At 41.2% G+C, this 41263-nt stretch carries 31 protein-coding genes and 1 riboswitch; of the genes, 23 read left to right on the forward strand and 8 right to left on the reverse strand.

Translation table 11 applies throughout. The features are described from left to right. Positions 1–17: 17 nt before the first annotated feature. Together CTER_RS01900 and CTER_RS01905 are read right to left on the reverse strand one after the other, a co-directional pair. Positions 18–2252 carry a YhgE/Pip domain-containing protein gene (locus tag CTER_RS01900; protein ID WP_004623309.1) on the reverse strand — a complete coding sequence of 745 codons (2235 nt, stop codon included), beginning with the start codon at positions 2250–2252 and terminating at the stop codon, positions 18–20. A 104-nt stretch (positions 2253–2356) separates the two neighbouring features. Beyond that, complete coding sequence (locus tag CTER_RS01905) at positions 2357–2815, reverse strand: MarR family winged helix-turn-helix transcriptional regulator (protein ID WP_004623301.1); 459 nt, start codon at positions 2813–2815, stop codon at positions 2357–2359. Positions 2816–3052: 237 nt separating this feature from the next. Between CTER_RS01905 and CTER_RS01915 the strand changes: the two genes are divergently transcribed. The 15 genes from CTER_RS01915 (at position 3053) to CTER_RS01990 (ending at position 25196) form a co-directional block, all read left to right on the forward strand. Then, positions 3053–3208 carry an aspartyl-phosphate phosphatase Spo0E family protein gene (locus CTER_RS01915; RefSeq protein ID WP_004623316.1) on the forward strand — a complete coding sequence of 52 codons (156 nt, stop codon included), beginning with the start codon at positions 3053–3055 and terminating at the stop codon, positions 3206–3208. Positions 3209–3642: 434 nt separating this feature from the next. After that, positions 3643–4158 carry a GNAT family N-acetyltransferase gene (locus CTER_RS01925; RefSeq protein ID WP_004623330.1) on the forward strand — a complete coding sequence of 172 codons (516 nt, stop codon included), beginning with the start codon at positions 3643–3645 and terminating at the stop codon, positions 4156–4158. A gap of 150 nt (positions 4159–4308) precedes the next feature. Then, a riboswitch (cyclic di-AMP (ydaO/yuaA leader) is annotated at positions 4309–4440 on the forward strand. Position 4441: 1 nt separating this feature from the next. Continuing rightward, a complete protein-coding gene (locus tag CTER_RS01930; protein WP_040760024.1) occupies positions 4442–5344 on the forward strand; it encodes a C40 family peptidase in 903 nt (300 codons plus the stop codon). A 317-nt stretch (positions 5345–5661) separates the two neighbouring features. Then, entirely contained in the window at positions 5662–8016 is a 2355-nt protein-coding gene (locus CTER_RS01935; protein WP_004623302.1) for a DNA internalization-related competence protein ComEC/Rec2, read from the forward strand. A 76-nt stretch (positions 8017–8092) separates the two neighbouring features. After that, positions 8093–9121: a DNA polymerase III subunit delta gene (gene holA, locus CTER_RS01940; RefSeq protein WP_004623331.1), complete on the forward strand. Its 1029-nt coding sequence runs from the start codon at positions 8093–8095 to the stop codon at positions 9119–9121. A gap of 68 nt (positions 9122–9189) precedes the next feature. Continuing rightward, entirely contained in the window at positions 9190–10953 is a 1764-nt protein-coding gene (gene recJ / locus CTER_RS01945; RefSeq protein ID WP_004623326.1) for a single-stranded-DNA-specific exonuclease RecJ, read from the forward strand. Between the two features lie 121 nt (positions 10954–11074). Next, entirely contained in the window at positions 11075–11590 is a 516-nt protein-coding gene (locus CTER_RS01950) for an adenine phosphoribosyltransferase (protein WP_004623307.1), read from the forward strand. Between the two features lie 143 nt (positions 11591–11733). Continuing rightward, positions 11734–13923, forward strand: a complete 2190-nt coding sequence (locus tag CTER_RS01955; protein WP_004623298.1) for a RelA/SpoT family protein — start codon at positions 11734–11736, stop codon at positions 13921–13923. Positions 13924–13985: 62 nt separating this feature from the next. Then, positions 13986–14435, forward strand: coding sequence for a D-aminoacyl-tRNA deacylase (dtd, locus tag CTER_RS01960; RefSeq protein WP_004623308.1), 450 nt, complete (start codon positions 13986–13988; stop codon positions 14433–14435). 13 nt (positions 14436–14448) lie between these two features. Beyond that, a complete protein-coding gene (locus tag CTER_RS01965; RefSeq protein ID WP_004623318.1) occupies positions 14449–15075 on the forward strand; it encodes an MBL fold metallo-hydrolase in 627 nt (208 codons plus the stop codon). Positions 15076–15114: 39 nt separating this feature from the next. Next, positions 15115–16662, forward strand: a complete 1548-nt coding sequence (hemZ, locus tag CTER_RS01970; RefSeq protein ID WP_004623305.1) for a coproporphyrinogen dehydrogenase HemZ — start codon at positions 15115–15117, stop codon at positions 16660–16662. Positions 16663–17072: 410 nt separating this feature from the next. Continuing rightward, positions 17073–18392, forward strand: a complete 1320-nt coding sequence (gene hisS / locus CTER_RS01975) for a histidine--tRNA ligase (RefSeq protein ID WP_004623304.1) — start codon at positions 17073–17075, stop codon at positions 18390–18392. A gap of 57 nt (positions 18393–18449) precedes the next feature. Beyond that, the gene (aspS, locus tag CTER_RS01980; RefSeq protein WP_004623312.1) at positions 18450–20234 is read left to right on the forward strand and encodes an aspartate--tRNA ligase; all 1785 of its coding nucleotides are present in this window, start codon (positions 18450–18452) and stop codon (positions 20232–20234) included. Between the two features lie 243 nt (positions 20235–20477). Then, on the forward strand, positions 20478–24782 hold the full coding sequence (locus tag CTER_RS01985) for a 2-hydroxyacyl-CoA dehydratase (RefSeq protein ID WP_004623345.1): 4305 nt from the start codon (positions 20478–20480) through the stop codon (positions 24780–24782). A gap of 54 nt (positions 24783–24836) precedes the next feature. Then, the gene (locus CTER_RS01990; RefSeq protein ID WP_004623341.1) at positions 24837–25196 is read left to right on the forward strand and encodes a cupin domain-containing protein; all 360 of its coding nucleotides are present in this window, start codon (positions 24837–24839) and stop codon (positions 25194–25196) included. A 61-nt stretch (positions 25197–25257) separates the two neighbouring features. Here CTER_RS01990 and CTER_RS01995 read toward each other — a convergent pair whose 3' ends face one another. From CTER_RS01995 to CTER_RS02015, 5 genes are all read right to left on the reverse strand, one after another. After that, positions 25258–25587 (reverse strand): hypothetical protein, encoded by a 330-nt coding sequence (locus CTER_RS01995; protein WP_004623323.1) that lies wholly within the window; start codon positions 25585–25587, stop codon positions 25258–25260. A gap of 38 nt (positions 25588–25625) precedes the next feature. Then, positions 25626–26657 carry an alpha/beta hydrolase-fold protein gene (locus CTER_RS02000; protein ID WP_004623303.1) on the reverse strand — a complete coding sequence of 344 codons (1032 nt, stop codon included), beginning with the start codon at positions 26655–26657 and terminating at the stop codon, positions 25626–25628. A gap of 161 nt (positions 26658–26818) precedes the next feature. Further along, the gene (locus CTER_RS02005; RefSeq protein ID WP_004623327.1) at positions 26819–29125 is read right to left on the reverse strand and encodes a HAMP domain-containing sensor histidine kinase; all 2307 of its coding nucleotides are present in this window, start codon (positions 29123–29125) and stop codon (positions 26819–26821) included. Then, positions 29100–29786, reverse strand: coding sequence for a response regulator transcription factor (locus CTER_RS02010; RefSeq protein WP_004623339.1), 687 nt, complete (start codon positions 29784–29786; stop codon positions 29100–29102). The genes CTER_RS02005 and CTER_RS02010 overlap by 26 nt, the downstream gene beginning before the upstream one ends. 335 nt (positions 29787–30121) lie before the next feature. Beyond that, on the reverse strand, positions 30122–30322 hold the full coding sequence (locus tag CTER_RS02015) for a hypothetical protein (protein WP_004623311.1): 201 nt from the start codon (positions 30320–30322) through the stop codon (positions 30122–30124). Positions 30323–30556: 234 nt separating this feature from the next. Between CTER_RS02015 and spoIIP the strand changes: the two genes are divergently transcribed. The 8 genes from spoIIP (at position 30557) to CTER_RS02050 (ending at position 40766) form a co-directional block, all read left to right on the forward strand. After that, on the forward strand, positions 30557–31834 hold the full coding sequence (gene spoIIP, locus CTER_RS02020; RefSeq protein WP_004623338.1) for a stage II sporulation protein P: 1278 nt from the start codon (positions 30557–30559) through the stop codon (positions 31832–31834). A gap of 64 nt (positions 31835–31898) precedes the next feature. Continuing rightward, positions 31899–32171 carry a hypothetical protein gene (locus CTER_RS02025; protein WP_004623300.1) on the forward strand — a complete coding sequence of 91 codons (273 nt, stop codon included), beginning with the start codon at positions 31899–31901 and terminating at the stop codon, positions 32169–32171. Between the two features lie 142 nt (positions 32172–32313). Next, a complete protein-coding gene (locus tag CTER_RS02030; protein WP_004623306.1) occupies positions 32314–33768 on the forward strand; it encodes a stalk domain-containing protein in 1455 nt (484 codons plus the stop codon). 650 nt (positions 33769–34418) lie between these two features. After that, a complete protein-coding gene (lepA, locus tag CTER_RS02035) occupies positions 34419–36227 on the forward strand; it encodes a translation elongation factor 4 (protein WP_004623336.1) in 1809 nt (602 codons plus the stop codon). 70 nt (positions 36228–36297) lie between these two features. After that, positions 36298–36753: a PaaI family thioesterase gene (locus CTER_RS02040; protein WP_004623343.1), complete on the forward strand. Its 456-nt coding sequence runs from the start codon at positions 36298–36300 to the stop codon at positions 36751–36753. A gap of 211 nt (positions 36754–36964) precedes the next feature. Next, the gene (locus CTER_RS02045) at positions 36965–38749 is read left to right on the forward strand and encodes a sugar phosphate nucleotidyltransferase (RefSeq protein ID WP_242834921.1); all 1785 of its coding nucleotides are present in this window, start codon (positions 36965–36967) and stop codon (positions 38747–38749) included. Then, entirely contained in the window at positions 38734–39438 is a 705-nt protein-coding gene (locus CTER_RS28660; protein ID WP_242834922.1) for a phosphohexomutase domain-containing protein, read from the forward strand. Before CTER_RS02045 ends, CTER_RS28660 begins: the two co-directional genes overlap by 16 nt. Positions 39439–39641: 203 nt before the next feature. Beyond that, positions 39642–40766: a GDSL-type esterase/lipase family protein gene (locus tag CTER_RS02050; protein ID WP_004623321.1), complete on the forward strand. Its 1125-nt coding sequence runs from the start codon at positions 39642–39644 to the stop codon at positions 40764–40766. A 57-nt stretch (positions 40767–40823) separates the two neighbouring features. On the opposite strand, the gene CTER_RS02055 is transcribed toward CTER_RS02050, so the two are convergent. Continuing rightward, positions 40824–41156 carry a hypothetical protein gene (locus CTER_RS02055; RefSeq protein WP_004623314.1) on the reverse strand — a complete coding sequence of 111 codons (333 nt, stop codon included), beginning with the start codon at positions 41154–41156 and terminating at the stop codon, positions 40824–40826. Positions 41157–41263: the final 107 nt, after the last annotated feature.

A 41263-nucleotide genomic window follows, 5' to 3' on the forward strand; every position in this document is an offset into this window, starting at 1 on the left:
CTTTTTTAATATATGTTTTACATTTCAGCACAAGGGTTATCCGGTACATCTGTGCCGCCGGCAGTATCAAATTCCTTTGTATCGGCCAGTATCTTTCCAAGTCTCAATTTTGAAGCAATCAGGTTCAATGCCAGGAAAGCCAATGTAATGCCGCCGAGAACAATCAGGTTTTGAGCAAGATACCCGTAGTCAATACCTGAAATGGCCTCTTTTAATGCGTTAACCGAATAAGTCATGGGCATAAACGGATTAACAATATTGAAGAAATCCGGAACAAGCTCCATCGGGAAGGTTCCGCCGCAGGATGTCAACTGGAGGATCAGAAGGAGGATGGCAATAAATTTTCCTACATCCCTTAGCTGAACCAGTAAAAATCTCATAATCGAAGTAAAGGCGAGAGAGATTATTATACTCACAAGAACAAAAAGTCCGGTACTTTTAACCTGCAGATGCAGACCGTTTAATATTGTAATATCAAGCACAAGTGCCTGTGCTATTCCAATCAGAGTATAGCCGGCAAATCTGAGGAAACCCTTTGAGTTTTTGTTAAGTCTGCGGAATTTGACATCGGGGTCAAGGTATATGGCAAAGAACATCATTAATGCTCCTACCCAGAGCGAGAGGGAAACAAAGTAGGGAGTAAAGGCTGTCCCGTAATCCGGAATACTGTTTACTCTTTGCTCGTTCAGTTCCACAGGCTCGGAAATATATTCTTTTAAGCCGTCGGTACCGTTCAGCCGGCTGTCGGCATCAAGGAGGGAATCGGAGACTCCCTGGCCGGCTCTGGATATGCCTGAGCTCAATTCCTTCATCCCGTCGTAAAGTTTCTTTTCTCCGTCATACAGCTTTTCAGTGCTGCCGTTGAGTTGCATGCTGCCTTTTGAAGCTTTTGAAATACCGGCAGCCAGGTCTGTTGAGCCCGCTTTTAGCTTTGAAGTTCCTTCATAAAGCTCCTTTGATTTTTCAGAAGCGGTTTTCATACCTGCAGCAACATCACTGACGCCACTGTTGATCTGACCATAGGCAGCATTGATTTTGGCGGTTCCGGCCGAAACCAGATTCAGGTTTGAGGAAACAGTGCTTATTCCCGAATTTAAAGCTGCTGCTCCCTGAGTTATCTGCGAAGCCCCCTCAGCTAACGCTTTTCCCGAAGTGCTCAGAGTTTCTCCTGCTTTTTTTACCTGCTGGGGAACCGACTGGGAAGCCTGAAGGGTTTTTAGTATTGTCTGGATATTCTGGTCCTTCAGTGCTTCGGGATGCGCCCTGGTGTATTGAACAATCAATGCAGCCATATCGGCCTGGGCACCCGCAGCTTTATTTACCGACTCAACATATGAATCAAGCCCGGCGGCAAAAGTCTGCATATTATTGTAATAAGCGGTCATACCCTGACTGAGCTTTGCAGTGGATTGGGAAAGCTCGGCTGTCCCGGAGTTGAGCTTTGCAAGGTTATCCTGGATTGCTGATAAACCAGAAGCTACCTGTGCGGTTCCGTTTGTCAGCCGGGATACTTTATCGGCACCGCCTGAAAGGGTTTGATAGAACTGCTGGGCTCCCGAATTAAGGTTATCGGCGCCAAGGGCTAATTGGGAGGCTCCTTTTGCGGCGTCCAGCAGCCCGTCGTTTAAAGACTTCATACCGGTATTAAAATTTTTCTGGCCGTCCAGCAGTTCGCCTGTTTTTTGATAGATGGTGCCGGCTCCGCTGTTAAGCTCCTTCAACCCGTCATCCAATTCCTGTAAACTTGACGGTAAGTCCTTTATTTGATCAACAATAGTGCCGACAATTTCCTGGGATATCTCTTTTGAAATTTCATCCTTGAACTCAAGTGTTACTCTGCTTAAAACCTGGCTTGCCAGGTAGTTTCTCTTTTCGTTGACACTGTATTTCAAGCTGCCTTTTATTTTTTCGGCATCTCCTGCTGTCGATATGTTTTTTGAAAAATCGGCAGGTATATAAATTGATGCATAATATCTTCTGTTGTCCAGACCTTCTTTAGCATCTGCCTCATCTGTGACAACCCATTTAAGGTTTTTATCGTCTTTTAGTTTATCAAGTATTTCATTGCCAAGGTTTTTTTCCTTTCCGTTTATGGTTGCACCGGAATCCTGGTTTACAACAGCGACGGGAAGGTAATCCAGCTTGCTGTATGGATCCCAGAAGGCATCGAGATAGAAGAAGCTGTATACCAGTGGAATTATTATAACTGCTATTATTACAGCTACGATTTTATATTTTTTTAACTTTTGCATAAATTACCTCCATATTTTGTTTTAGTTATAAAAAATGCTTCACCTCCTATAATATTGCAAATTAAAATAATTTGAAATTCAAAGTATTATGACAAAAAATTTTATTAACTGAAAACATTGTCAAAATGAGAGTTCAGATTGGAAAGAATATCTATTAATGCTTTCCTTTCCGAAGGGTCAAGTATACCAAAGATTTTTTCAGCAATTTTATTTCTCAGCTGCACAATTGATTCAAATACGCTCACTCCGGTCTCGGATAAGGATATAAAGACCTGACGCCTGTCTTCTTCATCCCGCTGCCTGATCACATATCCTTTTTTTATCAACCTGTCGATTGTGACGGTGGGAGTGCCGAAGGTAACCCCCAAGGTGTTGGCGATTTCAGACATCTTTTTATTTTCCGAACCATGACCGATAACAAGTATGGTGTTGATTTCGATTACAGTAAGATCTTCGAGGTTTTTACTAAAAAATTTTTTGCTTTCCAGTTTATAATACTTATCAAACAATTTTCTGAAAAGCTGGTCAACAAGCAGTAATTCATTTCCGTTTTGAGAATTCATTATGGCACCTCAATGCTTTTACTTTGAAATTCAAACTATTCGATATTAATATAAACTTTTTTATAAAAATTGTAAAGTATATTTATGAAATTTTTTCAAATACTTTATTATGTGCATTTAAGGAAAAAATATACAAAAATATTACATTTATGGATTTTTTGTATTTACTTTTTACAAAAATAATGGTAATATTATGCAAAACGGATCATCTTACAAAAGAAAAGAATGGGGATAATTATGGAAAACAAATACTTTTTGCTTAACAAAGAAGTGGAATGTCTGAAAGAAGAGCTCTATGATCTTCTGGAAAATGAACCATGGGCACAGCATGACATTCTTAGAATCAGCAAACGAATAGACAGTCTTATACTTAAGTTTTACAAGCATGATTAATTATATGAGTTAATTGTATTACACTCCTTTAATAAATTTTCAATATTTTTTTTCTTCTCAATATTCGTTTCGCATTCCATATTTTCGAAGATATACCTGATTTTATTTGCCGTATGGCATTTGAAATCAGTTATATCAATTATTTTATTTTTATATTGCTTTAATAATATTGACACCATTATAATGCAGCATTCAAACAATTGCCTGTCAAAGCTCTCCAAATTACCACACATAATTTTATACTCTCCGCTTGAAAAATTTTTATTAGCACAACGGGTTAATTTAGAATAAATATAATAAATATAAAAAAGAATGTCAAATATTTCCTGAATATATAAATTTAAATTTTGTTATCTGCAAAATATTTGGTATAATCCTATAAAGGATTACATTATGATAAAATCTGAATTTTTCAGGTGAATCAGGTGGATAATATGCTGAATATTCATATTAAGGACGATTTTTTCAACATAACGAATATTGATAAGACAAGTATACCGAAAATATATTCAATTTACAGGAATTCAGACGACTTTAAATATGCCACCGGTTTTTTTCAGTCTGTGGAATATGAGAAGTTTGCATATAATATTTCTCAGTTTATTCAAAGAGACAATATTTTCTTTTTGGATGTGCGCCTTAATTCCGGTGAAACCATTGGGTTGATAAAAGGAGCAATAATAGACAAGGACAATTTGGCCTGGATTAACTCCTTGATAATAGACACGCCCTATCAGCGCAAGGGGTACGGCATAAGGGTGGTTGAGCTGCTGCAGGAATATTTAAAGCGGATATGCCTTACCAAAACAATCTATCTTTCGGTGTATAAAAATAATATGTCAGGTATAAGTTTTTGGACAAAGTGCGGGTTTTATGACTGTAAAGGACTGCCTAACAAGGATGATGTAAATTTTAATCAAACTGTTCAAATTATGTGCAAACTACTATAATGTCAAAGATGTTACAAAAATATTACTAAAAAATTGCTGTTTTATTTCAAAAAGTTTGACAAACTATTACAGATTGAATATAATGTTCAAGTGAGTAAATAAATGAATTGTAACCAAATTGTAACCATTTTTGGTTGAGTGAATTTTATTTGCCAATAAAAGCTGAATCCTCGAGAGAGGTACGGAGGAACCAAATTTTTGGGGTGAGTCCATGCAAATGGTAGGGAGGTCCTATTGCCCGAGCCCGGCAGCTAACTTCGGAAGCGAATTATAGGAGGAGCCAATGTCAGGTAAGATCAGCAAGATACTTGTCGGATGTATTTTTGCTTTTTCTCTGGTGCTTATTTGTTCGGTTGCTATGGCTGCATCACAGCCGGCGCAGATTGTAGGAACAAAAGTGAACGTCAGAACAGAGCCGGATACTTCTTCAAGTATAATCACAAAGTTATCCAATTCAAGGGTATCGGTTGTTGACGGTTCTGATGGGTGGTACAAGATTTCCTTTAGTGGAAAGACAGGTTGGGTAAGCAGTGACTACATAAAAGTTCTGACTGCAAAAGGAAAAATTAATGCTAATGGTGTTAATTTCAGAAAAACTGCCGGCACATCAGGCGAAATAATTGATGCTCTAAGTAAGGGGACGAGTGTAGAAATTCTTGATACTCTCTCGGGTTGGCACGAGGTAAAGGTAGACGCAAAGATTGGTTATGTAGCCACCCAATTTGTTACAGCTGCCAGTACCGAACAAAAATCATCTCGTTCCACAACGGCAGCAACTCTTGAGGCAGAAGATACCGAAGCAGCTGATGATTCTGCAGCAAGTGAAGTAATTGCATATGCCAAGAAATTTGTTGGAGTACGGTATGTTTATGGTGGAAAAAGCCCAAGCGGCTTTGATTGCTCAGGATTCGTCGGATACGTTTACGGCAATTTCGGAATAAAACTTAATAGTTCCGCAGCAAGCATGTATTCTGACGGTATTAAGGTATCAAAGAGTGCATTAAAAGCAGGAGATCTATTATTTTTTGACGCATCTTCCAGAAAGGCATCCGGCGTAATAGACCATGTAGGTATTTATATAGGCGGAGGCAAGTTTATACATGCTTCAACCTCAAACAAACAGGTTCTTATTCAAGATCTGTCTGAATACCGGGGAAAATATATTGGTGCAAAAAGAGTGATGTAATTTTATCATAAACCGCAAAAACGTCCTGAACAGGGCGTTTTTGTGTATAGTTTTCTATTATCGGGTCAAGCTGGCAAATTAAATCAACTCATATAAATCATACCAACAAACACTTATAAACCAAATCAACAATTCCATTCCAGTAAATCTTTTCAAGGTAATACATTCTGTTGTTAATATCTTCATATAGGTTTCCAGGTTCCTTTCTATTATCTTATAATTTCTTAAATTTAACCTGTTGTGCTAATTGAAATTTTATTTTGATTTACAGATTGATTTAATCAGCACAACACGTTAATTCAATTTGTGGAGGTCACATGTTTTTTAAGAGACCGCTATGTCTTTTTTGCATATCCTTTATTGCGGGAATTCTGTTCTCGGACAAACTCGGCTTTTTTCTATTTTTGCTTTCAGCAGCAATCAGTTGTTTAATTTTGATCATAGTATTCAACAGATTTGGAAAAACAGCGGTTCTAATACTTTTATCCCTGCTGTTCTTTACTGCAGGAGGCATATTGTTTAATAATTCTCAAAAAGTGTATACCAGCGGGCTGAAAGAAATTTATGGTAAACAAATTACGTTTCAAGGCCATGTTGACAGTGAGGTTGAGAAGGACGGAGATAAACTTGTGTTTATTTTTAAGGCCGACAGAAAGCCGGTCTCCGCCAAATTGATCGTTAACCTGTATGGCGGCAGTGGCTCTGATTATGGCAAAATCGGTTACAGGACCCGGCTTTCTTTAAATGCAGTCATCAATAAGCCCAAACCGGCCACAAATCCAGGAGGCTTCAATTATGAAAGGTATCTGGCCTCGCAAGGGGTATCCGGAACAGTTAATCTGCTCAACTATGCGAATATAAGAGTTGTTGGCAATGAGCCGGGAGGCTGGATCAATAAGTTGGGTTTTAAAATTAAAAATACCGTATTGGGAATCGTTGAGCACTGTCTTGACAAAAACCAGGCAGGCCTTTTAGCCGGAATGATCATCGGATATAAGGACGGCCTGGATGAGAATGCATTTCAGGCCTTTAGCAAGGCCGGTTTGACCCATATAATGGTAGCTTCGGGAATGAATGTTGCATTTATTATTCTGCCGCTGATGTTTTTGTTTGATAAATTGCGTCTGGGAAATAAGACATCCGGTTTTATAACCATTTTTGTGCTGATACTCTTTGTTTTCGTGGCAGGATTCTCAGCTTCGGTGGTGCGGGCGGTGATTATGGGCATAATAATTCTGTCGGGGAAAATAATTATGCGTGAAACAGACATATATACAAGTATTTCAGCCGCTGGGCTGATACTTTTGTTTATTAATCCTTATACCCTTTACGACATAGGGTTTCAGCTTTCTTTTATGGCAACGCTGTCCCTTGTGATGTTTTATCCGGCAATAAAGAAAGCCGTGACATACAGGCGTATTCCTGAAATTGTGTCCGATACTCTGGCGGCTACTCTTGCAGCCCAGTTGGGAGTGGTGCCGGTCACACTATATTATTTCAACAATTTATCTTTGATATCAGTTATTTCAAATCTTCTAGTGGTTCCAATGGTACAGATCATAACAATAATAGGATTTGTCATGGTTTTTGCAGGCTTGCTGAATATTCGGCTGGCGGTACTTATAGGCTATATAAATAATTCTTTTCTGTCCTTTGTACTCTTTGTCACCGAAATATCTTCAAAAGTTCCCTATGCTTCATTAAAACTTCCCACCCCTCCCATTTGGCTGGTTTTACTTTACTATATTTTTATTCTTTATCTATTTAAATGGAGACAGAGCCTGAACGGCATAACAGGTTTCAGACAGGTAAAGTTGGCGGCTACGGGTCTTGCAGTTTCAATTATTGTGGTCGGCTCTTTGCTCCCAAAGCCAATGGAGATTACCTTTATTGACGTTGGGCAGGGGGATGGTGCCTTCATAAAAACGGCACACGGTAAAAAAGTATTGATTGACGGAGGCGGCAGGGATGCAGGCTCAAAATCTTCATTTGATATAGGTGAAGCCGTTATGGTACCATATATTCTGGACCAGGGGACAAAAAGCATAGACATAGTCATAGCAAGCCACGGGCATTCGGATCATACAGAAGGGTTGGAGGCTGTTTTGAAAGAAATGCAGGTGGGGTTGGTGATCCTTCCCGATACTGACGGGAACGGTTTTGAAAAACTGGAGGCCATTTGCATGAAGAGAGGTATAAAAATTGAAGAGTGTAAAAAAGGTGATTCAATCCGCCTGGACAGGGAAACGAGATTTGAAGTTCTGAATCCCCTGGAGTTTTCAAAGGATACACTGTCACAACAGTCTTTAAATAACAGCTCATTGGTGTTAAAATTAATTTACAAAAACATAAAAGTATTATTTACCGGCGATAGTGAAGTGCCGGTGGAGGAAAGACTCGTTGAGTCAGACAACGAGTTTGAGGCGGATTTGCTTAAGGTGGGGCATCACGGCTCCATTACTTCAAGCAGCGAGGCCTTTTTGGACAGGGTAAAGCCCCGGGTTGCCGTAATATCAGTGGGAGAGCGCAACCATTTCGGGCACCCGTCCCAAGCTGTTGTGGACAGGCTTCTGGAGAGGAACACAAAGCTTTACAGAACCGATGAATGCGGGGCGGTAACCGTTACAAGCTACGGACAGGACCTGAGAATAAGTACAATGCTTCATAAATAGCTGTTATTAATTAGAATAGGATTTTGAAAAGTAAAGTTTGGCTATATTTGAGCATTAGAGCTAAAGGAGATACGCTATGAGTTTGGATATCCTGAAAAAACAGTTGAAAGAAAGCAGGCTGCAGAATATTTACCTGTTTACGGGCGCAGAAGAATATTTGAAAAAATATTATGCAAATGCCATTTCCAGGCTTATAATCCAGGAAGAAAACAAGGAATTCAACTATATTTATTTTGAAGGAAAAACAGAGGTTGAGGCAATCATATCCAACTGTGAAACCTTACCCATGTTCAGCGATAAAAAACTTGTCGTTGCAAAAAATACCGGTCTCTTTAAAGGGAAAAAAGGAGAAACCGCCGATTCGGGAACCGACAAGAAATCCGGAAAGGACAAGCTGGCCGGTTACCTAGAAAATATTCCGGATTACACCTGTCTGATATTTATTGAAAGTGAAATCGACAAGAGAATAAAGCTTGTCAATACAATAAAAAAATGCGGTCTTATAGTCGAGATGGATTACCAGAAGCCGGCCGATCTTGTCAAATGGGTGGTTAAGGTATTTGGCAGCTATAATAAAAGCATAGATCAGATGACAGCTTCATATATTGTTGAAAACAGCGAATATTCCATGACAGAGCTGCTCAACGAAATAGACAAGCTGGTAAATTATGTGGGAAATAAAAATGAAATATCTTTAAAAGAAGCGGAAATGGTATGCAACAAGACAATTAAAAGCAGGATATTTGATCTCACTGACGCTATTTCCGAAGGGAACAATTCCAGGGCATTGTCACTGTTAAATGATATGGCGGCATTGAAAGAGCCCATGCAGAAAGTTTTATTCATGATAATCCGGCAAATAAGGATGGTGTACAGGATAAAGCAGTTGAGAAAACAGGGGGTAAGGGAGGACGCTGCTGCAAAACAACTGGGGCTGACCCCTTTTGTGGCATCAAAAGTTATGAATGTCAGCCGTAATCTGGATATCAGTGTTCTGGAAAAAGCCATGTACTACAGTCTGGAACTGGATGAGTCCATAAAAACGGGAAAAATGTCCGATAGGATTGCAATTGAGTTGTTGATAGCTTCAATGGGACAAAAATGAAGTTGACCTGAAAGACATGGCTAATACTCGTCTTCCAAGTCAACCTGTGAATTTATGGGGGGCGTAAATTGGAAAAGTGGATTTTAAAAAATCCTAAGAATGACTTTGAAAAAATGTCAGAGGCTTTAGGTGTGAGTCCTTTATTGTGCAGGATTATGGTAAACAGGGGGATTTCTGATTATGATACCGCCAGGAGATTTATAAGCTCCGATATTGCCGATCTGTACGATGCAAGAGGTATGAAGGACCTTGAAAAGGGCGTTAATATAATAACCGATAAAATAAAAAAAGGCTGTAAGATAAGAATAATCGGAGATTACGATGTGGACGGGGTGGTCAGCACTTTTATTCTGTACAGGGCTTTGGCCAGGTGCGGAGCAGAAGTTGATTATGCCATACCTCACAGAATATTTGACGGATATGGCATAAACAACAGTATTATCGATAAAGCGAAAGAGGACAATGTTGATACCATTATAACCTGTGATAACGGCATTGCGGCAACCGAACAGATCAAATATGCCAAAGCCGCAGGTCTTACGGTGGTTGTTACCGACCACCACGAGGTTCCCTTTGTTGAAACGGAAAATAATGAAAGGCTGCATATATTGCCCGAAGCAGATGCGGTAATTGATATAAAGCGTGCTGACTGCGGCTATCCGTTCAAACTTCTCTGCGGAGCCGGAGTAGCATTTAAATTTGTCCAGGTGCTTTACAGCGAAATGGAAGTTCCGGTTAATGAATGCGATGACTTTTACGAATTTGTTGCAATAGCTACGGTTTGCGACGTGGTGGATCTGGTGGGTGAAAACAGGATTCTGGTGAAGAAAGGTCTTTCTGTCATAGGTCAGACTAAAAATATCGGGTTGAAAGCACTTATGAAACAGACCGGGATTTTTGGAAAGGAAATAGGTGTTTATCATCTTGGGTTTATTATCGGGCCGTGCATCAATGCATCCGGAAGGCTTGACTGGGCCGAAAAAGGGTTGAAAATGCTCTTGAGTGACAATGATAGGGAGGCTGAGCTACTTGCCCTTGAACTTCACAATCTCAATACAGAAAGAAAGGACATGACTCTGGCAGGTGTGGAAGAAACGGTAGCGACTATTGAAGGCAGCAGTCTGAAGCAGGATAAAATCCTGGTGGTATACAAACCTGACATACATGAGAGCATAGCAGGAATAATTGCCGGAAAAATCCGGGAAAAATATAATGTTCCTACATTTATAATAACTGATGCCGAGAGCGGGGTAAAGGGTTCCGGAAGATCCATTGAAGAATATAATATGTTTGAAGGACTGTTGAAGTGCAAGGAACTTCTGAACCGTTTCGGAGGGCATCCCATGGCCGCGGGTCTCAGTCTTGACCGGGAGAAGCTGGAACTGCTGAGAAAGCAGCTTAATGAAACTGCAACCCTCACAGAGGAGGATCTTATTCCAAAAGTGTACATAGATGCAAGAATCCTTCTGTCACATATAAATCTCAGGGTTGCAGAGGAACTGTCGCTGCTGGAGCCTTACGGGAAAGGCAATTCAAAGCCTCTATTCGCCGAGAAGGGGATCACTGTAACCAGAGCTGCAGTGCTGGGCTCCGGGAGGAAAATACTCAAGCTCAGACTTTTGGCGTCTCCGGGTAAGTATATTGACGCAATTTACTTTGGGAATATATGCGACTTTGACAATTACATTTCTGAAAAATATGGAGCACGGGAATTAACAAGCCTTTACACAGGTCAAACCAGCCTTGTAAAGCTGGATATCATATTCAATATAGATATAAATGAGTATAATGGATACAGGAACGTACAGCTGGTTATGCAGTACTACCGCTGAAACAAATGATTCCGGCAGGGTTGGATATCCGGCCTCAAAAAAGTATGTTGTAAGTGAGTAATTATTTATTTATAATAATATCTATACATAAATTCAGTACCATGAAAAGAGGTATATTTAAATGGACTTAAGAGCTAAGCTGAGACATGTAATGGATTTTCCCAAAGAGGGAATTGATTTTATCGATATCACAACTGTACTACAGGATGCGGAAGCCTTTAAAGTGTGCATGGATACCTTTAAGGAATATGCGGAGCAGATAGGGGATTTTGACATAATCGTGGGTTCGGAATCCAGAGGTTTCATATTCGGCGCACCTTTGGCATATCAGATGGGGAAAGGTTTTGTTCCCGTTAGAAAAAGGGGCAAGCTTCCTTATAAAACCATCAGGGTTGAGTATGATCTGGAATATGGAAAAGATGTTCTGGAAATGCATGCAGATGCTGTCAAGCCCGGGCAAAAGGTTCTCATAGTCGATGACCTGCTTGCAACCGGCGGTACCACTGAAGCTAACATAAAACTCATCGAACAGCTTGGCGGAGAAGTAGCCGGAATTATTTATTTTATTGAACTCGGTTTTTTGGAAGGCAGAAAGAAATTAGAGGGCTATAAGGTCAATTCGATAGTATCCTTTTAATTTATGGCCGAGTAAAATATTCAAGGTGTTTGCGGCTCCAAGCTATACATGGCTTGGGACCTTAATAAAGAGTACCGGTATAACAGTAACAATAACGTATAATTAAAATTTATCAAGTCATTGATGACTAGGTGGAGGATGCTTTGACAGATAGCTTTTCAGTGCTGGTTGAAAAAGTACAAAAATATGATCCCAACAGTAACATTGAACTGCTTAAAAAGGCATATCATGTGTCAAAGACAGCGCATGAGGGTCAGCAGAGAAATTCAGGGGAGCCCTATATAATTCATCCCGTTGAGGTTGCAATAATCCTTGCCGAGATGGAGCTGGACTGCACTGCACTTGTCGCTGCCCTTCTTCATGATACCATTGAGGACACCACCTGTACCTATGAGGAAATAAAAACCCAGTTCGGGGTTGAAGTGGCTGATCTTGTTGACGGCGTCACAAAACTCACAAAGCTGGGAAAGCTGCCCTTTACCTCCAAGGAAGAGCAGCAGATGGAAAACCTGCGCAAAATGTTCGTTGCAATGGCAAAGGACATCCGCGTTATTATGATAAAGCTGGCAGACCGGCTGCACAACATGAGAACCCTAAAGTACATGAACGAGGGCAAGCAGATCGAAAAGGCCAGGGAAACCCTGGAGATATATGCTCCGCTTGCTCACCGGCTTGGTATTTCAAAGATCAAATGGGAGCTGGAAGATATCTGCCTCAGATATCTGGACCCCAAGGGCTACTATGACCTTGTCGAGAAAATAGCTTTCAAGCGTAAGCAGAGAGAAGCCTATATAGAAGATATCATTAAGACCCTACGAGAGAAAACCAGCGAGCTTGGAATAGAGAATTCCCAGATAGACGGCAGACCAAAGCATTTTTACAGTATTTACAGGAAAATGGTAAAGCAGAATAAAACACTGGATCAGATATATGATTTGTTCGCCTTCAGAGTGATTGTAAATTCGGTTAAGGACTGTTACGCGGTGCTGGGACTGGTGCATGAACTCTATAAGCCCATGCCCGGCAGGTTCAAGGACTATATTGCAATACCCAAACCAAACATGTACCAATCGCTTCATACCACATTGATCGGTCCTGAAGGACAACCCTTCGAGGTCCAGATAAGGACCTGGGACATGCACAGGGTAGCCGAGGTGGGTATTGCCGCCCATTGGAAGTACAAGGAAGGCGCTATAGGTACAAAGGAATCCGACAATAAATTTGCATGGCTCAGGCAGCTTCTGGAATGGCAGAAGGATACCAGGGATGAAAGTGAATTTATGGAGACCCTGAAGGTAGATCTTTTTACAGACGAAGTTTTTGTATTCACTCCCAAGGGAGATGTAGTCAGTCTTCCGTTCGAGTCGACCCCGGTGGATTTTGCATATTCCATTCACAGTGCCATCGGAAACAAGATGATAGGAGCCAAGGTTAACGGGAAAATGGTGCCTATCGACTATAAATTGAAGAATGGCGACATAATAGATATTCTTACCTCTTCAACCATACATGGCCCCAGCAGGGACTGGCTCAAAATAGTTAAGAGCAGTCAGGCAAAAAATAAGATAAATCAATGGTTTAAGAAGGAAAAAAGAGAAGAAAACATTGTCAGAGGCAAGGAACTGGTTGAAAGGGAGCTCAAAAAGCAAGGGCTCACCTACAGTCAATTATTCAGAACAGAGTGGGTTGAACTGGTACTGAGGAAATATAACTTTGCCACACTTGATGATTTATATGCGGGAATCGGTTACGGTGCCATAACCACCAATAAGGTCATTACCAAACTTAAGGAAGAATTCAATAAAACCCTCAAGCCTGAAGAAATAGAGCAGATACTTGAATCTATTGCTCAAACCAGAAATGAAAGAAAGAAAAAGAACATCCCTGAAAGCGGTGTGGTTGTCAAGGGTATCGACAACTGTCTGGTCAGGCTGTCCCGGTGCTGCAATCCCGTACCGGGCGATGAAATCATTGGCTATATTACCCGGGGAAGGGGAGTTTCGGTGCACCGCAGCGACTGTATAAATGTTTCGGCGGGGCTTGAAGAAGAGGGCAGACTTATAGATGTCAAATGGTATACCACCAATGACGTGGCATATAAGGCCGACATAACCCTGATGGCTAATGACAGGACTTCCCTGCTGCTGGACGTTACAAACAGTATTGCAGAGCTGAAAGTACCCATCAAGGCTGTTAATGCCAGAACCACCAGAGAGCAGGTAACTGTAATAAATCTCACACTTGAAATAACAAATACCGAACAATTGGAAAAGATAATAAAGAGACTCAGAAAAATAGACAGTGTATTTGATGTAACAAGGAATAAACAATAACTTGCAGTAGTTTGCAATTGGGTTTCCTGAATTATATGGTAAAAGGCAGATTGGAGCAATAGATGAGGGCGGTTGTTCAGAGAGTTGAAAAGTCCAGCGTGACAGTTGACGGCAGCATTGCGGGAGAGATCGGTAAAGGACTGACGGTGCTGCTGGGAGTGGGTCAGGAGGATTCCGACAGGGATATTGATTACCTGGCTGATAAAATAATCAATTTAAGAATATTTGAAGATAATAATGGTAAAATGAACCTGTCACTGCTTGAGGTTGGGGGAGAGCTCCTGGTTGTTTCCCAGTTCACTTTATACGGAGATTGCAGAAAAGGCAGGAGGCCCGGATATGACAGGGCTGCAAGGCCTGAAGCGGCTAAAGCGTTATATGAAGGCTTTGTAGAAAAATGCAGAGGTTTTGGTGTGAAGGTTCAGACAGGGATATTTCAGGCCGAAATGCTTGTGGATATAAGCAATGACGGACCGGTCACACTTTTGTTGGACAGTAAAAGAGAGTTCTAGAAGGGGATGGATTATGAGAATAAAAACTATTACAGGTGGAATGTTTGATTCCTGCGCATATTTGATATGTGAAGGAAATAAAGCGGTGCTGATAGATGCAGGTGTAAAAAGTGAAAAGGTTATTGAAGCTGCTGCCGATATGAAGGTTGACATTGAAAAAATAATTCTGACCCACGGTCATATTGATCACATTGTTGAACTGGACAGCATTGCTGAAAAGACAGGTGCCAGGGCTTATATTCACATAAATGACGAACCCTCTCTGACAGATGCCGGATATAATGTATCGGCATATGCATTTAAGGCACAGACTTTTAATACACAATGTGAGGTTTTAAGGGACGGAAGCATTTTAAGGCTTGGTGAGCTTGAATTAAAAGTAATTCATACACCTGGACACACGCCCGGATCAATTTGTATACAAGTAAATAATGAGCTGTTCTCAGGCGATACGCTGTTTAATTCGGGCTATGGCAGAGTCGACCTGCCTAACGGGAGCTTTGAAGATATATACGCTTCCATAGTTGATCAACTTTTCAATCTTCCCGGTGAGACTAGGGTTTATCCCGGACACGGAAGGCCGACGACAATAGAGGACGAGAAAATGACCAACCCGATCAAACATGCAATCGAATGGTAACAACAGCCTTGTACTAAAAAGATGTAAATGGAGATACTGATGATTTTTTACAGAAATACCTGTGACAGCTTTGACTATGAGTTTGAGGATATCATAAAACTATTTTTTTTAAAGGATGAACTTGTAAAAATTGACGGCCCCCGGGATACCGATTCCGGGGCATTTCTATTGTGCTGCTTTTCCCGGGAGGACGGTCAGGGCCTGAAAATCAATATCAGGCTTCAGGCTGAAAATTTCGATGAACAGGCCGATATCCCCGTATCTGAGGACGGTCCGGATTCCAAAGGACAGGATATAAATAGGCCGTATATAAAAAGTTTAAAGAAAAAATTTAAAAGAGAGCTGTTTTTACTGCTGCAAAAGTATACCGGCAAAATTATTCCCTGGGGCGTAATGACCGGGATCAGACCTACCAAGCTGGTAAATGAGCTGCTGGACGGGGGCGCCGGTAAAGAACAGATTTTAAAAACACTGACGGAGGATTACTATGTAACTGATAACAAGGCCCGGCTTTTATTTGACGTTGCCGTCAACCAGCGGGAGCTGTTTAAAAATTCCGTCCCCGGAAGTGTTTCTCTGTATATAGGCATACCCTTCTGCCCAACGCGCTGCCTGTACTGTTCTTTCAGCTCAAGTACCATAGGGCAGTATAAAAAATCGGTGGATAAATACCTGGATGCGCTGCTGAAGGAAATAGAACATGCATCCGGGCTTATCAAAAGCAAGGGTCTGAAGATAGAAAGCGTCTATATCGGGGGAGGAACTCCCACCTCTGTGAGCTCGCTTCAGCTGGACAGGCTGCTCAGAGGCATTGAAGACTTGCTGGATTTGAGCTGCCTGAAAGAATATACTCTTGAGGCCGGCCGCCCCGACACCATTGATTTTGAAAAACTGTCGGTGGTCAGGCGCAGCAGAGTTTCAAGGATAAGCATCAATCCGCAGAGTATGAATGCCGCCACACTTGAAAGGATAGGCAGAGACCATACTCCGGCAGAGGTGGAAAAGGCGTTTGGCACAGCACGGGAACTGGGCTTCGGCAATATTAACATGGATGTCATATGCGGGCTGCCGGGGGAAGATCCGGACATGTTCAAAGCAACCATGGAAAGAATTGCACAGCTCAATCCCGAAAGCATAACCGTTCACACCATGGCAATAAAAAGAGCTTCCAGACTCACCCAGGAGCTTGACAGCTACAGTTTGCACCGGGAATACCGGCAGGTTGCCGATATGGTGGAGTCTGCACGGGAATACGCTTCACGTATGGGCTTGGAACCTTATTACCTGTACAGGCAGAAAAACATTCTGGGGAATCTTGAAAATGTGGGCTACAGCAAAAAAGGCAGGGAGAGCCTGTACAATATTCAGATAATGGAGGAAAGACAGTCCATATTCGCCTGTGGAGCAGGTGCTGTTTCAAAGTTTGTTTTTCCTGATAATAGAATAGAAAGAGCCTTCAATGTCAAAAGTGTTGAAGAATATTTGGGGAGAATAGATGAAATGCTTGAGAGGAAGGAAGCGGCCACAGGAGGGTTATTAGGAGAATTATCCAATAATGATATTGACAATATGGGAAGTGAATTTTAAAATATATAGTAGACTATATATAGCAAAGCCTTAAAAGGGAAGAGTAATCAATGCTTCTATTCAGGAAACGGCTGTCCAAAGTCAATCAAGGTTCAAGACTTAATTGACTTAGACTGTGAGCAGCCCATAGTAAAGTTGATGAAAGACACCCTCTTTGGAATTCGGTTTCCTGGGCTGGTAGGTTAAAAGCTTACCCGTTTTCTGCGTTAAAGATTTCAAGTAAGTTTCTGCTTGCAGTTCTTGTATTGTGGAAATTATTAGGGTGGCATCACGGGAAGTTTCCTCTCGTCCCTTGTCGGGATAAGGGGCTTTTTTATTGTCCAGGGCAGAAAACTTTTTTGACAATTACTAATTGGCATGGTTTATGTGAATAATTAAAATTATATATTTTTATGATGGGAGTTGTGCAAATGGCGAAGCAGCAAGTGGTAACACCTTCAATCCTTCCGGGCTTCATGGAGTTATTGCCCGCAGACCAGATGGTGTTCAATCAGATGTTGGAAACTATTAAAAAGACATATGAAACATACGGGTTTATTCCTCTTGATACTCCGATGATTGAGAAATCCGAGGTTTTACTGGCCAAAAGCGGCGGTGAAACCGCAAAACAGGTTTACAGGTTTAACAAGGGAGATAACGACCTGGCTTTAAGGTTTGACCTTACGGTACCTTTGGCGAGGTATGTGTCACAGCATTTCGGTGAATTGACCTTCCCATTTAAAAGATACCATATAGGCAAGGTATTCAGGGGTGAAAAGCCGCAGAAGGGCAGATTCAGGGAATTTTACCAGTGCGATATAGATATAATAGGTTTTGAAAGCTTAAGCGTTGTAAATGATGCCGAAATATTGAGCGTGATTTATTCCACATTCAAGGCTTTGGGCTTTGATGATTTTACAATACGGCTGAATAACAGAAAAATTCTTAACGGTTTTTTTGAAAGCCTTGGCATAGCCGATAAAGCTGAAGTTTTAAGAATAATAGATAAAATGGAAAAGATAGGTCAGGCTGCCGTGCTGGATGAACTTAAGTCTATTGGCCTTTCTGACGGAGATGCCGGCAGTGTTGTGAAATTTGTGGGTATAAAGGGAAGCTGCCGGGAGATAATCGAAAACCTCCGCAGGCTTGAAGTCAGTAATGATATGTTTTCAGAAGGTATAGACGAACTGGAACTGGTCATTAATTACATTGATGCTTTTAAGGTTCCATCGGGTAACTATGCTGTTGACCTTACAATAGCAAGAGGTCTGGATTATTACACCGGAACCATATATGAAACAATTTTGAACCAGTACCCTTCAATAGGAAGTGTATGTTCGGGAGGCAGGTACGATAACCTCGCTCAAAACTATACCACCAAGAAATTGCCGGGTGTGGGAATATCCATAGGCCTGTCAAGACTGTACTACCAGCTCAGGGAAGCGGGTGTTCTTGGGGAAAGCAGAAAGGCAACACCTTCTCAGATTCTGATAATCCCCATGAAGGAAACAATGTCCCAGGCCCTGGAGCTTGCTACAAAGGTCAGGGAGGCAGGGATTGCAGCAGAGATTTACTTTAATGAAGGAAAAATCGGAAAGAAATTTTCATACGCCGATAAGCTGGGAATTCCATATGCAGTGGTGGTTGGAGAAGACGAAGTAAATACCGGCATATATAAACTGAAAAACATGGCTACAGGTGACCAGGCCGAGCTGGATATCCAACGGATTATAGAACAATTAAAGGCCTGATACATGGATAATATTTAATAATTAGTGTTTATAACACGAAAATGGAGGAATCATTATATGGGAGAATCAATTTACGGACTCAAGAGGAGTCATAAATGTGCAGAGCTGACTTCGGCAAATATAGGAGAAACCGTTACTGTCATGGGATGGGTGCAGAAGCAGAGAAATCTGGGAAGTTTGGTTTTTGTGGACTTGAGAGACAGATCGGGAATATTGCAGATTGTTTTTACTGATAAGGACGGAGAAATGCTTGACAGGGCGAAGACAATAAGAAGTGAGTTTGTTCTTGCCGTAGTTGGTACCGTTTCTGCCAGAGCCCCCGAGGCTGTCAACCGGAAGATGGCAACAGGCGAAATAGAGATAATTGTAAAAGAACTTAGAATACTCAGTTCTTCCGAAACACCGCCCATTTATATTGAAGAAAATTCAGATGTCAATGAAATTACAAGGCTGAAATACAGATATCTTGATTTAAGAAGACCTGACATGCAGAGGAACCTGATACTCAGGCACAGGGTTGCCAAGGTGGCACGTGATTATTATGATGACAACGGTTTTTTGGAAATTGAAACTCCGATACTGGTTAAGAGTACTCCGGAAGGTGCCAGGGATTACCTTGTACCCAGCAGGGTACACTCAGGCAAATTTTATGCACTGCCCCAGTCACCGCAGCTTTACAAGCAGCTGCTGATGGTGTCGGGCTTCGACAGGTATTTCCAGATAGCAAAATGCTTCAGGGATGAGGACTTAAGAGCTGACAGACAGCCTGAATTCACCCAGATAGATTTGGAGATGTCCTTTGTCAATGTGGATGACGTGCTGACTATTAATGAAGGTTTCGTCAAGAGAGTATTTAAGGAAGCCCTGGGTGTCGAGCTTGAGACTCCATTCCTCAGAATGCCGTATGCTGAAGCTATGGAGAGGTTTGGGTCCGATAAACCGGATATCCGCTTTGGCATGGAACTTGTCAATGTATCCGAGCTGGTGGCGGATTGCGGCTTCAAGGTGTTTACCGATGCAGTTGCCGGTGGAGGAAGTGTAAGAGCAATAAACGCAAAGGGCTGCGCCAAATTCAGCAGAAAAGAGATAGATGCCCTGGTTGAGGTGGTTAAAACCTATAAGGCAAAGGGTATGGCCTGGATATCAATAGATAATAACAATGAAATAAAATCCTCCTTTGCAAAATTTATGACTGAGGAAGAGATGAAAGCTCTGCTGGGAAGAGTAGAGGCAGAAGCCGGTGACCTGATTTGCTTTGTGGCTGATAAGAACAGTGTTGTATTTGATGCTCTTGGTCAGTTGAGACTGGAAGTCGCAAGAAAGCTAAATATTTTGAATCCTGACGAATTTAAGTTCTTATGGGTGACAGAATTCCCCTTATTTGAATATGATGAAGAAGAAGGGCGATATGCGGCAAAGCATCACCCGTTCACCTGCCCTATGGACGAGGATATTGAATTCCTTGATACCGATCCCGGGAAAGCCCGGGCCAAAGCCTATGACATAGTATTAAACGGTGTTGAACTGGGTGGGGGAAGCATCAGAATCCATATACAGGAGCTTCAGGCCAAAATGTTCAGGCTGCTGGGCTTCACCGAGGAAGATGCAAACACAAAGTTCGGTTTCCTGCTGGATGCCTTCAGATACGGAACTCCTCCTCACGGCGGTATGGCCTTTGGTCTTGACAGAATGATAATGCTCATGGCAAAGACCGGCAGTATCAGAGACGTAATAGCATTTCCCAAGGTGCAGAATGCTTCCAGCCCTATGGATAATGCACCTGACATAGTTGATGAAAAACAAATACAGGAATTGCATATAAATATTATAGATGAGATATAATTCTTACTTCAGAGGTTGCCAGAATTCGTATTAGCAGAGATATTATGAATTATTGAGGTGTGATTGTAAACATTGCCATTAGGCGGATTTAAATGACTTTGGTATAATAAACGTAGCAATCTGTAATTTTATTCGGGAAACTGTGGGGGACAAATTTTATTGAGAGGACTATGTGAAAAACATCATGAGCAGTTAGCTATGTTTTACATAGTTTAAAAATTAGTTTTGGAGATTAGTCAATATATGAAAAAGAATTATCATGTGGGGTTGGACGTTGGATCTACCACTGTAAAAATGGCTGTTCTTGATAAAAATAACAAGCTTGTTTTTTCAAAATATCAAAGACATTATTCGGATATCAGAAAAACAATATTTGAATTAATGGACGAGACCTGTGAGAAATTTTATCAGGAAGAGTGCACTGTTATGATAACTGGCTCCGGTGGATTGCTGGTCTCTCAGTGGCTGGATCTTGACTTTATCCAGGAAGTTATTGCAGGCTCCGAGTCTGTACAAACGCTTATTCCCAATACAGATGTTGCAATTGAACTCGGAGGAGAAGATGCTAAGATAACCTATTTCAAGGGCGGCCTGGAACAGCGTATGAATGGTACCTGTGCCGGCGGTACCGGTTCCTTTATAGACCAGATGGCCTCCTTGCTGCAGACAGACGCGACAGGTCTGAATGAGTATGCCAAAAACAGCAGAATCGTTTATCCCATAGCCGCCCGCTGCGGTGTTTTTGCAAAAACCGATATACAGCCGCTTTTGAACGAAGGAGCTGCAAGGGAAGACATTGCCGCCTCGGTATTTCAGTCTGTGGTTAACCAGACTATCAGCGGCCTGGCTTGTGGCAAACCAATCAAAGGCAATATAGCCTTTTTGGGCGGACCGCTTTATTTCCTGTCGGAATTGAGAAAGAGATTTGCAATAACCCTCAACTTAAAGCCCGAACAGGTCATATTCCCCGAGAATTCACAATTGTTTGTGGCCATAGGTGCCGCCCTGTCCTCAAAGGAATGCAAAGTCATATCCTTTAAGGATTTAAAGGAAAAACTGCCTGATTTGAATACCATTGTGGTCCATGAGGTGGAAAGGCTGAAGCCCCTTTTCAGCAGTCAGCAGGAGCTGGATCAATTCAGGGCAAGGCATGGGGAGCATTCTGCCAGTGTTAAGCCGCTGAAAGACTACAAGGGAGATTGTTTCCTTGGAATCGATGCCGGATCTACAACTACCAAGGCGGTTTTGATAGATACCAACGGAGAACTCCTTTATACTCATTATGGAAGTAATGAGGGCAGTCCGTTAAACTCCGCAATAAGAATATTGAATGATATATATGCTCAGATACCTTCTGAGGCCAGAATAGTAAATTCTACCGTCACCGGTTACGGTGAAGGCTTGATCAAGGCTGCACTTAAGGTGGATATAGGTGAAATTGAAACAATAGCGCACTACAAGGCAGCCGATTTCTTCCTGCCGGGTGTGGATTTTATACTGGATATCGGCGGACAGGACATGAAGTGCCTGAAGGTCAAAGACGGTATTATTGACAGTATTATGCTCAACGAGGCGTGTTCCTCGGGCTGCGGTTCCTTTATAGAAACCTTTGCAAAATCACTGAACTTTACCGTAGAGGACTTTGCCGCACAGGCGCTGCTGGCCGAAAAACCCGTTGATCTGGGTTCCAGATGTACTGTTTTCATGAATTCCAGAGTCAAGCAGGCACAAAAGGAAGGCGCCCAGGTGGGAGATATTTCTGCAGGTCTGTCCTATTCGGTCATAAAGAATGCACTGCTTAAGGTCATAAAGATAAGGGACCCCAGAGAGATGGGAGAAAAAATAATCGTCCAGGGAGGGACTTTCCTGAATGATGCTGTTCTGAGAAGCTTTGAGCTGATTTCCGAAAGAGAGGCCGTGAGACCGAACATAGCAGGGCTTATGGGTGCTTTCGGTGCCGCCTTGATCGCAAAGGAACGTTACAGCGGTGCACAGTCCACCCTTATTACAAAGGACAATATCGGTGAATTTGATTATAATACCGAGCTGCAGAGATGCAAGCTCTGCAACAACAACTGTTTGCTGACAATAAACCAATTCAGCGATGGCAGCAGATTTGTTTCGGGCAACAGGTGTGAAAGAGGCGCAGGTATTGAAACCTCGACACAGGATGTGCCGGATCTTTATGATTATAAATATAAAAGAATAGTGGGTTACAGGCAGGCGGCAGGTATAGAGTACACCCGAGGCACGGTAGGAATTCCTCGTGTACTCAACATGTATGAGAACTATCCCTTCTGGTTTACATTCTTTGATCAGCTGAAATTCAGGGTGGAGCTGTCACCCCGTTCATCAAAGAAAATATACGAACTGGGTATAGAAACCATGCCGTCGGAATCGGTATGTTATCCGGCCAAACTTGTTCACGGCCATATTACAAGCCTTGTAAATAAAAATGTGAACTTCATTTTCTATCCCTGCCTTCCATATGAAATGGTTGAGGACGAGGGAGCCGATAACCATTACAACTGTCCTATTGTAACATCATACCCTGAAGTTATAAAGAATAATATGGATATTCTGAAGACAAAGGGTATAAAGTTTATGAATCCATTCCTTCCCTATGACAACAAGGAAAGAATGAAATCAAGACTTTTTGAGGTTCTTGGAAAAGAATTCAATATAACAAGGGCCGAAATAGAGAATGCGGTGGAAATGGCATATGCAGAAGACGAAAAGGTAAAGAGGGATATCAGACAGAAGGGTGAAGAAACCCTGAAATATCTCAGAGATAACAACAAAAGAGGCATTGTACTGGCCGGAAGGCCATACCATATAGATCCCGAGATAAATCACGGCATCCCGCAGATAATAACCTCTCACGGGTTTGCAGTGTTTACTGAGGATTCAATTGCACATTTGGGAAAGATTGAACGTCCTCTGAGAGTGGTTGACCAGTGGAAATTCCATTCAAGGCTTTATGCGGCTGCAACTGTTGTCAATGAATATCCCGAGCTTGAAATGATCCAGCTGAATTCCTTCGGCTGCGGTCTCGATGCCGTAACAACAGATCAGGTGCAGGAAATCCTGAATGCCAACGAAAACATTTATACCGTATTAAAAATAGACGAGGGCAATAATCTGGGCGCCGCCAGGATCAGAATAAGGTCCCTGGTAGCAGCTATTGAAGACAGGGACAAAAAAGCCCTGGCTCCTCACAAAAAACATGAGTCCCATAAAAAGGCCGTATTTACTGAGGAAATGAGGGTTAAGCATACCATTCTGGCCCCTCAGATGTCGCCTATTCATTTTGATTTCGTTGAGGCGGCCTTCAGAAGGTGCGGCTATAAGGTTGAAGTGCTGCCAAGTGTTGACAGTGCTGCGGTGGAGGACGGCTTAAGGTATGTCAACAATGATGCCTGCTATCCGTCGATTATTGTTGTAGGTCAGATCATACATGCATTAAAGTCGGGCAGGTACGATCTGGACAATACGTCGGTGTTGATAACTCAAACAGGCGGAGGCTGCCGTGCCACAAACTATATCGGCTTCCTGAGAAAAGCACTGCATGAGGCGGGAATGAGCCAGGTTCCGGTCATATCTCTAAACGCACTTGGTCTGGATAACCAGCCGGGCTTTAAGATATCCCTTGACCTGCTGGACAGTGCCTTCAAGGGCCTCGTATATGGTGACCTGCTGATGAGAGTACTCTACAGGGTAAGGCCTTATGAAGCTGTACCCGGTTCGGCAAATGAACTTTACAGAAAGTGGGCCAAAATATGTACCGATTCCATATATGAAGGCAGGAAGGGAAGTTTTAAACGGAATATCAAGGGTATCGTCAGGGATTTTGATACGCTTGAGCTAAAGGATATAAAGAAGCCAAAGGTGGGACTTGTAGGAGAAATACTCGTCAAATTCCATCCGGATGCCAATAACAATGTGGTGGATGTAGTTGAGAAGGAAGGGGCCGAAGCAGTTATGCCCGACCTCATTGACTTTTTCCTGTACTGCGCTTATGACGCCAACTTCAAGTATAAGCACCTGTCCGGCACATTTAAAAAATTGGTTGTAAACAATCTTGCCATTGTAGGTATAGAGTATTATAGAAGGCATATGAAAAAGTATTTGCGCAGGAGCAGGAGATTTGATCCGCCGCACTCCATATATGAACTTGCCGAAAGTGCCTCCGAAATACTTTCTATTGGAAACCAGACAGGCGAAGGCTGGTTCCTTACGGCAGAAATGATCGAACTCATAAAGAGCGGTGCCGGAAATATAGTTTGCATGCAGCCGTTTGCATGTCTGCCCAATCATGTTACAGGTAAGGGTATGATAAAAGAATTAAGGAGAAGATATCCCGAATCCAATATAGTTGCAGTGGACTATGATCCAGGAGCCAGCGAGGTTAACCAGCTTAACAGAATCAAGCTGATGATGTCGGTAGCCTTCAAGAACCTGAAAAACCCGCCTGAGAAGATTGAGACGCCGGTTACTGAAGCGGCCGAGCAGGAAATTCTGGTGCAGGATGCAAAAATCAGTTCATAAAATAAAGGCCGGCCATGCCGGCCTTATTAATTTACTGCGAAGGAGACAAGTGTAATGGAGAAAGTCAACATATATGAGAAGTTAAAGCTTTTTAACGGGTACTGGAGCCCTAAAATATTAGGTGAAGTCAATGAATCATATGTAAAAGCGGCAAAGCTGAAGGGTGAATTTCTATGGCATAGTCATGAAAATGAAGATGAAATGTTTTATGTTTTAAAAGGAATATTGAAAATAAGATTCAGGGACAGGGAAGTTATTTTAAATGAAGGCGAGTTCCTTATAATTCCCAGGGGAATCGAACATATGCCTGTTGCAGAGGAGGAAGTTCATGTGATGCTGATTGAACCGAAGGCAACATTGAACACCGGAGATGTAAGAAATGAAAGAACGGTAGAAAAGCTTGAAAAAATTTAGTACGGTATAATCAGTAATAATATTTTACCGGCAAAGTTGATCGAATGTCCAGCGTAACGCTTTACAGCAGGGTGTTTAATATTTCGCTGACAACATCAACGTAAAGCTTTCCCTCATGTTTTTCCAAACGCAGCAAAATGTCTTTTATAAAGAAATTATTTTTTAATAACTTTGATTTCAGATTGATTTTATAATTCTCAAGGCCGGTTTCTGCCTGGGTCAAATCCTCGAACAGCGACTTGTTCTGGTAATCGGAATAGACAAAAGTGTTTATGGCATGACCATCTATCCTGATCCACGTTCCGTCAGAGGTTTTTTCTATAAACCTGGCTGTCTCGATAATACCGTCCCTGGCGTCCACATAAAATATTTTTTGACCTTTCTTAAACATGGCATTGAGTCTCCTTCTTTTCAAATCAGATATGATGTTTAATTTATTCCCGAATACAAAGTTTTCAAACCCTCATTGAGATGTCCTTTCCAGTTTATCCAATTATGGCTTTCAGAGTATTTGGCATATTCTACGTGCCCATGCTTGCTTTCGATAAGTTTTGCAAGGGCATCGTTCATTTCCTCGGTATCCTGAACAGTTCCCGTCTGTAAGCATAATTTCATATTGGAAACATCAGCTTTACTGATTATGTCAAATATCAGCCAGTCCTTGGGCCAGAAAGAACCTGACTGAGATAATAATCTGTTGAATTTGTCCGGTGTATTTGCAGCAATATAAATTGCTGTCAGACCTCCCCAGGAGACGCCTATTATGGACCTTTCAATCATAGCACGGGGACTAAGATAGTTTCTCTCTGCAAATGGAACCAATTCCTTGATAAAATAGCTGTAGTGTTTCCTGCTAATGGTATATTCTGCATTTCTGTCATTTGGGTCTGTAAGGATTGCCACCATCCTTGGAATTTCTCCCATATGGATCATATAATCCAAAACCCTGTCAATATTGGCGTAATTGAGATATTCTGAGCCATCCATAGCATAAAGTATATGGGATATATCGGAATTCTCATATCCATGGGGGAGATAAACGTGATAATTCATGCTGCAGCCCATGTAGTCACTTTTCAATTTTACATTTTTAAGCAAATTTCCTTTTGGCACCTGGGAATTAACAATTTTTTCGTGGTCGCTGCTGTATTTGGGCATTATGAGATTTGAATTTATATTGTCAGCGCTTACGCAGGTTGTTTTCTCGTTTAACGGATCAGTAATCCAATTGCCGTCCACTATTAATTTATAGTCAAACCTTGCATTTTCAGGAAAACGTTTATTGATGAACCAGACACCTTCCTCATTTTTTGACATCCTGTCTTCAAGCTTCCACTGATTATATTCACCTGCAACATAAACTGTTTCGGCATTGCCCTTATAAATAAAAGTTACTTCATTTCCGCTGATAATGGGGAATTTGCCAGTATCAGGCATATTTGTATTTTGGTTCAAAGCCATGTTGTTTCCTCCGATAAATGTTTTGTAGTTATTTTATCTCTTATATAAAAAATTAGACATGAAAATAAAAGCGTGCTGTATTGAATTATTCCGCATATTGGCAATTCAATAAAAGCACGCCTATATAAATATTATACTAATGATATAATCAAAAAAATTATTTAATTAATTAGCTGGCTGACTGCCGGGAGTTCTATTGTTGCCTTAAAAAGGTCGCCGTCGATATTGAGGGTAAAGCTCCCGTTTTGAAGTTCTGTGAGGCTTTTGGCTATTGAAAGCCCAAGGCCCGAGCCTTCACTGTGGCGGGAGGCATCGCCTCTCTTAAATCTCTCCATCAGCTCATCCGCATTCACATTCAATTCGTAGGCAGATATGTTTTTTACCAGAATTTTCACCGTTTCATCAGTTTGAATTACATCTATATACACTCTTGAATTGGAGAGAGCATATTTGAAAACATTTGACAGGAGATTTTCTATAACTCTCCAGAGCAGCCTTCCATCCGCATTCACATAAACATTTTCGGCAGGAAAGTTGGTCCTGAAAATAAGCCCTGATGTTTCGATCTTATCTGAAAGTTCTCCCAGACCCTGTGAAATAAGAGACGCAACATTCAATTTTTCAAAATTGACCGCTATATTTCCGCTGGTTGCCTTGGCTGCTTCAAACAAATCTTCGGTCAGCGATTTCAGCCTCTGGGATTTTGAATCTATTATGCCAAGATACTTTCCTGCATTTTCAGACTGAAGCCCTTCATTTTTAAGCAGGTCAACATAGGTGATGATGGAGGTCAGGGGAGTCTTCAAATCATGGGATACATTTGTAATAAGCTCGGCCTTCATCCGTTCGGCCTTGACCTGGCTGCCGACGGCATTTTTCAGGCCGTCTGCAATTTGATTGATGGTTCCGGCAAGAGCTCGGAGTTCAGGAATACCCAGTTCGGGTATGTTGTAAGTCAACTCCCCGGCTCTGATTTTTTCGGCACCGTCTCTAATATTTATAAATACCTTGAAATTTTTCAAAAGGAAATATATTGCGGCAGCATTTACACCCACTATTCCAAAAAAGCCTATAAATGTTACATCGTTACCGTCGGCAAATATCAGCGCAAATATCAGGTTGAGAAATGCGTAAGCTCCAAAGATAAGCAGCAGCCTCATGGTAAGGGGACTTTTAACAAGGACTCCGCTAATACTGTTTTTAATTTTGGTATAAAGACTGTGGAGCCTGCTGAAAATCCATTTAACCATCTTACAAAGCAGAGTATACTTAATAACCTCGTGCCTCTTGAATCTTTTGGCAAGCATTGTGATAAACAAGATGCCTGCCAGAGTACCAAAAATGATTACTACACTTAAAATTGTGTATATGACCACTGCATTATAGCGTGTGTTATTCCAATAAAATACCGGCACAAACTGAATAATCTGCGATATGCAGAGTACAATGAAAGAAACACTTACCACAAGGGCTACGTCAAGGTATATTATATCTGCGGCTATCAGGTGAACGCCTTCCTTATCAGGACGTCTGCCAGCCGAATATATCAGGTATATTAAGCCGGTTATAAAAGACAGAAGCCCCAAACCGGAGGTTTTTAAACCTGTCAGACCTCTGATGGAATTGTTTTTAAAGGTATTTACTTCAGTTTGATACCTGTCGGGAGACATACCCAGATATACAGTGGCATCTGCCGGAATTGAATAGGACCCATACGAATTGCCTCCGAAATAGGAATTCCAATTGCTTTGAGTCAGCTTGACCGAAAAGGGCAGAGCGTTAAAGTAATTTTCTATCGTATTGTTGTCAGATATATTTGATTGTGCTGTTTTACCGTTTTGTACCACTGAATAATATATACCCTGCAAACTGTCAAGATACTTTATTTGTGATTTATAATCCTCCAATTGCCGGTTGATGGCTTCTTCAGCAACATTATCCAGCAACTTGTCATATTTTTCGTTTATTTCTTTTGTATCTTTGTCTTTCTTATCCTTTAAATTCTGGATTTTTTCCAGGGCATCCTTGTTTTTAATATCAGATATAACGTCAGTATTTTCGGCAACATTACCGTTATTATCAATTATGATACTTTGGTTGTTGAGATATTCCTGATACTGGTTGGCAGAGTTGTAAAAGTCATTTTCGACCTGTTGAAGTTCGCTGCTTCTGCTGTACTCAATATTGGATTTCATACCGTTTATTTCATCAGGGTCCAGAGTAGCTCCCGACTTGATGTTTTCTTCATTTTTATACTTAAACGCCACGAAAGATATATTGGAGTAAGCATGCTGCAATATATCCTTACCGGCCATGCTTTCCTTAAATTCCTTATTTTGAATTGCATCTTCAAAATAAGGTGCCTGCAAGAGGCCATAGGCAAGAGACAACATTCCTGCAATGCATAAGATGATTGCAAGGAGCTTAAACCATACGGAATATCTATAGTTTTTCAATTTTATATCCAATTCCCCACACCACCTTTAAATATTTTGGTTCTTTAGGATTAATTTCTATTTTTTCGCGGATTCTTCGTATATGAACAGCTACAGTGTTTTCAGGACTGAAAGAGGGTTCGTTCCAAACCTGCTCGTAAATTTGATCAATTGAAAATACTCTTCCGGCATTTTCACATAAAAGCTTTAATATCTTGTATTCCACAGGCGTAAGACGCACCTGTTCATTGTCAACCTTGACTTCTTTTGCACTATCATCAATGACAAGCCCTCCCGATTGGTAAACACCGGTTTTCGGGACAAAACTGCCCAGTGAAACATATCTTCTTAGGAGTGATTTTACACGCGCCAGCAGTTCCAGGGGGTTAAAAGGCTTGGTTACATAGTCATCGGCACCGAGGTTTAGACCGAGGATTTTATCTGTGTCCTCGGATTTAGCGCTCAGCATCAGAACGGGGATGTTATACTTTTCTCTGATTTTCATTGTAGCCCGGATACCATCCATGACAGGCATCATTATATCCATAATCACTAGCTGAATATCGGCTTTGTCAAAAACAGCCAGAGCTTCAGCTCCGTTATAGGCTTTTAATACTGTATAACCTTCGTTTTTCAGATATATTTCTATAGCGTCTACAATTTCCTTTTCATCGTCGCAAACAAGTATATTCACTGTAAAACCTCCGTTTAGATGAGAATGAATTATTAATTTTCAGGCTTATATTATTCATTCCCCTTGACAATCCATATCATTATATCACATCCCTTTATCTCAGAATTTGTAAGTAAATTCCTGATTGAATCCGTTATAAAAATAATAACTCAGGCATCTTTCAAACTAATTGACAGATTTCTTACAATTTTCTTAACATTTTCAGGTAACATTGCAGTTTAACTGAAAGTTGAGAACAACTAACTGGCATAACCAGTTAATTTTGAATTTCAGAGGCGATGCTTTTTCAGAAAAATTTCACGCCAATATAAAAAAACTCCATCAAAGGAGTTTCTTTATATGTTGAAATCGTATTTGAAAATATTTTGAAAAGGTTCGGAGCTTAAGGCCTTGGTAACATTGGTTCCGTTCAAGGTAAGCCTGTGACCACAGCTTTCGCATCTGAAAGTAAGACTGTTTAATTTTTCAAGTTCCTCTTCAGGAAGATTTAATAATACGCTGTTACATATACAACATCTAACTGTGCTGAAATTCAACTTTTCCCCTCCATTCCTAAAATAAGTATATTCTTAGTTATATGAAACTGTACCTGTTTTTAGAACAAAAATATTAAAATTAAGTACCAAATCATATTACAATATTTCCCACCTCTTAAAAAACCTTTTTAACCATACCGGCTGATTTGTGGTACAAGCCAGTCATAATTTTTAAAATTTTGAATATAGTTTTATAAATTTGATGTAACTGAAGTAATTTGATTGGAGGCATTTATGAGGGAATTTGCGAGGATTGAAGGAAACTCTTTTTACAATGATTCAAATATTACAGGAAACAAAGGCAAATTTTCAAAGTTCCCCATAGTACTTTGTGCAATAGCCGGTATTTTGATCGGGGGTCTGGCCTTCCGGGCGGCAAATGGGCATATGAGTATGGGGGGGATAAATACCGGCGGAAAGGATATTTCAGAAGATCAGGATAAAGCCGATATAAGCACTTATTCAATGGACATATTGTTTAAGGCTTTTGGAATGGACCGGTATAATCCCATAACCATACTGAACTCAAATTCACCTTTTTTTGAAATCTATTACAGGGAGGACTACCTTAAATTCATAGCCGAAAAAGAACAGCAGGAGCTGCAGGAGAAGATTGTGGCAAACGAGGATCTGCAGCCTGTCAGGCCACAGCAGGAAGTGCAGAGTCAAAAACCTGCAGACAGTGCTGCACAGACGAAGGGAGCAGGAGGTGCACTAAAAGAAGTTTCAAGCAGCATCACCTTTGAAAATGATGTGGAAAATAGTGACCAACAAAATAACCCTGTGGTAACGAACGGGAAAATAAAGGTTGTTAATGAAACCCAATACAGTATTGATATTGATGGACTGCTGAAGGAACCGCTGAAATTGAATACGGCTAAAACCGGCCCACAGATATTTGTTTATCACACCCATACCACAGAGAGTTATATCAAGGATATTGGGCAGCTTCATGACAAAAGCGTACCCTCAAGAACCACCGACAACAAATATAATGTTGTCCGGGTGGGAGATGCATTGATAAGTAATCTTAAAAAGTACAACATCAATGTATTGCATAATTCAACCATTCACGACAAGGATTACAACAGCTCCTATGTCAAATCCCTCAATACATTGACCAATTATGTGGATAAGTACCCCTCCCTGAAAATGACCATTGATCTTCACCGGGATGCCGCCGGAAATGATAAATTGAGAGTAGCAAAAAAAATCAATGGAAAGGATTACGCACAGATAATGTTTGTTATCGGAACCGATTCAAAACTCAGCAATCCCAAATGGAAAGAAAACCTGAAGCTTGCCCTTAAAATCCAATCACGGCTGAACGAGATAGCTCCGGGAATAGCAAAACCCACTTATATCAGCAAAAACAGGTATAATCAGCACCTGACCAATGGGTCGGTCATTGTGGAAATCGGCGGAGACGGGAATGTTATTGATGAATGTGTCAGGAGTACAACCTATTTGGCACAGGCAATCAATGATGTTATCTACAAAAACAAATACTGATGATTAAATTTCCGGCTGCCGGTCAAAAATAAGTAACATTAATATGTTTATTTTGGAGGCAGACTTGGCCAGGAAAATCAGATTCCGTAAAAAGAGATTATACAATCTAAAAATATTTGTTGTGATGAGCCTGTTTTTTTTAATAGTAATCAGCGGGTTAGTGGCTGTTGACATTGCTAAAAGTTATGTATTATATGGGCAGCCCCGGTTGGAGATGCTACAAATACAAGAAGTCGAAAAAGACATTTATCAGGTATCACTCTTTAATAATACTTTTGACCTGAACCTGAAATATCTGAGAAGGGATATGGGCAAAATCAAAGGGTTTTTTGAGTAGAGATATTTTTTTGCTGAAACAGGGATAACATGTAACCGTTTTGTTACCATTACGTCTACGGAATATGCTACTATTTCAATAGACGGCGCGCTATCTATTTTTGACAGCAAAAGATAAAATACATATGAGAGGATTTGATGCAATGAAAAAAATAGTATCATTTGTTTTGGCACTTATATTATGTTTGACTACCTTTACAACATTAGCCGGTGCGTCAGATATAAAAGGCAGTATAAAAGTTGAGACAAGGAAGATTGAAAAAATAGAGGGTGACTTGAGCCTGAAGTTAATCTATCCTTATTTCAGCGGTTTCAATGCGGCTTCAGAATTAAACAGCATCATACAAAACAGGAATATAAGTTCAATCGGATACATTAGAAGTAATGAAGCTGTTATCAAGGATATAAAGGCGCAACAGGAAAAGGCGGGAGAACCTGCAGGAAACATGAGCGCCTTTTTGGAATCATATTTTGACTATAACACCAGCGGAAGCATTCTTTCGGTTGTCATACATTCCAGTGACTACACCGGCGGTGCTCATGGTATGTCATATATGGAAAGCTACACAGTAAATACAAAGACAAATGAAATATACAAGACCTTTGGTTCACTGTTTGACAGCAAGAGCAATTATAACAAAGTAATTCAGGATAAAATCAATAAATTGATAGACAAAGAAAAGGATATGTATTTTATTGATGCAAAAGAGACTGTTGCAGCTAAAAAAGGAAATTATCAATTTTACTTTGACGGAAACAAGCTGGTTATATATTTCGGATTGTATGAATTAAGACCTTATGCCGGCGGAATGCCGATATTTAAAATAGATGCAAAAGAGCTGAAAGGTTTGTTGAAAAGCGATATATATACACAGATGATAAATGCCAAACCACTTGAGAATGTCAGATTCAATGGTGAAAGTCTTATTCCGCAGCCAAAGACCTATACCCAGGAATACAACCTGATGGTCCCCTTGCAGGATATAGCAAAGCTGTTGGGCTACAAGGCCACCTGGAGTGGGGGCAATGGCTGGGAAGTGGCCGGAGGCTATGTTAAAAACAAGGTGGACAGTTATTCTTCAAGCAAATCGGACGGTAATGTCAAACTTGGCTTGCCTCCAAAGGCAGTTGGGAACATAATGTATGTACCGCAGACCTACTTTTCAATGGTTCTTAAGGAAGATGTAATTTACGACGGAGATGCACTGCGCATATTTAAGGCAGAATCGGTCAACGAGGGCACATTTGATCAGCAGATAGCGGAATTTGAATCACCTGACACGGCGGAAAAAGCAGTGAATATGTATGCAAAAGCAGCACAGGAAAGAAAAGGTGCGATTCAATATGCACTATATTCAGATAAGCTAAAAGCCGAAAAAAGGGCAGGCTTTGAAGAGATGAACTGGGTTACCGGTGTATCAAGTCCATGGATTTCAGGTTATGAGATATATGAAATTGACAATGAGAGCAAAAAAACATATAGTGTTATTTTCAATTGGGCTACGTCTGCCGGCAAATCACCGGATACCAAGACAATAGTTACTGTTGAAAAGATACCACAGCAAGAATACTGGCAGATAACAGAGGTTACGGAGTAGAGAAAAGGCAGAATCAGAATTAACCGGAAGCTGGAACGGATAAGCAGTCAATCACTTTGGTGGAATCTTCCCTTCACCGGGTAATTGACTGCTTTTTTTGCGGTTGTGCCGGGAAAGTCAAGGTATTTGAAAAAAGATATTAAAAAGCGGAAGCAGTTCTTCCTGCAAAGAAATTGCCATCTCAATAATGACTTAAAGGGTATTTTATTGGGTAAAACTAACATAGCCGCGGCAACTTTTCTGCGGTAATAACGACTAAGGAAGATTATATAGCGATAAAACGCCGCAAGCTTACCAGTTGCGCCCCTTTATCCGCTATGATATAATAAATTGCTACCCTCTATTGACAATGTACAATACATTTTTGAGTGGTTAATTTGCCCTGCGGCTGCGTTGAAGCCGCTTGCAAGGCATAAAGCCTTACTGCACGCCTTTGCCTTGCCGCAAGCCAAATTATCTCACTCAAAAATCACCGACCTCGCGCTGAAATATTTTGGCAATTTTCGAGGAGGATGGACGCAGCCTTGCTGACGCAAGGCAAGGACGACGACAAAGAAAAGTGGCAAAATAGCCGGCGCGAGGCGTGTTATACATTGTCAATAGAGGGTAATTATGTGCAAATATTTGAAACTAGCTGTGGAGGATAAGGAATGTCAAGTGAAAGACAAAAATATATAAGAAATTTTTGCATTATTGCTCATATAGACCATGGTAAATCGACCCTTGCAGACAGGCTGCTTGAGAAGACCGGCGTGCTCACATCGAGAGAAATGCAGGAGCAGGTTCTTGACAATATGGAACTTGAAAGGGAGAGAGGCATTACAATAAAGGCCCAAGCCGTGCGTATGGTATATCAGGCTTCGGACGGACATGAGTATATATACAATTTTATAGACACTCCGGGTCATGTTGACTTTAATTACGAGGTTTCCAGAAGCATTGCCGCATGTGAAGGAGCTATCCTTGTTGTGGATGCGGCGCAGGGAATAGAGGCTCAGACTCTTGCCAATGTGTACCTTGCGCTTGAACACAATCTGGAAATAATGCCTGTAATAAACAAAATAGACCTTCCAAGTGCTCAGCCCGATGTAGTCAAAAAGGAAATTGAGGACGTTATTGGTCTGGATGCTTCCCAAGCTCCGATGGTTTCAGCCAAGAACGGAATTAATATAGAAGATGTACTGGAAAAGGTTGTCCACATGATTCCATGTCCCCAGGGGGACGAAGATGCTCCGCTCAGAGCACTGATATTTGACTCTCTTTATGACAGCTACAAGGGAGTAATAGTATATATGAGAGTTAAGGAGGGTACCGTGAAAAACGGCGATACCATCCGCATGATGTATACAAAGAAAGAATTTGTAATTTCCGAATTGGGCTACCTGAGACCGGGAGGGCTTTCTCCTGCCTCTGAACTTAAAGCCGGGGATGTGGGATATATAGCTGCAAGTATAAAAAATGTGCGGGATACCAGAGTCGGTGATACTATCACACTTGTTGGCAATCCTGCAAAAGAACCGCTGCCCGGATATAAAAAGGTTAATTCCATGGTATTCTGCGGAATTTATCCGGCAGACGGCTCCAAATACGGTGATTTGAGAGATGCTTTAGATAAGCTGCAGCTCAATGATGCAGCACTTACTTTTGAACCGGAATCCTCGGTTGCTCTTGGCTTTGGATTCAGATGCGGCTTCCTGGGACTTCTTCACATGGAAATCATCCAGGAGAGACTTGAAAGAGAGTACAACTTCGATCTGGTTACTACCGCTCCAAGTGTCATATACAAGGTTACAACAACAAACGGTGATGTGATCACCATAGATAATCCTACAAATCTTCCCCCTGTCACCGAAATCGATATGATGGAAGAGCCCATTGTAAAAGCTACTATTATGGTTCCCACCGAATATGTCGGCAATATAATGGAACTTTCCCAGGAGAGAAGAGGTGTCTACAAGGATATGTCATACATTGATGACAGCAGAGCCATGCTGACCTATGAAATGCCCTTGAATGAGATCATTTATGACTTTTTTGACGCTTTGAAGTCCAGAACAAAGGGGTATGCCTCCTTTGATTACGAGCTTATCGGCTACAGGGAATCAGACCTTGTCAAGCTGGATATAATGCTGAACGGTGAAATTGTCGATGCCTTATCCTTCATTGTACACAGGGAAAAATCGGTATCCAGGGGAAGAAGGATGACTGAAAAGCTGAAGGAATCAATTCCCAGACAAATGTTTGAAATACCTATCCAGGCCTGTATCGGCGGTAAAATCATCGCCCGCGAGACAGTTAAGGCATTCAGAAAAGATGTTCTGGCAAAATGTTACGGCGGTGACATCACAAGAAAGAGAAAGCTGCTTGAAAAGCAGAAGGAAGGTAAGAAACGCATGCGCCAGGTGGGTTCCGTCGAAGTGCCGCAGGAGGCCTTTATGAGCGTATTGAAGCTGGATTGATGGTTTAATTGAAAAATAAAAAAGGCATTGGAGTAATCCAGTGCTTTTTAGTATTTTTGGAGGATATTTTATGAACAATAGTATTAACACTAATCTGTTATGGCTTGAAAATTTTCTTAAAGAAACCTATAATGCCCCGATACTTGAAAATTTTCTGGGGCTCAAAATAGCAGAGCTGAGCGAGGGGAAAATTATACTTACCGCTGAAATAATCGATAAGCATTGTAATTTGTACGGTTTTGTACACGGAGGCACTCTTGCATCAGTTTCAGATATTGCAATGGGGGTTGCGTGCATAACGCATGGGAAAAGAGTTGTGACAATTGATATGAATGTCAGTTACATCAGGAATACACCCGAAGGAAGTACAATAACGGCCATAGGTCAGGTTATCAGCAGCGGCAGGACCATAATGCGGGCTACTGGAGAAATATACAATGATGAGCGGCAGCTTCTTGTCAGATCCCAGGCTTCCTACTTTGTCACAGGGGATTTTAACCCGCAGGATTTTCCGAAAAGGGAATAATACCTGTATCTTTATTCATCCGGTTAAGCATTTTTCCATATATTCCAGTAAAGTCATTTCGAATAGTTTTTTTTGATAAGGTAAAAATAATAAAATAAATCAGGTTAGGAACAACTTTCTAACAACAGTTGATTCCTGGGTTTCATCAAATGCACTTTATTTTCGCCGTACAGTTATTAATATTAAACAAAAATGTGAAAGGATGGATCTGATGAAAGCTGTGATTATGGCAGGCGGAGAAGGGTCCCGGCTAAGGCCGTTGACCTGTAACCGCCCCAAGCCTATGGTACCAATTGCTAACAAGCCAGTGATGGAACATATTATTGAACTACTGAAAAAGTATGGTATTAAAGATATTGCAGTTACCCTTCAGTATATGCCCGAAATTATTAAAGATTATTTTGGTGATGGAAGTGAATTTGGAGTAAACTTGAATTATTATACAGAGGAGGTTCCTCTGGGAACAGCCGGAAGTGTTAAAAATGCGGAGGAATTTTTGGATGAACCCTTTATTGTTATAAGTGGAGACGCTTTAACGGATATCGATCTGGATAAGGCGCTGGAGTTTCACAGGAATCGTGAAGCAGTGGCCACACTTGTGCTGAAAAAAGTCGAGAGCCCGATTGAGTACGGTGTAGTTGTGACCGATAAAACGGGAAAGATAACAAGGTTCCTTGAAAAACCAAGCTGGGGAGAGGTGTTCAGTGACACTGTAAACACAGGCATATACGTGTTGAATCCCGAGATACTTGGTTATATAAAGCCCAATCAAATGTTTGATTTCAGTAAGGATGTATTTCCAGAACTGTTAAAGGAAAACCGGCCCATGTTCGGTTTTGTTACCGAAAATTATTGGTGTGATATCGGAGATCTTGAAGCATACGTCACTGTGCACAATGATATTTTAGATAAAAAGGTTGACATAAAAATAGATGCCAAAGAAGTTCGCCAGGGTGTTTGGATTGGTGAAGGTGCGGTGATTTCCAGGGAGGCAAGTATAAAACCTCCTGTTTTTATCGGCAAAAACACTATTATAAGAGATGGCTGTAATATAGGCAGTTATACTGTCATAGGAGATCATAACCATTTATTTGAAGGCAGTTCGGTTAAAAGGAGTATTTTTTGGAAAGGCTGCATTCTTAAAGGACGTTCACAAATCAGAGGCAGCGTGTTCTGCAACAAAGTACAGGCAAATGCGCGGGCATCAGCATTTGAAGGGTCTGTGATAGGAGATAATTGTATACTTGGTAAAAGTGCATCTGTCAGGCCGGGTGTAAAAGTCTGGCCCAACAAGAATATTGACTCGGATACCGATGTATGTTCCAATCTGGTTTGGGGCTCAAGGTTTTCAAAGAATATTTTCGGAAACAGGGGGATTTTGGGCGAAATAAATGTGGACATCACTCCGGAGTTTGTTTCCAGGCTGGGAGCCACCTATGGCTCCATATGCATGAAAGACTCAAAGATAGGTGTCAGCTGTGATGATGTAGATGCATTAAAAATGTTAAAGAATTCTCTGATCTCCGGTCTGCTGTCTGCGGGTGTCGAAGTTTATGACATAGGAACTGCACTTCTGCCGGTAGTGAGGTCAGCCATCAGATTTTATAATTTGAGCGGAGGAATTCACATTTCTGCTTCAGGACAGGATCAGGATATGCTTGTAATAGATATGCTCAATAAATCCGGAAGCAATATCGACAGGGGTGAGGAGCGCAAGATCGAGAACACTTTTGTACGTGAAGATTTTGTCAGGTGCTCTGCAAATGAGATCAAGTCCGCTGTCACCATACCCGATCACAGTATTTTCTACAGTCAGGATATACTGAACAGTGTACAGGCAAAGGAGCATAATTTTAAAGTTGCACTCATTGCCAAGTCCGATCTGGTTAAAAAGGTTGTCGAAAGGATTCTGGGAGAGCTCAAATGCGATTATGCCTTTATAAACCCCAAGTTGGACAGTAATTACAAAAAAAGGAAAGTATGTTTTCAGATATAAAAACCCTTACTGCAACTGTAAAACAGGGTAAGTTTGATGTGGGCGTCTACCTGGAAAACTCAGATGAAAAAATGATGCTGGTAGATACAAAGGGGAGAGTTATATCGGACGATTTGTTCATGGCCTTGATAAGTCTGATCCATCTGAAATCTGCAAAGGGTAATACTGTCATAGTGCCCCTGAATACAAGCAATGTCATAGAGAGAATTGCCAGTGAACACGATGGAAATGTGATCAGAACCAAGACATCAACGCAGGAAATTATGAAGAAAATGCTTTCGGGTGCCGAAAAAAACAATATAAATGAGTTTTTCACAATGAATTTTGATGCTGTGGCGGGACTGGTAAAAATAATTGATCACATGGCCCAGTATGATCTGAGTCTGGATGAAATGGTGGATATGATACCTGATTTTCACATTTTAAAGAAGGAGGTCAAATGTCCCTGGTCGGCAAAAGGAAAGGTAATAAGAGCCATCATTGAAGAAAATGACGGCGCCGGAATTGAAACCACCGAGGGTGTAAAGGTACTGGGTGACAAGGGATGGGTACTGGTACTTCCGGATGCTGAGAAACCTGTCTGCAAGGTCATAAGTGAAGGGTACTCGGAGGAATACGCAACTGAACTTACCGATATATATGTAAACAAGGTTAAATCCATAAGCCAGGATAATGTAAGCAGCAGTTGACAGAGCTAAAGCCCTGCAATTGGAATAAATAATTCCAATTGCAGGGCTGTTTGTTTGAATTTTGCAGATTTAAAGGGTATAATTTAGATAAGCGGGAAGTACCTTATAGAGGTCTTTAACAGCTAAGACGTATTATCCGGCGATATAATTTAGTGAATTTTTATAATTATATGCATTATATGCAGCAAAATGGGGAGATCAGAATGAAGCAGATTAAGAAATCAATTATGATAATGTTATGTTTATTTATTGCGGGTTTGGGTTGGTGGCGGCCCGAAGCTTCGGCTGCAGCTGCCGGCCCGGATAAAGCCTTATATATTGCAGTGGGAGATTCGGTCACATCGGGCTACGGCCTTGAAAGCTTTTCAAATGGTGATATCAAGAATAGAACCAGTCCCGACAACTTTGTTACCAGGCTTGGAAAACAACTTGACATTAAAACCGTCAATTTTGGCGTTGAAGGGATTGACAGCGCGGCTCTGCTGAAATCCATAAGCAAGCCTGTTACAAAGGAACAAAAAGAAGCGGTGGAGCAAATAAGAAAGGCCAGCCTTATTACACTCTCTGTGGGAGGTAATAATATTTTCATTCCTTTTTTAAATGCGGTCAACGATAGGGTGGGCAGCGGCAAAAATATCTTTAATGCAGATGCCCTGGATATCCAGACTGCAATTCTTGGGCTATTGTTCGACAGTGACGGCTTGAATAAACTCAAAAATAATATTTTAAAGGGAGCTGAAATTTTTACCGGAAACGAAAGTCTACATACTCAGGGGGATTTTGCGGCAATAATCGGCACTGTCAAGACTTTAAATCCTGACGCAGAAATTGTTGTACAGACAATCTATAATCCCTTTGGCTTTATTATGCCAGATACGGTGGAAAAAGCCATTAAATCCATGAATGCCGAAATCATAAAAGGCTCGGACAACGGTAAAAATTACAGGGTCGCGGATGTCTATTCCGCATTTGCAAAAGCCGGCGAAGGAGTGAAATTAATAAATGCGGATACTGGAAAATCCTTTGATCCGCACCCGAATAAAAAGGGGCATGAAGTAATCTATACATTGGTGGCCTATGCTGCCGGCAATAAATTGCCTTATAACTTCAAGTCAAATGTGAAAAACGGCAAGGCGGCATTTGCTATTACAGCCGGAGAACTCAAGGTGACCGTAGCACCCTCCAAGGGCTATAAACTGCCGCAGACTGCGTACCTGACCATCGGGAAGAATGCCAAACTGACTCTGACCTTGAAAAACGGCGCGGCAGCTGTACCGGTGGCAGCCATTAACGGGGATATGACTGTAACGGCTGTATGCCAGAAATAGCAGGAAATAAACCGGCCCAATCCGCTTTCTGTATGCGGATTGGGCCGGTTTAGAACATTACATTTCACCAACTGGGTCATAGGTTCTATCAACTATGGGTTCAAAATAAAAATCGATGTACATGGGTGTCTTTCCTTCAAGCCCTGAAGCCCTGACAGGTGAAGTATAAAAAGCAATTCTATATTCAAATTCAGGTTCTTTGACCCGGTCTCGTGCATTCTTATCATAAGGAATATCTTCTACCCTGAAAATTCCTTTGGACTCCAGCTCCTTGATGAACCAGTTCATCTCATCTCCATCATTTACATCCATACAGGGTATATTTCCTTTTTTCATTTCATCTATAATTTGTTTTATTTCACCGGTTTGAAATCGTACTTGATAAAACATTGAAAAATTCCTCCTTGGTAATAGATAAGATATTGTTGTATATTTGATTTCAAAAAATTATATTATAACTATACCACATAAATATTCGGGTAATCAAAAGTTTATAC

The sequence above is a fragment of the Ruminiclostridium cellobioparum subsp. termitidis CT1112 genome, assembly GCF_000350485.1.
GTDB classification, from domain to species: Bacteria; Bacillota; Clostridia; order Acetivibrionales; family DSM-1351; genus Ruminiclostridium; species Ruminiclostridium termitidis.

Bases quoted from the DNA above. Each gene is read 5' to 3' on its own strand.
- CTER_RS01905 (WP_004623301.1), bottom strand. From the start codon at position 2,815: ATGAATTCTCAAAACGGAAATGAATTACTGCTTGTTGACCAGCTTTTC.
- CTER_RS02030 (WP_004623306.1), top strand. From the start codon at position 32,314: ATGAAAAAAATAGTATCATTTGTTTTGGCACTTATATTATGTTTGACT.
- CTER_RS01935 (WP_004623302.1), top strand. From the start codon at position 5,662: ATGTTTTTTAAGAGACCGCTATGTCTTTTTTGCATATCCTTTATTGCG.
- CTER_RS28660 (WP_242834922.1), top strand. From the start codon at position 38,734: ATGTTTTCAGATATAAAAACCCTTACTGCAACTGTAAAACAGGGTAAG.
- CTER_RS01930 (WP_040760024.1), top strand. From the start codon at position 4,442: ATGTCAGGTAAGATCAGCAAGATACTTGTCGGATGTATTTTTGCTTTT.
- CTER_RS02055 (WP_004623314.1), bottom strand. From the start codon at position 41,156: ATGTTTTATCAAGTACGATTTCAAACCGGTGAAATAAAACAAATTATA.
- CTER_RS01950 (WP_004623307.1), top strand. From the start codon at position 11,075: ATGGACTTAAGAGCTAAGCTGAGACATGTAATGGATTTTCCCAAAGAG.
- lepA (WP_004623336.1), top strand. From the start codon at position 34,419: ATGTCAAGTGAAAGACAAAAATATATAAGAAATTTTTGCATTATTGCT.
- CTER_RS01990 (WP_004623341.1), top strand. From the start codon at position 24,837: ATGGAGAAAGTCAACATATATGAGAAGTTAAAGCTTTTTAACGGGTAC.
- CTER_RS02000 (WP_004623303.1), bottom strand. From the start codon at position 26,657: ATGGCTTTGAACCAAAATACAAATATGCCTGATACTGGCAAATTCCCC.
- CTER_RS01900 (WP_004623309.1), bottom strand. From the start codon at position 2,252: ATGCAAAAGTTAAAAAAATATAAAATCGTAGCTGTAATAATAGCAGTT.
- aspS (WP_004623312.1), top strand. From the start codon at position 18,450: ATGGGAGAATCAATTTACGGACTCAAGAGGAGTCATAAATGTGCAGAG.
- holA (WP_004623331.1), top strand. From the start codon at position 8,093: ATGAGTTTGGATATCCTGAAAAAACAGTTGAAAGAAAGCAGGCTGCAG.
- hemZ (WP_004623305.1), top strand. From the start codon at position 15,115: ATGATTTTTTACAGAAATACCTGTGACAGCTTTGACTATGAGTTTGAG.
- hisS (WP_004623304.1), top strand. From the start codon at position 17,073: ATGGCGAAGCAGCAAGTGGTAACACCTTCAATCCTTCCGGGCTTCATG.
- CTER_RS02050 (WP_004623321.1), top strand. From the start codon at position 39,642: ATGAAGCAGATTAAGAAATCAATTATGATAATGTTATGTTTATTTATT.
- CTER_RS01925 (WP_004623330.1), top strand. From the start codon at position 3,643: ATGCTGAATATTCATATTAAGGACGATTTTTTCAACATAACGAATATT.
- CTER_RS01915 (WP_004623316.1), top strand. From the start codon at position 3,053: ATGGAAAACAAATACTTTTTGCTTAACAAAGAAGTGGAATGTCTGAAA.
- CTER_RS02040 (WP_004623343.1), top strand. From the start codon at position 36,298: ATGAACAATAGTATTAACACTAATCTGTTATGGCTTGAAAATTTTCTT.
- spoIIP (WP_004623338.1), top strand. From the start codon at position 30,557: ATGAGGGAATTTGCGAGGATTGAAGGAAACTCTTTTTACAATGATTCA.
- CTER_RS01965 (WP_004623318.1), top strand. From the start codon at position 14,449: ATGAGAATAAAAACTATTACAGGTGGAATGTTTGATTCCTGCGCATAT.
- dtd (WP_004623308.1), top strand. From the start codon at position 13,986: ATGAGGGCGGTTGTTCAGAGAGTTGAAAAGTCCAGCGTGACAGTTGAC.
- CTER_RS01985 (WP_004623345.1), top strand. From the start codon at position 20,478: ATGAAAAAGAATTATCATGTGGGGTTGGACGTTGGATCTACCACTGTA.
- CTER_RS01995 (WP_004623323.1), bottom strand. From the start codon at position 25,587: ATGTTTAAGAAAGGTCAAAAAATATTTTATGTGGACGCCAGGGACGGT.
- CTER_RS02045 (WP_242834921.1), top strand. From the start codon at position 36,965: ATGAAAGCTGTGATTATGGCAGGCGGAGAAGGGTCCCGGCTAAGGCCG.